Origin of the sequence: Streptomyces sp. NBC_01433 (genome assembly GCF_026340105.1) — a bacterium.
Taxonomy (GTDB): Bacteria; Actinomycetota; Actinomycetes; order Streptomycetales; family Streptomycetaceae; genus Streptomyces.
In genome coordinates this window covers 4,581,173-4,637,041 of the sequence record NZ_JAPEPM010000001.1, presented here as the reverse complement: position 1 = coordinate 4,637,041, position 55,869 = coordinate 4,581,173, and the positions used below count along the sequence as shown (strand labels likewise).

Sequence of the window (55,869 nt, the reverse complement as noted above, 5' to 3'; positions counted from 1 at the left end):
TCCTCGCCATCACCGGTGAGAAGTCCCCGTCCGTGACCGACACGATCCCCGAGGAGGTCGCGGCATGAGCACGGCGACTCTGACGCCCACGCCCACCGGGTCCGTACAGCCGAAGGCGCTTCCCGGCGAGGGCCGAATCGGCCTGCGGGCCAACCTGCGGCACATCGGGGCCCTGGTGCGGCGCAATCTGCTCCAGATCAAGAAGGACCCCGAGTCGATGTTCGACGCGGTCCTGATGCCCATCATCTTCACGCTGCTCTTCGTGTACGTCTTCGGCGGCTCGGTCGGCGGCAGCCTGGGCGGCGACCGGCAGGACTACCTGAACTACCTGATCCCCGGCCTGATGGCGATGATGGGCATGAACATCGCCTCCGCGGTCGGCTCCGGTGTCAACGACGACTTCCGCAAGGGCGTCATGGACCGGTTCCGGACGATGCCGATCGCCCGCTCCTCGGTCCTCATAGCGAAGATCGTGGTCGAGCTCGGCCGGATGATGGTCGCCACGTTCATCCTGCTGGCCATGGGCTTCGCGCTCGGCATGGAGCTCAAGTCCTCGGTGCTCGGGCTGATCGAGGCGATCGCCCTGTCGGCGGTGTTCGGCGCCGCCATCATGTGGATCTTCATCCTGCTCGGACTGTCCATGAAGACGACCCAGGCGGTTCAGGGAACGGGGATGCTCGTGCTGATGCCCCTCCAGTTCGGCTCCTCGATCTTCGCCCCGACACAGACGATGCCCGGCTGGCTCCAGACCTTCACCGAGTACAACCCGCTGTCCAACCTGGCGGACGCCGCGCGCGGTCTGATGATGGGCGGGCCCGTCGCCCACTCGGTGTGGGTGACGCTGGGCTGGGCGGCGGTGATCACGCTGGTGGTTGCACCCGTCGCGGTGTCCAAGTTCCGCAAGAAGACCTGATCCCGCGGCATCCCCGGCGTCAACCCGGGCCCGCGCCCGCCCGGCAGCCGCGCCGCCGGGCGGGACGCCACCGGGCAGCCGCGCGCACGGGGCGGGACGCCACCGGGCAGCCGCTACACGTACCTGCCCGCCAGGGCGGTGACCTCCTCCAGCGTGAGGCCGCCGCCCTCGGCGTACGCCCGCGCGTAGGCGGCGTCACCGAGCACGGCGCGGGTGATCTCCTCGGCGCGGGCCAGATTCCGCCGCTCCGTCGTCCTCGGCACATGCCCCTCGGGCAGCCTCGCCGCCCGCAGGCCGAGCACCCGCGCCGCGTCCCTGCCGCCCCGCTCGCCACCGATCCCGCCGAGCGCCCAGGCCACGGCGATCAGATGGACGGCGGTCATCTGCGGCGCCACCATCTGCGACAACCGGTCCTGCGCCCGCTCCAGGGCCAGCAGGGCCCGCCGCAACGCCGTGGTGTGGTCTCCTTCGAGGTTGTCCAGCCAGGCCAGCACCCCGAGCACGAACCCGCCGAAGATCGCCACCGTCTCCGAATCGAACTCATCGCTCAGCAGGGCCAGTTGCTCCCTGGCCTCGTCGATACGGCCGTCCTGGCCCAGCCACAGGCCCAGATGCATCCGGGCGGCCGGGGTCGCTTCGCTCCCCGAATACCGTCCCCCGTCGATGACTTCGCGCAGGATGGCCTCCGCCTCCTCGCCCCGGCCGGTCTCCGTGAGGATGGCCGCGTACCGGGCCCGCAACAGCCCGACCTGGGCCTGGGCGCCCAGTTGTCCCGCGTAGCCGACAGCGGCCAGGAAGTCCTCGGCGGCAGCGGCGAAGTGCCCGGCCTGCTCATGGGCCTCGCCCCGGGAGGAGAGCGCCTCGGCGGCGCCCCACGCATCGCCGAGCCGGACGAAGATCTCCAGGCTCTCCTCGGCGTCCGCCCGCGCCCGGTCGGCCGATTCGGCATGGTTGGCCAGGAAGTTGGCACGGTTCTGGAGTGCGGCGGCCAGCTCCCATTCGTAGCCGAACTCCCGGCAGGCCCGGACGGTCTCGTCCAACACCTCGTGCAGCTGACCGGCCTCGCCGGTCAGCATGACGGCGTACATCCAGAGATTGCCCGGGTCACGGCAGGTCTGCGGCTGGCCCGGCCGGTAGGTCTGCGTGATCACCCGCAGCCGCTCCAGGTTGTCCCCCTTCATCCACAGGTCCATCGCGTGGTCCATGCTGGCCAGTTGGACGAGGGCGACCCCCCGCCGCGCCTCCTGGAGCAGCTCGGGCTCCATCGGCGGCGGCGAGTCGATGGCCTGCCGCCGGAGCGAGGGGGCCGAGGTGCCCGGCGGGGCGAACGGGTCGGGGCCCAGGGCGGCGACCGCGTCGGCCCAGTGTCGGCCCTCGGTGCGCAGATCGCGCATCAGCCAGTACCAGGCCAGCGAGAGCACGAGGCAGAGCGCCTCGTGCTCGTCCCGTGCGGCCACCGCACGGCGCAGCGCGACGCGCAGATTCTCGTACTCGCGCTGGAGACGTTCGATGGCGGCCCGCTGTCCGCCACCGCGGAGTTCCGGGGCGGTGGTCCGGGCGAGCTCCCGGAAGTACACCAGGTGGCGGCCCTCGACGGCGCCCCGCTCGGCCGCCTCGTCAAGGCGCTCGGAGGCGTACTCGCCGACGGTCTCCAGGAGCCGGTAGCGCATCTCACCGTCACCGCCCGGAGCGGCGACGACGAGGGACTTGTCGACAAGGGAACCCAGGAGCGCGGCGACGTCCCGGGAGTCGACCAGGTCGAGGGCCCCGCCTTCCCCCGCGGGGTCCGCTCCGGCGGGCAGGGCGCAGACCTCCTCGGCCGCGGCGAGCGCACAGCCGCCCGCGAACACCGACAGCCGGCGCAGCACGGCGCGCTCGGCACGGTCCAGCAGGTCCCACGACCAGTCGACCACGGCGCGCAGGGTCTGCTGGCGGGGCAGCACGGTGCGGCTGCCGTTGGTCAGCAGCCGGAAGCGGTCGTCCAGCCGGTCGGCGATCTGGCGCGGGCTGAGCATCCGCAGCCGGGCCGCGGCCAGTTCGATGGCGAGCGGCAGCCCGTCGAGCCGGTGACAGATCTCCGCGGCGGCCGCCGCGGTCTCCTCGTCCGCGTCGATCCGGAAGCCGGGACTGGCGGCGTTCCCCCGGTCGGCGAGCAGCCGCAGCGCCATCGGGTCCGGCAGCGGGTCGACGGGACGGACGAATTCGCCCGGTACGCCGAGGGGTTCGCGGCTGGTCGCCAGGACGGTGAGCTGCGGGCAGTGGGAGAGGAGGTGGTCGGTGAGCGCGGCGGCGGCCTCGATGACGTGTTCGCAGTTGTCCAGGAGCAGCAGCATGCGCCGCCGGGAGCAGTGCTCGGTGAGGCGTACGAGCGGGTCACCGGCACCGCGCTCGGCGGCCCGCAACTCCTCCGCACCGGCACCGCGCAGCACGGTCTCGCGGGCACCGAGCGCGGTCAGTACGGCCTCGGGTACGGCGTCCGGGTCGTCGACGGGTGCCAGTTCCGCCATCCAGACACCGTCCGGCCACGCGGCGGCGACCGTCTCCGCCGCCTCCTGGGAGAGCCGGGTCTTGCCCGCGCCGCCGGGGCCGAGCAGCGTGATCAGGCGGCTGCGGGTGAGGTCCTCGCGCAGGGCGGCGATGTCCGTCTCCCGGCCGACGAAGCTGGTGAGCCTGGCCCGCAGATTCCCGGCCGGGGGTGACGGGGGCGCGGGTGCGGAGTGCTTCCGTGGAGCCGTATGGGCAGGGTGAACCGGGTGGGACGGGTGGGCCGAGTTCGACGGATTCGTCCGGTTCGCAGCGTTCGCCGGTGGTGCGGCTGCCGCTGTCTGGTGCAGCAGTTCGTCGTACAGGGCGCGCAGTCCGGGCCCCGGGTCGGCGCCGAGCCGGTCCGCGAGTATGGAGCGCGTCCCCTCGTACGCCGCCAGCGCCTGCGCCGTGCGGCCCGCGTCACGCAGGGCCCTGATCCGCAGGGCCTGGAGCGGTTCGTCGAGCGGGTGGGCGTCGCAGAGCGCGGCCAGTTCGGGCAGGGCCTCGTCCGCCCGGCCCAGGGCGAGGGCCGCGGCGAACCCGGTCCGCCGGGCATCGAGCCTGCGGGCCTCCCAGCGGGACGCGGCGGCGGCCCGGTCCGGCAGATCGGCGAGGGCCGGTCCGCGCCACAGGCCGAGGGCCTCCTCCAGCAGCGCGGCGGCCCCGGCGGCGTCCCCCCGCTCCAGGGCCCGGGTCCCCTCCCCCGCGAGCCGCTCGAAACGGTGCAGGTCCACGGCGTCCGGCTCGGCGGTGAGCCGGTAGCCGCCGTCCGCCGACGCGACGGCCGCCCGGCCGAGCGCGCGCCGCAGCCGGCCCACGAGCGCCTGGAGGGCACCCGCCGCGTCGGCGGGCGGATCACCGTCCCACACCTCGTCGACGAGCACCCCGGCCGGGACCGTACGGCCGGGGCGCAGCGCGAGAACGGTGAGCAGGGCGCGCAGCCGCGCCCCGCCGAGGGCGACGGCCGTGCCGTCGTCGCGGAGTGCCCGGGTGGTGCCGAGGATGCAGTAGCGCACGGGCCCATTGTCCGCGACGGACCCCGCGAAGAGCACGCCGCCCGGGCCGCGTGTGCGGAACTACCGCCCCGGCTCACGACGTTCCCGTCGTGCCGCCCGTACTGTCCGTACCGCCCGTACTGTCGAAGGCCCCGCCCAGTCACCAGGAGTTGTGTGCCGATGACCACCGCAGCCAAGCGCAGCGACCGGAGGATCAGCCCGGTCTTCCTCGGGATCGTCGCCGTCACCGCGGTCTCGGGCTGGGCGGTGTGGACGGACTTCGCCGAGCAGACCGGTTTCGCGGTCTTCCTCTTCGTCACCGGGGCCTGGATCGTCTCGCTCTGTCTGCACGAGTACGCGCACGCCCGCACCGCGCTGCACAGCGGGGACCTCTCGGTCGCGGACAAGGGGTACCTGACCCTGAACCCGCTCAAGTACACCCATGCCCTGCTGAGCATCGTGCTGCCGGTGCTCTTCGTGATCATGGGTGGGATCGGGCTGCCCGGTGGCGCGGTCTACATCGAGCGGGGCCGTATCAGCGGCCGTTGGAAGCACAGTCTGATCTCCGCGGCGGGCCCCCTGACGAACGTGCTGTTCGCGGTCGTCTGCACGGCGCCGTTCTGGCTGGACGCACTGGACGGTGTCCCGCCCGCCTTCCAGTACGCGCTGGCGTTCCTCGCGATGCTCCAGGTCACCGCGGCGATCCTGAACTCGGTACCGATTCCGGGGCTGGACGGCTACGGCGTGATCGAGCCCTGGCTCTCGTACCGGATCCGCCGCCAGGTCGAGCCGATCGCGCCGTTCGGGCTGATCGCCGTGTTCGGCATCCTGTGGATCCCCGAGGTGAACATCGCGTTCTTCGACGCGATCGACGCGCTGCTGCGGAGCCTGGGCGTCAGCGAATTCTCGACGCGCTGCGGGCTCGACACGTACCGCTTCTGGCAGGAGTTCTGGGACGAGCAGGACCCGCGCTGCGCGGTCGCGGGCTAGGGGCCGGGCCGGGCCCGGCTCTCAGGCGGCGTCCGCCGCCCGCATCCGGTGCCTGCGCACGTAGAACCAGGTCATGTTCGACGAGAGCCCGGCCACCAGTACCCAGAGGATCCCGAGCAGGCTGCCCTGGGCGAAGGAGACCACGGCTGCGACGACGGCGAGAACGCAGACGACGAGGGCGTAGATGGCGAGGCGGGGCATGGGGAGTGGCTCCTGTGTCCGGGATGATGCGCGGTCCCGTCCAGTGTCCCTCATGCCCCGTTCCGCTCTCGGCGCGGTCCGGCTCAGACGTCGGTGGCGCGCAGTCCCGCGTGTGCCTTGTAGCGGCGGTTGACCGAGATCAGGTTCGCCACCAGCGACTCGACCTGGTGGGCGTTGCGCAGCCGGCCCGCGAAGATGCCGCGCATCCCGGGGATGCGGCCCGCGAGCGCCTGCACGATGTCGGTGTCGGCGCGCGCCTCGCCGAGCACCAGCACATCGGTGTCGATCTCCTCGATCGCCTCGTCCTGGAGCAGGACGGCCGAGAGGTGGTGGAAGGCCGCCGTCACCCGGGAGTCCGGCAGCAGGGCCGCGGCCTGCTCGGCGGCGCTGCCCTCCTCCGGCTTCAGGGCGTAGGCGCCCTTCTTGTCGAAGCCGAGCGGATTGACGCAGTCGATCACGAGCTTGCCCGTGAGCTCCTCGCGCAGCGATTCCAGCGTCTTGGCGTGGCCGTCCCACGGAACCGCGACGATCACGATGTCGCTGCGCCGCGCGCAGTCGGCGTTGTCCGCGCCCTCGACGCCGAATCCCAGCTCGGCGGCGGCCGCGGCGGCCCGTCCGGCGTCGCGTGAGCCGATGGTCACCCGCTGCCCGGCGCGGGCGAGGCGGTAGGCGAGGCCGCGGCCCTGCGGACCGGTCCCGCCGAGCACGCCGACGGTGAGTGCGGATACGTCGGGCAGGTCCCAGGGGTCCTTGGCGGGGGGCTTGGGAGCGCTGCCGCTGTCATGGGTAGTCATGAGGGCGACCCTACTGCCAGGTAGTACGGGGAATCCCGCGCCGACGGACGTACGGCCCCCTCGTTCCGCGTCTGCCCCTTTCGGGTGGGGCGGCGCCAACCGACAGCGGGGCGACCGGTCTTGGGGCATGATGCCGGGCCATGGATGCCGTACGTGTCGCCCTGCTCCGTGACGTACTCGCCGGGACCGAGTGGCCCGCGGCGACCCGGCGGTTCGCGGGGGCGCTGCGCTCGTCCGTCGGGCCGCAGGGCGGCGGACTGCTGCTGGTGGGGACCGAGGTGTACGAGCCGTGGCATCTGGCGGCGCATCTGGTCGACGAGTCCGCCTGGTCGGGGCTGCCGGAGCTGCGCCCCACGCTCGTACGCCACCGGGTGGAGCCGGGCGATCCCGCGCATCTGGCGGTCGGCCTCGGCCGGATCGAGGCGGCCGGGCAGGGCGAGACCCTGCTGATGGTGGCGCCGGAGCGGCCGGACGGCGGGCTGCTGGAGCGGGTACACGACGCGCGGCGGGCCGGGGCGAGGGTGCTCACGCTGGACGGCGGGGACCCGGAGGTGCGGGGCCTGGCCCATGAGGCGCTCGTGGTCCGCGGCGGTGACGATGTCGACCTCGACACCGTGCAGCACCTGGTGAGCGCGGCCGCCGGGGAGAACGGCCGGGCGGCGCCGCGTGGTCGGCGGACGTTCCGGGACCGGCTCTCCCGGCTGGCCGACCGGCTGACGGAGCCGCCGCCCGCCCGCTGGTAAACCGGTTTGCGCAGAACATCCAAAGGGCCGAGCATGACCCTCTGTGACTTCAGCTACTCCCCCGGCCGACGCGGACGCCCCGGCCGACCCGCACGATCCCCCCGGCCCGGACGCCCCGGACGCCCCGGACGCCCCGGACGCTTCGGATACCCCCGCCGCCGCCCCGGCTTCCCCGCTCCCGGCCAGGCTCCTGGCGCTGTTGCCCGACCTCTCGCCCTGGCGTTCCTCGGCCGATTTCCGGCTGCTGTGGGTCCAGGGTCTGATCACCTTCTTCGGCAGCTTCATGGCCCTGATCGCGCTGCCGCTCCAGATCAAGGAGATGACCGGGTCGCCGCTGGCGGTCGGGGCGATGGGCGCGGTGGAACTGGTTCCACTGGTCGTCTTCGGCCTGTACGGCGGGGCGCTCGCCGACGCCGTGGACCGGCGCAAGGTCATTCTGCTCACCGAGGCGGGGCTCGGGGTGCTCGCCGGCATCCTGCTGGTGAACGCCCTGCTGCCGGACCCGCTGCTCTGGCCGCTGTACGTGGTGGCCGGCGGGGTCTCCGCGCTGGCCGGGCTCCAGCGGCCCGCGCTGGACTCCCTGATGGCCCGGATCGTGCCGCACCACCAGCAGACCGCCGCCGCCGCGCTGAACTCGCTGCGCTGGCAGGTCGGCGCCATCGCCGGTCCCGCGCTGGCGGGTCTGGTGGTGGCCTATGCCGGACACGCCACGGCGTACGTGGTCACGGTCGTCACGTTCGCCGTCTCCGTCCTGCTCTGTCTGCGCCTGGCACCCGCGCCGCCCGCCCACGACGCGCCAAAGCCGTCGCTGCGCGGGATCGCGGAGGGGGCGCGGTACGCCTGGAGCCGGCCGGTACTGCTGGGGACGTACGCGATCGACCTCGCGGCGATGCTCTTCGCCTTCCCGAACACGATCTTCCCGTTCCTGGCGGACGAGCTGGACGCGGAGTGGTCGCTGGGCCTGATGTACGCGGCGGGGTCGGTCGGCTCGCTGGTGCTGGGGCTGACCAGCGGCTGGACCTCACGGGTGCGCAGGCACGGGCTGTTCGTGGTGTTCGGTGCCGCGGCGTGGGGGCTGGCCATCGCGGCGGCGGGCTGGTTCAGCAACATCTGGCTGGTGCTGGTCTGCCTGGGGGTGGCGGGCGCGGGCGACATGCTGAGCGGGCTGGGCCGCGCCACGATCTGGAACCAGACCGTTCCGGAGGAGCTGCGCGGACGGCTCGCGGGCATCGAGGTGCTCTCGTACAGCGTCGGTCCGCAGCTCGGTCAGGTCAGGGCCGGGGCGATGGCCGGCTGGACCGGGACGCGGTCGGCCATCTGGACGGGCGGGGTGGCCTGCGTCGCCTCGGTCGCGCTGCTGGCGGCGGCGCTGCCGAAGCTGATCAAGTACGACTCCGAGACGGACGAGGACGCCATACGGCGGCGGGCGGCGGGCGTGACGTCGTAACCAGGGGCACCGTGACCAGGAACGTCGCGACCGGGGACGTCGTGACCCGGGCACTGTGCACCCGGGCGTCGTAACCCGAACGTCGTGACCCGGGGCGGATCCGCCCGCCCCGGGGGCTGCCCAAGGGGCTCCCTCGGGCCGGAGCGGATCAGTTCGGCGGGGCCGACGGGCCGTCCGTGCGGTCGTGCCACTTGGGGTCGGTCTCCCACTCCAGGTTCCGCTCCTGCGCCGTGTCCATCGCGCGCTGTGCCTCCTCACGGGAGGCGTAGGGGCCGAACCGGTCCTTCGCCGGGCATTCGGGGCCTTCCTCGACCTTCTTGTGCACCAGGCAGTAGTACCACTCGCCCGGTTTGCCGACGGTGCGCTTCTTGAACAGGGCCATCAGAGGCTCCTTTCCTCGGTGCCATGCTGCCCCAAGGACGCTGGTTAGACTCGCTGGCATGTCTGGCCAGTCGCTGCTTGTACCAGGGGAGCTCACTCCCGTCCGTTCCGTACCCGGAAACATCCGGCGCCCCGAATACGTGGGCAAGCCGGCTCCTACGCCGTACACCGGCCCGGAGATCCAGGACGCCGACACCGTGGAGCGGATGCGGATCGCGGGACGCATCGCCGCGCAGGCAATGGAGGAGGCCGCCAAGCACATCGCCCCCGGCGTGACCACGGACGAACTCGACCGCGTCGCCCATGACTTCATGGTCGACCACGGCGCGTACCCGTCGACGCTCGGTTACCGCGGCTTCCCGAAGTCGCTCTGCTCCTCGCTCAACGAGGTCATCTGTCACGGCATCCCGGACTCCACGGTGCTGCGCGACGGCGACATCGTGAACCTGGACGTCACCGCGTACATCAACGGAGTGCACGGCGACAACAACGCCACCTATCTCTGCGGCGACGTGGACGAGGAGTCCCGGCTGCTCGTGGAGCGCACCCGGGAGTCGCTGAACCGTGCGATCAAGGCGGTCCGCCCGGGGCGCCAGATCAATGTGATCGGGCGGGTCATCGAGTCGTACGCGAAGCGGTTCGGGTACGGGGTGGTGCGGGACTTCACGGGGCACGGGATCAATTCCTCGTTCCACTCCGGTCTGATCGTGCCGCACTACGACAGCCCGCACGCGACCACGGTCATGCGGCCCGGAATGACGTTCACGATCGAGCCGATGCTGACGCTGGGTTCCCATGAGTACGACATGTGGGACGACGGCTGGACCGTGGTGACCAAGGACCGCAAGCGGACCGCGCAGTTCGAGCACACGCTGGTCGTGACGGAGACCGGGGCGGAGATTCTTACCCTTCCGTAACGTCCCGTCCGGTTCGTTCCGGGGGTACGCTTTTTACCGACAGGCAGTCGGGAACCAGTTGACTTAGGTAAGCCTAAGTAGGAGGATCGGCGTATCGGCAAGCGCTGCCCGCACGCGTTGCGGCGGCGACTGCCGGTATTTTCCGTCTGTCATCGGACTTCCCGTCCCCTCGGTCCCCGGAGGCCCGCCTTGGACGCAACCGCCACCGCCACCCCCTTCTCGACGCTCATCCGCACCGCGTCTCACGAGCAGCACGTCGAGGCGGAGACCTCGACCTTCATGAGCGACATGCTCGGCGGACGGCTCGGAGTGGACGCGTACACGCGCTACACCGAGCAGCTGTGGTTCGTCTACCGCGCGCTGGAGGAGGGCGCGGAGGCGCTCCGCGCCGACCCGGTCACCGGCCCGTTCATACAGTCCGAGCTGATGCGCCGTGCGGAGCTGGAGCGGGATCTGGCGCATCTGGCGGGCCCCGGCTGGCGCGAGGGCCTGGAGCCGCTGCCGGCGACCGCCGCGTACGCCGACCGGGTCGCCGAGTGCGCCCGTACCTGGCCCGCGGGCTACATCGCGCACCACTACACCCGGTACCTCGGTGACCTCTCGGGCGGCCAGATCATCCGTGACACGGCGGAGAAGACCTGGGGCTTCGCGCGCAAGGGTGACGGCGTGCGGTTCTACGTCTTCGAGGAGATCCCCAACCCGGCCGCGTTCAAGCGGGGTTACCGCGAGCTGCTGGACGCGGTGAACGCGGACGACCTGGAGAAGCAGCGCATCATCGACGAGTGCAAGCGCGCCTTCGCGCTGAACACCGCGGTGTTCCAGGAGCTGGGCGAGGTCTTCCCGCTCAGCGCGTAGATCCTCGCGCTCGGGCGCGGAGCAGGACCCGTGGCTCAGCCGCGAACGGCCAGCAGGACGCGGCCCCCGATCTCCACCGTGCCGTCCGGCGCGGGTGCTGTGAGGATCTGGGAGCCGCGTCCTTGTCTGATGTTCAGCGCCCGGCCGAGCCGCGCGCTGAGCAGCAGGGCCGCCGCCCCGGTTGCCTCGTCCTCCACGATCCCGTCGCCGCGGCGCGGGAACGCCCTCGCCCGGACCCGGCCCGCCGCCTCGTCCTCCCAGGCCCACACGTAGACCCAGCCCTCGCCGGGCGGCGGTCCGGTCAGCGCCTCGACCTCGGCGGCGGATCCGTACCGCTCCAGGATGCGCGGCGGTGCCCATGCGGGGCGGGCGGTGATCCAGGTGAACTCACCGTCCTGCCGGGCGAACACGTCCCCGACCGCCAGTTCCAGGACCTCCAGGTCCAGCAGCCAGGCGGTGCCGACCAGCGGGTGTCCGGCGAACGGCAACCGCAGCCCCGGCGTGTAGATCTCGACGCGCCCGCGCTCCGGATCATCGACGAACACGGTCTCGCTGAAGCCGAGCCGCCGGGCCAGTTCCTGCCGGGACGCCTCGTCGGGATGACCGCTCCCGTCCCGTACGACGCCGAGGGCGTTGCCGTGCCGGCCGTCCGGGCCGCAGAACACCCGTAGTACGTCGATGCCCGCGGGTACGTCGAAGTCGTTCACGTGCGCATTCAAGCACCGTGCGGGCGCCCTCGACCCCGCCAGGGCCGTACCGGTGGCGTATCGCCGGTACGGCCCTGACGGGGCTGGGACGTGTGCTGGACGGATCAGACGGTACGGCGGCGGCGCGACGCGATCACGACTCCGGCACCGGCCGCCACGACGACGCCCGCGGCGGCGAACAGGGCGCCGGTCGGGAGGTCGGAGCCGGTGGAGGCCAGCGCTCCCGCGCCGCCCACCGTGCCGCCGCCACCGACCGCGCCGCCGGTGGTGGAGGAACCGGTGTCGGAGCCGCCGGTGGTGGAGGAGCCCGTACCACCGGCGTAGCCCGAACCGGCCGCGCCGCCCGAGCCGCCCGGCAGCTGGGCGTTCTTGTCGAGGGCGACCGCGACGGTCAGTGCGTCGAGCCGCTCGCCCTTGGCGTACATGCCGCCGAATGCCTTGGTGCCGTCGGCGGTGAGGGTCGCCGGGATGCCCGAGAGGTTCACGACGCCGTCCTTCGCGGTGAGGGCACCGGCGGGCAGCTTCAGGTCGGCGACGGACAGATCGGTGTACCGAGTGACCTTCTTGGTCTCCCGGTCCTTGGTCGAGACATCGGCGATCAGCTTGCCGGAGGTCCCGTTCGCCCGGATCTCCAGGTTGGCGAGCGAGAGGTCGAGCGTGTAGGCGTCGCCCTCCTTGTGGCCCAGGAAGCGGACCTTGCCGTCGAACTCGGCGTCGAGCGTCTTCTTGCCGGCGTCGAAGCGTCCGGTGGCGCCGCCGAAGCGGTACCCGTCGCCGGAGGCGGTGGCGCCGCCGCTCGTCTCGGCCTTGCCGTGCGCGATCGGGCCGGTGACGTACGTGCGGAAGGACTTCTTGACGCCCCAGTTCAGGGTTCCGTCGAGGACCGCGCCCGGGTTCGTGACCGGCGCGGTGGCGGTGGAGGACGGCTTCGCCGTCGGCTTCCCGGTCGGCGGCGTGGTGGGCTTCCCGGTCGGCTTTTCGGTGGGCTTCCCGGTGGGCTGCTCCGTGGGCTTCCCGGTCGGCTTCCCCGTCGGCGGGACGGTGGGCTTCCCGGTCGGCGGCGCGGCGACCGCCTTCACCGTGAGCGTGGCCGGGTCGAGGGCGTCACCCTCCTTGTACTGGCCGTTGAACGCCTCGGAGCCCGCCTTCGTCAGCGTGGCCGGGATGTCCTTGAAGACCATCGCACCGCCCGCGCCCTGCCCCGGCCGCACGGCCGACAGGTCCAGGGCGGCGACGGCGACGTCGTTCTTGGTGCCCTCGGGGGTCTTCACATCGGCGGTGATCGCGCCGCCCTTGCCGGCCGTGGAGAGCTTCACGTCCGAGAGCGTGATGTCCAGGGCGCCCTTGTGGGCGTAGAAGTTGACCCCGCCCTCGAAGGCCGTGTCGGTGCCGTGGGTGGTCATGTCGTAGGTGCCCTTGCCGTTGACAAAGGTGAACACACCGTTGCCCGCGGCCTGCTCGGCGCCGCCCGTGACCGTGATCCTGCCCCCCGAGAACGGGGAGGCGAGGTACTTGCGGAAGGACTCCTTGAAGCCCCAGTCCAGCGTGCCGTCCTTCAGTTCCATCGTCGGGGCCGCGGCTGCGGCGGCCCCGTCCTTGGCCGCGGTGCTGTCGGCGGCGAGCGCGGGGAGGGCGAAGGTCGCGCCCAGGGCGGCTGCCGTGGCGACGGCGGCGGCGAGGGCTATGGGGCGGCGGGTGGCTGCCATGGTGGTGGGTCTCCTTGGTCGGGAAGGGGGTGCGGGAGAACGGGGAGAGGGGAGAAAAGGGAGGAAGGGGGGCGGGGGTGACCTGCGGGGGCCACGAGGCCGTAAAGGTCCTACGGAGCTACGGACTTCGGAGCTACGGGGCGGTGAGAGCTATGGGGACTGTGTGAGCGGCGGAGGCTGCGGGACCGTGAAAGGTGCGGGGCCGCGGGGACCGGGAGGAGGAGCGGGGACCAGGAGAGGTGCGGGGGCTAGGAGGTCCGGCCGGATCGGCGGCGGCCGACCGCGTACAGCACACCGGCCGCCGCGACGAGCACCGCGCCGCCGCCGATGGCGAGATACGTTCCGGTGCCCGTGCCCGGGTCCGCTGCGGCTGCCACCGGCGCGGTGGAGGCCGCGGCCTTCTTCGCGGGCCCTGCGGAGGGCTTCGCCTCGCTGCCCAGGTCGGGCAGGGCGGGCAGTTGTGCCTTCTCGTCGACGGCGACGGCGAGCGACACCGGGTCCATCGCGGTACCCGCCTTGTACATGCCGCCGAACGCCTCGGCACCGTCCGCGGTGAGGGTCGCGGGCGCCTCGGTGAGGGCGGCGAGCCCGTTCTTCGGCGCGAAGTCCCCGGCGGTGAAGGTGATCAGCGGGACGTCCTCGCGGGTGGTGCCCCCGCTCGTGACATCCGCCGAGAGCGTGCCCTTGCCCGAGGCCACCTCGACGGCGATCCCGGCCAGCTTCAGGTCGAGTTCATGTGCGCCGGTGAAGCGGACGCTGCCCGTGAACCCGGCGTCCAGGGTCTGCTTCTTCGCGTCGTACGTGCCCTTGCCCGCCGGGAAACGGAACAACGCCCCGCCGTCCCGGGCACCGTCGGCCAGGGACCACTTCCCCTGGCCGATGTCCCCGGTGACGTACTCGCGGAAGGTACGGCGTACGCCCCAGTCGACGGCGGCGTCCTCGAAGCGGCCCGCCTTCTCCCTCTTGTCGGCCGGCTTCTTCGGGGACGACGGCGTGGAGGACTTCGGGTCGTCCCGCTTCGCGGCGGGACCGGTCGTGTCGACGGAGAGGCTGATCGGGTCGAGGGGTGTACCGGCCGTGTAGTAACCGGCGAACGCCTTGGCGCCCCGCGAAGTCAGCGTCGCCGGGACGTTGTTGAGGGCGATGGGGGTGGAGCCGCCCTTCATGTCGATCCCGGAGAGCCCGAGCGTGGCGAGCGGGACCTGGGCGGCGGAGGTGACCCGGCCGCTCCCCCGCTCCTTGCTGACCATGTCGGCGTAGACGGTGCCGCCGCCCCCGCTGATCCTGACGGTGGGCCGGCTGATGGTGAGGTCGAGCTCGTTACCGCCGCCGGCCTTCTTGTGGCCGGTGAAGTGCACCCCGCCCGAGAAGCCGGAGCTGAGGGCGCCGCTCGACGGGTCGTAGGAACCAGTGGCGGAGTGGAAGCGGAACTGACTTCCGCCGACCGTGGCGGCGCCTCCGGTCAGGCTCCAACTACCGCCCGCGATGGGCCCGGTGACGTAGCTCTGGAAGGAGGACTTGATGCCCCAGTCCAGTCGGCCGCCCTGCACCGTGCGGCTCGCCGCTTGCGCGGAGGAGGCCGGGAGCAGCGCTCCGGGCAACACCGCGAGGAGCGCTACGGCGAGCGCACGGGCAGATCGGGACGGCAGCATGAGGACCCCTCCGAGGTCTAGCGAGTGAGGTAAGGCTAACCTAAGCTAAGTTCAGCTGATGCCGGAACCCCTTCCTCCGCATAGTTCGCAGGACCTCATGAAGAACCATCAACCGCACACCTCGGAACGACAGGACGGTGCCCCGTGCGCTTCTCGCAGGACTACGCCCCGAGGGGACCTCGCGGGCACGCCCCCGGCCGGGTGGGCGCCGCCCTCACCGCCGTCGTGGCCCTCGCGCTGGTCCTGACCGGCTGCGTCGGTACGGCAGGGCCCGCCGGCGGAGCCTCCGCCGGGGCTGCCGGGTCCGGCACCCCTGCCGCGACCGTCGACCGGGTCGAGCCCCTCGCGACCGCGCCCGCACCACGGATGCCGGTGACGGTGCGGTCGGCGGACGGTGCCGATGTCACCCTCACCTCCACCGACCGGATCGTGCCGCTGACCGGCTCCCTGAGCGAGATCGTCTTCACGCTCGGGTTCGGCGAACAGGTGGTGGCCCGCGACATCACCGCCACGTTCGAACAGGCCGAGAAGCTGCCCGTGGTGACGCGCGCCCATGACGTCTCGGCGGAGAGCGTGCTCTCGCTGAGGCCCACCGTGGTCCTCGCGGACACCACGACGGGACCGAGCGAGGCGATCGGCCAGATCCGTGACGCCGGTATCCCGCTGGTGGTCGTCGACGCGGCCAAGGAACTCGCCGATGTCGGCCGCCGGATCGACACCGTGGCCGCCGCGCTGGGTGTGCCCTCCTCGGGTACCGAACTGAGGACACGCACCCAGGCCCGTATCGACGCCGTGCAGAAGTCCGTCCCCGCCCACGAGGACGGAAAGAAGCCCCGGGTCGCGTTCCTCTATCTGCGGGGATCGGCCTCCGTCTATCTGCTGGGCGGCCGGGAGTCGGGAGCGAGTTCGCTGCTGGAGGCGGCGGGCGCCGTCGACGCCGGGAAGGCGTCCGGGCTGGAGAAGGACTTCACCGCCATCACCAGTGAGGCGCTCGCCAAAGCCGCGCCCGACGCGATCCTGGTGATGAGCAAGGGACTCACGTCGGTCGGCGGGGTCGACGGGCTGGTGAAGATCCCCGGCGTCGCCGAGACCCCGGCCGGACTGGACCGCCGGATCGTCTCGATCGACGACGGCGTCCTGCTGAACTACGGGCCCCGCACGGACCGGGTGCTCGCCGAACTCGTGGAGCAGCTCTACCCGAAGGGCGGGAAGGGCAAGTGACCACCTCGTACGGAGAACGCGCCGAAGCCACCGCGGCGCACGACACCCCGGCCGCGCCCCCGCCCCCGGACGCACGCCGAGCCCCGGCCGCACCTGGGACCCCAACCGCTCCACCGGCCCCGAAGGGCGGCGCCAGGGCCACGCGCGGCAACGCGTTCACGCTCACCGTCGGGCTGTCGCTCGCCCTGCTCGCCGGTGCTCTGCTCTCCGCCGGACTCGGCGCGTACAGCATTCCCCTCGACGATGTCCTCGCCTCCGTCCAGCACCGGATCGGGCTCGGCGGCCACGCGCTGGACCGGGTCGGCGAGAGCGTCCTGTGGAACGTACGGCTGCCCCGGGTCGTCCTCGCCCTGCTCGTCGGCGCGTCCCTCGGCTGCGCGGGCGCGCTGATGCAGGGCGTGTTCGGCAACCCGCTCGCCGAGCCCGGAGTGATCGGGATCTCCGCGGGCGCGGCGGTCGGCGCGGTCGCCTCGATCTCGCTGGGCCTCAGCTTCTTCGGCAACTGGACCATCACCGTCTGCGCGTTCGTCGCCGGGCTCGTGACCGTCCTGCTCGTGTACGCGCTGTCGCGCTCCGGCGGCCGGACCGAGGTCGTGACGCTGATCCTCACCGGGATCGCAGTCAACGCCTTCGCGGGCGCGCTGATCGGCCTGTTCATCTTCTTCGCGGACAACGCGCAGGTCAGCCAGATCACCTTCTGGCAGCTCGGCTCGCTGGCCCAGGCCACCTGGCCCAAGGTGCTCGCCGTACTGCCGTGTGCGGCGCTCGGCCTGATCGTCGCGCCGTTCTACGCCCGCAAACTGGATCTGCTCGCGCTCGGCGAACGGCCCGCCCGGCACCTGGGGGTGGATGTCGAGCGGCTGCGGGTCGTCCTGGTCCTCGTCGTGGCGCTGCTGACCGCCGCCGCGGTCGCCGTCGCCGGGATCATCTCCTTCGTCGGCCTGCTCGTGCCGCATCTGCTGCGGATGGCGAACGGCCCCGGGCACCGCTTCCTCGTACCGGGCAGCGCGCTGGGCGGTGCGCTGGTGCTGGTGGTGGGCGATCTCGCGGCCCGGACCGTGGCCGCCCCCGCCGAGCTGCCGCTCGGTGTGCTGACCGCGCTCTTCGGCAGCCCGTTCTTCTTCTGGCTGCTGCGCAGGACCCGTCGTAAGCAAGGTGGTTGGGCATGAGGATGCCGAGAAATCCGTTCGCGGTACGCGGCCGTCGGCTGCCCGTCCCCGTCGCCCCCGGTTCGCCGGTCGCCGAAGCCGTCGCCCTGTCCGTCCGGCTGGGGCAGCGGCCGGTGCTCGACTCCATCGATCTGACCGCCCACGCGGGCGAGGTGGTGGCACTCGTCGGTCCGAACGGCGCCGGCAAGTCGACGCTGCTGGCGGCCCTGGCCGCCGATCTGCCCGCCGGGACCGGCGAGGTCCGCGTCGACGGCCGCCCGGTCACCGAGTGGTCGGCGCCCGAACTGGCCCTGCGCCGCTCGGTGCTGCCGCAGTCCGCCGTGCTGTCCTTCCCCTTCCCGGTCGAGGACGTCGTACGGATGGGGCGGGCGCCCTGGGCGGGCACGGACCGGGAGGACGAGGACGACGCGGCGGTGGCGGCGGCGATGGCGGCCACCGAGGTCACCGGGTTCGCCGGCCGCCCGTTCTCCGCGCTGTCGGGCGGTGAGCGGGCCCGGGTCGCGCTGGCCCGGGTGCTGGCCCAGCGGGCCCCGCTGCTGCTGCTCGACGAGCCGACCGCCGCGCTCGATCTGCGCCACCAGGAACTGGTGCTGCGGATCTGCCGCGAGCGGGCCGCCGCGGGGGACGCGGTCGTCGTCGTGCTGCACGACCTGGGGCTCGCCGCGGCGTACGCGGACCGGGCCGCGGTGCTGCGCGAGGGGCGGATCGCGGTGACCGGTCCACCGGCCGGGATCTTCACGGGCGAGCTGCTCGGCGAGGTCTACCGGCAGCCGGTGGAGGTGTTCCCGCACCCCCGGACCGGGGTGCCCCTCGTCGTACCGGAACGGACCTCTTGACCAGCACTTGACCTGCGCGTGGGTCGTTCGAGGGTCACCTGTGACCGGCCCGTTCTCCCCCGCGAAGGGTGAGAGCTGAATCACTGCACAGCGGGGTATCGGTCAGGTAAGGCTCGGTTAAGTTAGGTCCGCCTCACCCGACTTTGTCCGGCCCTTTCCTTCCCGTTCTCCTTCCTCTCCGTGGAGCCCGCATGCGAGCCGTTCGTTTCTCCGTCGTCACCGCTGCCGCGACCGTGGCCGCTCTGACCGCCGTCACGGGCTGCGCCGAGAAGAGCGACGGCAAGGCCGACGACGCCGTCCGGGTCGTCGCCAAGGACGACGCCTGCGAGGTCTCGAAGACGAAGCTCCCCGCCGGTCATGTCGAACTGGCCGTGGAGAACAAGGGGTCCAAGGTCACCGAGGTCTATGTGCTCTTCCCGGACGACCGCATCGTGACCGAGCGGGAGAACATCGGCCCCGGCACCAAGGCGAAGATCACCGCCGAGGTGAAGGCCGGTTCGTACGAGATCGCCTGCAAGCCCGGCATGAAGGGCGACGGCATCCGGCAGAAGATCGAGGTCACCGGCGGCACCGCGGCCAAGCGCAGCCCGGAGATGGACAAGGCCGTCGCCGGATACCGCACCTATGTGCAGGCGCAGGCCGACGAGACGCTGCCGAAGGTCAAGGTCTTCACGGACGCGGTGGCCGCGGGCGACATCGAGGCCGCGAAGAAGGCGTACGCCGACTCCCGTATCGGCTGGGAGCGCACCGAGCCGGTCGCCGAGTCGTTCGGCGACATCGACCCGAAGGTCGACGTCCGCGAGGACGGCCTGGAGGACGGCCAGAAGTGGACCGGCTGGCACCGCCTGGAGAAGGCGCTGTGGCAGGACAAGAAGCTGGGCGCCGAGGAGAAGGCGCTGGCCCCGGTCCTCCACAAGGACCTGGTCGACTGGCAGAACCGGGTCGGCAAGGCCGAGATCACCCCGACCTCGATGGCCAACGGCGCCAAGGAGCTCCTCGACGAGGTCGCCACCGGCAAGGTCACCGGTGAGGAGGAGCGCTACAGCCACACCGACCTCGTCGACTTCAAGGCGAACGTCGAGGGCGCGGAGAAGTCGTACGAGCTGCTGAAGCCGATCGCCGCCAAGAACGACGCGGCGCTGACCGCCTCGCTGGACAAGCAGTTCGCGGCGCTGAACACGCTGCTGGACAAGTACCGCGCGGACAAGACGTCCTACGAGTTCACCTCGTACGAGAAGGTCGGCAAGGCGGACCGCAAGGAGCTCTCGGACGCGGTCAACGCGCTCGCCGAGCCGCTGTCCAAGCTGGCCGCCGCGGTCACGAAGTAACCGAGGGTTCGAGGAGGCTCCCGCCATGTCCGAGGACACCCAGAGCACCCCTGAGCCCCGGAGCACCCCTGAGCCGGAGAGCGTCAGCCCCTCCCGCCGCGCCCTGCTGGGCTGGGGCGGTGCCGGGCTGGCGCTCGGCGCCGTCGCGGCGGGCGGCGCGGTCGCCGCGGTGCGCTCCGGCGGGGGCGGCGAGCCCGCCGCGGAGAGCGGGGCCGCGGTGCCGTTCCACGGGGCGCACCAGGCCGGTATCGCCACCGCCGTACAGGACAGGCTGCATTTCGCCGCGTTCGACGTGACGACGAAGGACCCGGCCGAGCTGGCCGCGCTGCTCAAGGAGTGGACGCGGGCCGCGGAGCGGATGACGGCCGGGCGGCCGGTCGGTGACGGGGCGTACGGCGGGCTCGCCGAGGCCCCGCCGGACGACACGGGCGAGGCGCTGGGGCTCCAGCCGTCCCGGCTGACGCTCACCATCGGTTTCGGGCCCTCGCTGTTCGCCGCGGGCCGGTTCGGTCTGGAGGACAAGCGGCCAGAGGCGCTCGTGGATCTGCCCGCGTTCCCCGGGGACAACCTGGACGCCGCCCGCAGCGGCGGCGACCTGTGCGTCCAGGCGTGCGCGGACGACCCGCAGGTCGCGGTGCACGCCATCCGCAACCTCGCCAGGATCGGCATGGGCCGCACCGCGATCCGCTGGTCGCAGCTGGGCTTCGGCAAGACGTCCTCGACGACGCCGGACGCGCAGACCCCGCGCAACATGATGGGGTTCAAGGACGGCACCCGGAACATCTCCGGCACCGACTCCGCCGCGCTGGACAAGCATGTGTGGGTCGGCCCGAAGGACAACGCCGGGTGGATGACGGGCGGTTCGTATCTCGTCGCCCGGCGCATCCGGATGCACATCGAGACCTGGGACCGCGCCCCGCTCCAGGAGCAGGAGGACATCTTCGGCCGGGACAAGGGCGAGGGCGCCCCGGTCGGCAGGTCGAAGGAACGCGACGAGCCGTTCCTGAAGGCGATGCTGCCGAGCGCGCATGTACGCCTGGCCCACCCGGACACGAACGGCGGGGCGACGATCCTGCGCCGCGGCTACTCCTTCACCGACGGTACGGACGGTCTGGGCAGGCTGGACGCCGGTCTGTTCTTCCTCGCCTACCAGCGCGACGTCCGCACGGGTTTCCTTCCGGTGCAGCGCGGCCTCGCGGCGCACGACGCGCTCAACGAGTACATCCAGCACGTGGGTTCGGCGCACTTCGCCGTCCCGCCGGGCGTCCGCGACAAGGACGACTGGTGGGGCCGGGCACTTTTCTCCTGACCGGCGCACGTGACTGACACAGTGGAAGGACCGGCATGTTCGGCAACTATCTGATCGGCCTGCGCGAGGGGCTCGAAGCCAGCCTCGTCGTGTGCATCCTGGTCGCCTACCTCGTCAAGACGGACCGCAGGGACGCGCTGCGCCCGGTGTGGGGAGGCATCGGGATCGCCGTGGCGATCTCGCTGGCCTTCGGCGCCGCGCTGGAGTTCGGCTCGCAGGAGATGACGTTCGAGGCGCAGGAGCTGCTCGGCGGCTCCCTGTCGATCGTCGCCGTCGGCCTGGTGACCTGGATGGTGTTCTGGATGCGGCGCACCGCGCGGCATCTGAAGAAGGAACTGCACGGCAAGCTCGACGCGGCGCTCGCGATGGGCACCGGCGCGCTGGTCGCCACCGCGTTCCTGGCGGTGGGCCGCGAGGGCCTGGAGACCGCCCTGTTCGTGTGGGCGTCGGTGCGGGCCAGTGGCGAGGGGTCCTCCGAGCCGCTGATCGGGGTGCTGTTGGGGATCGCCACCGCCATCGTGCTGGGCTGGCTGTTCTACCGGGGTGCGCTGCGGATCAACCTGGCGAAGTTCTTCACCTGGACCGGCGGGATGCTGGTCGTGGTGGCGGCGGGCGTGCTCGCGTACGGCGTTCATGACCTCCAGGAGGCCGAGTTCCTGGGCGGGCTGCGGAACAAGGCGTTCGACATCAGCGCCACGATTCCGCCGGACAGCTGGTACGGCACGCTGCTGAAGGGCGTGTTCAACTTCCAGCCCGATCCGACCGTGCTTCAGGTCACGGTGTGGGCGCTGTATCTCATCCCCACCCTCGCGCTGTTCCTCGCCCCGGTAGGGTTCGGACGGTCAGTGCGGGCGACGGATCAGAAGGCGCAGAAGGCAACGGATGAGAAGGCTGGGGCGACTGGCGACGGGGCTCGCGACAGCGACGGTGCTGAGCGTGGGCGCGAGCGGCTGCGTGACGGTGCACGGCGAGCTGGAAGTGCTGCCGGGAGCGACGAAGTCTGAGGCCGCACAGGCACTCAAGGACTTCACGGACGCCTACAACAAGGCGGACAAGGCGTACGATCCGGCGCTGGACGCGGACCGGGTGACGGGTTCGCTCGGCGCGATCAATCAGGCGGGCCTGAAGGCGCGGCAGAAGAACAATCCGGACGGCAACACGCATCACTCGCCGCTGGAGCTGACGGATGCCGCGTACACGATCCCGAAGAAGGCCGGCTGGCCGCGCTGGTTCCTCGCGGACACCGATTCCAACCGTGACCGGGACACCGGGAAGCTGGACACCCGCTGGCTCGTGGTGTTCGTGAAGACGGGCCCCGACGCGCTGTGGAAGGCGTCCTATCTGGCGGTCGTCGCTCCGTCCCAGGTCCCGGAGTTCCGCCTGGACGCGGACGGCTTCGCGTCGCCCGCGCAGTCGGGCGACAACGAACTGGCCGTCGCGCCCGAGGACTTGAGCACGACGTACACGGGCTATCTGAAGGACGGCGAGCCGGATGTCTTCGCCCCCGGGTCGACGACCTCGGGCTGGCGGGAGACGCGCAGGACCACGCGCCGGGCGGGTTTCTCGTACCAGTACGTCGACCGGGCGCTGGACAGCGGGACGTACGCACCGCTCGGTCTGGCCACCGAGGACGGCGGGGCCCTGGTCTTCTTCAGCAGCAAGCACTTCGAGCGGCAGACCGCGGCGAAGGGGCTGCGGCCGGAGGTCAACTCGGACGTGGAGGCGCTGCTGACCGGTGAGGTGAGGAGCAGCCTCACCAAGGAGCGGGTCTCCAGCCAGCTGGTGTACGTCCCCCAGCGCGGCGGCGGGGACTCCGGCGGCAAGGTGCGCGTGCTGAACCGGCTGCCGGGTCTGACGTCGGCGCAGGGTTCGTAACGGCCACGAGCGCCGATCCGGCCGCCGATCCGCCCGCCGGTCCGACGGCGGGCGGCCGTGCCACGGCGCTCAGCGGCTCAGCGGCCAGGCCACCGAATCGTGGTCGAGGTCGCTCTGCTCGGCGCTGTGCGCGTAGCTCGCGCAGGCGTCGGTCAGCGTCTCCAGCAGGGTCAGCGGGTCGGGGAGCTCGTGCTCCGGGCCCCGTACCCAGTGCACGTCCAGCTCACCGGGGAGCCGGGCGGGCGGCAGGAGCACATAGCTGCCGCGGCAGTGCCAGCGCAGCCCGGGGTGCTCGTCCATCGTCTCGGGGTGGCAGTCCAGCTCGCAGGGCCACCACTCGTCCTCGTCCGCCGGGGTACCCCGGGTGGCGGTGAAGAAGAGCATCCGGTCCTCACCGGACTGGGCGACGGGGCCGACGTCGATGCCCGCGGCGAGGAGACGCTCCAGAGCTTCCCGGCCGGCGGTCAGCGGGACGTCCAGGACGTCGTGGATCATGCCGGTCGCGGTGATGAAGTTGGCCAGCGGCTGGCTGTCGGCCCAGCGCTCGATCTGTGCGCGGTCGGTGGTCGACTGCGTCTGCCAGGCGAAGGAGATGGGGTGCCGGGCGGGGGTGGGACAGCCGACGCGTTCGCACGAACATCGGTATCCATTGGGATGGGCGGCGGGCGAGATCGGCATGCCCGCCTCGGCGACGGCGAGGAGCAGCGCCACCCGGTCCGTGTCGTCGGCTTCGGCCCGCTGCGGTTTGGGTCGTCGCCGCAGCCACTGGGAGATCCTGCTCTCTGTGCCGCGATAGCGGCCGGAATCGGCGCCCATCTATCCCCTCACCTCAGCGTTACTCATCCATGGTCCCACCATCCTGCGCCTCGGGTGGCCAGAGTTCACCAGCGGGGCCGGGGACCACTGCACCGAGTGAGCACCATCACGCCCGATGTCACCACATACCGGATATCGATCAAGCGTCCGAGGACAGTCCCCGCAGGGCGTGGTCGACGACCGAATCGGCGTAGTCGTGGGTGAGCGGAAGGTAGCTGAGCAGCCAGCGGTGGGCCAGCGGGGCGATCAGCAGCTCCACGGCGACCCGGGGATCGACGTCGGCGCGCACGTGGCCCGCCCGCTGCGCGGCCCGCAGCCGTGTGACATAGAGCCCGATCTGCGGTTCGAGCAGCTTCTCGGCGAATTCGGCGCCCAGCACCGGATCGACGATGCCCTCGGCGGCGAGTGCCCGGGTGGGCGCCTCGGTCACCGGGTCGTTCAGCTCGTCGACGGTGGCCCGCAGTACGGCCTTGAGGTCGGCGGCCAGGTCGCCGGTGTCAGGAATCCCGTACGGCGCCTCGCCCGCCTGTCCCGAAGCCCGCTCCCCCGCCTGGCCCGCCTGGCCCGCCTCGTGTTCGGAAGCCTGCCCGGAAGCCTGCTCCGACAGCCGGTTCTGGAGGTCGAGGTACGCCTCCAGCAGGACGGCCGCCTTGGAGGGCCACCAGCGGTAGATCGTCTGCTTGCCCACTCCGGCGCGGGCGGCGATACCTTCGATGGTCGTCTTCCCGTAGCCGATCTCCCCGACGAGCGCGAGAGCGGCGTCGTGGATCGCCCGGCGGGAGCGGTCGCTGCGGCGACTGGAGTCGGGAGCCTTGTGGGATGCCATCCGGCCAATCTATCGCTCGCAAGTCGATACGTATCGTCTTGTCCGTCCACAGGGCTGTCCCGCGATCCCCGGGTGAACCACCCGATCGGTCAGCTGCGGGATCGGCCCGGCACGGCGCACCATGGGCTCACGCGCAGACCGTGCGTATCCCACCGTTCCGCGGCCCCGGCCGCCGTTCGTGAGGAGCCCCAGTTGAACCGTGACGCCACCCCTCGTCGCTACCTGATGTGCGCCCCTTCCCACTTCAGGGTCACGTACTCCATCAACCCGTGGATGGACCCCTCGAAACCCGTCGACCTGCCGCTGGCGCAGACCCAGTGGGAGGACCTGCGCGACCGCTACCGCGCGCTCGGCCACACCGTCGAGCTGCTCACCCCGCGCCCCGACCTGCCCGACATGGTCTTCGCCGCCAACGGCGCCACCGTGATCGACGGGCGGGTGCTCGGCGCCCTGTTCGCCTACCGGGAGCGGTTCGCGGAGGCCGAGGCCCACCGCGACTGGTTCCGGGAGCACGGCTTCACCGAGATCCTGGAACCGGACCATGTCAACGAGGGCGAGGGCGACTTCGCGGTCACCTCCACGTACCTCCTGGCCGGGCGCGGTTTCCGGTCCAGCCCGCTCTCGCACGACGAGGCCCAGGAGTTCTTCGGGCGGCCGGTCATCGGCCTCGATCTGGTGGACCCGCGCTACTACCACCTGGATACGGCCCTGTGCGTGCTCGACGAGGCGGGCGACGAGATCATGTACTACCCGGGTGCCTTCTCGCCCGGCAGCCGGTCCGTGCTGGCCCGGCTCTTCCCGGACGCGCTGATCGCCCGGGAGGCGGACGCGGCGGCGTTCGGGCTGAACGCGGTCAGCGACGGGCGTCATGTGCTGCTGCCGCAGGCCGCGACGGGGCTGCTGGACCCGCTGCGGGAGCGGGGCTTCGAGCCGGTCCCGATGGACCTGGGCGAGCTGCTCAAGGGCGGCGGCAGCGTGAAGTGCTGCACACAGGAGCTGCGGGGCTGAGGGACTACTCCGTGTCGGCCGGCGGCCAGGCGTCGCCCCAGGCGATGTCCCTGGCCGCCCGGTACAGCTCCCCGTGCCGCTTGGTGACCGTGGAGCGGGCCAGGCCCTCGTCCCGCGTGCACAGCTCCAGCAGCACCTGGCCCTTGCGGATCTGCGGCTTGCGGATGACCCGTGCGGCGACCGGCAGGACGGGGAAACGCGTCGCGACGACGTAGCTGAACTTCTCGTCCTCGTGACTCAGCGAGCCGCCCTTCACCCGCCGGTGCAGCGAGGAGCGGCTGACCCGCGCCGAGAAGTGGCACCAGTCCGTGCCCGGCTCGATGGGGCAGGCGGCGCTGTGCGGGCAGGGTGCCGCCACGGTCAGCCCGGCCGCGATCAGCCGGTCGCGGGCCTCGATGATCCGGGCGTAGCCGTCGGGTGTGCCGGGTTCCACGATCACCACGGCCTGTGCGGCGGCCGCCGCCACGTCGACGAGTTCGGTCCTGGCCAGCTCGGTGAGCTCCTTGAGCACGTAGGAGACGGTCACCAGGTCCGTGGGGGCCAGCTCCAGCGCCGCGCCGATCCTGGCCTTCTCCCAACGGGCGCCGCGCAGCGCCGGGACGCCCGACAGTCCCGCCAGCTCGCGGCCCAGCTCCAGCGCGGGCTCGGCCCAGTCCAGGACGGTCGTCGCCGGCCCCTCCCAGGCCCCGGCGACCGCCCAGCTCGCCGCGCCCGTACCGCCCCCGATGTCGGTGTGGGTGGCGGGCACCCACTCCGGTGCCGCGTCGCACAGCGCGGCGAGGGCGGACCGTACCGCTTCGAAGGTGGCGGGCATCCGGTACGCGGCGTACGCGGCGACGTCCGAGCGGTCACGCAGGACCGGGGCGTCGGTGGGCGTGGTGCCGCGGTAACTGGCGATCAGCCGGTCGACGGCCTGCGCGGCCTGCTTGGGCGGCAGCCCGTCGAGCAGCCCGGCCAGGGCCGAGCGCAGGGATTCCGCGGTGGGGAGGGTGACGTTCACCGGCGAATTGTAGGCGGATGTGGCGGCCCGGCCGTATTCCGCTTCGCCTCCACGGAACCGGTACACAACAGCGACCCGGCCGAACTCCTCATCGTTCCGAGGCTGTTGCTACGCTGACCCGCGCGAGATCAGGATTGTCCATCGGGAGAGCCATGAGACAACGGATTGTGCGGCTGGCCCTGGTCGGTGGGGTGTTCTTTTTCGCCCTGCTGCTCCTGCTGGCGACCTGCGGCGGCGGCAAGAGCGACAAGGACGGAGCCAAGAGCGGCGCCAAGCCGAAGAGATCCGTCCTGCCGAGCGCGGGTCCGGTGACCCGGCTCACCGCCCCGCCCGATTACACGACCGACCGCGGCTGGGAGATCATCGGTTCCTCGCCCGACGTCGCGGTCTCCTACGCGACGGGCCGGCTCGCCTACCTGGAGAAGTCCGCCGAGAACCGCTACCGGCTGCGCACCGTCGACACGGCGACCGGTGAACTGGGGTGGCGCGGCCAGGCCTGGCGACCGCCGGACCCCCTGCACTACCCGAATCTGCTGACCGTCACCAAGAACGACCGGCAGTACTTCGTGACCTGGTCCTACGGGAAGGTCGGCGACGGGCTCTCGCCCTCCGACACCTTCGTCTCCATGGATGTGTACGCGGTGACGGACGGCACCCGGCGGCGTATCGAGGTGCCGTGGTCCGGTTCTCCGGACATCACCGCCACCGGCCCGGACATCGTGATCAGTGACGGCAAGGCGAACAGCGCGCTCGTCGACCCGATCACGGGCACGGTGACGAAGGTCCCCGCCGCGGAGCTGAAGTATCCGAAGGACTGCAAGACCTGCAAGCAGCTCACGGAGGTACGGGGCCAGACCACGCAGGGCCTGCTGGTGAGCGGCGTACGGGAGTTCTGGACGCGCGACGGCTGGTTCAGCCGGAATGTCGCGCCCAAGGGTGTCGACAGGCTCAGCGGTGTTCCGACGTCCGTGACGCCGGGCCAGGTGCTGGCGAAGTGGACGCTCGACAAGAAGTCGAAGCGGGCGGCCACGCACGAGCTGTGGACGGTGCACGACTCGCTGACCGGGAAGCCGCTGGTCTCGGTGGAGTGCCACAAGCCCGCCATAAAGCCCGGCCGTTATCCGCAGGCCGTCCTGTCCCCCTCGGGCGGCTATCTGATCGCCGGGAACCTCGCGTTCGACCTGGAGGCGAAGAAGGGGTTCTGCTTCGAGGACGACGACGGTTCGAGCCATCTGACCCTCGCCACGGTGACGGACGACGGCATCGCCTACGGGGCGACCAACGCGCGTGACGCGTCGGACGCGCTGGCCGGGGGCGGGCTGCCGGTCTCGATGGACTTCACGACCTGGACGACCGACTCGCTGTCGCGCAACGCGCGGCTGCCGGTGGTCGAGACGACCGGGGTCGGGGTGTTCCGCTGGACGGACCGGCAGGAGCGGATCCATCTGATCGGCTACCCGCGCGGGGACTGACGCACGGCGACCGACGCACGGCCGCTGATACACGGCGATACACGGCGACCGATGCACGGAAACCCGGCCCGGGAGCTCCCCGGGCCGGGTTCCGCTTTCCCCCGGGCCGGGGTTCCGCTCTCGCGGGGACCGCTCGCCCTGCGGGCTGTCTCAGAGGCCACCCGCCTCGCGGCCCTGCCGCTGCCACGGCCGGCACAGGCCGAGGAAGCAGGTCACGGCCGCCACCGCGCACACCACCTGCACGACCGCCATCGGAACGGCCGTCCGCTCGCCCGCGATGCCGACCAGGGGCGAGGCGATGGCACCGATCAGGAACGAGGACGTACCGAGCAGCGCGGAGGCGGAACCCGCCGCGTGCTTGGTGCGCATCAGGGCCTGGGCGTTGGTGTTCGGCATCGCGAGGCCCATCGCCGACATCAGTACGAAGAGCCCGGCCGCGATCGGCACGAGGCCCACCTCGCCGAAGACGCCGGTCGTCATGAGCAGCAGCGCCACGGCGGACAGCACGATGACGACGAGGCCGAAGCCGAGCACCTTGTCCAGGCTGATCCGGCCCACCAGCACCTTGCCGTTGATCTGGCCGACGATGATCAGGCCGATCGAGTTGAGCCCGAAGAGCAGGCTGAAGGTCTGCGGGGAGGCCCCGTAGATCTCCTGCACGACGAACGGGGACGCCGAGATGTAGGCGAAGAGGACCGCGAAGGCGAGACCTCCCGTGACCATGTAGCCGGTGAAGACCCGGTCGGCGAGCAGCCCGCGCATGGTGCGCAGCGCGTCGGCCACTCCACCGGTGTGGCGCTCGGCGGGCGGCAGCGTCTCGTGGAGCCACTTCCAGACGACGAGGGTGAGCAGGACACCGACGACGGTGAGCACGACGAAGATGCCGCGCCAGTCGGTGATCCGCAGGACCTGCCCGCCGATCAGCGGGGCGATGATCGGGGCGACCCCGGAGATCAGCATCAGGGTGGAGAAGAACCGGGCCATCTCCACGCCGTCGTAGAGGTCCCGCACCACCGCCCTGGCGATCACGATACCGGCCGCGCCCGCCAGGCCCTGGAGGAGGCGGAAGCCGATGAGGAGTTCCGCGGTGGGTGCCAGCGCGCAGATCGCGGTGGCGAAAACGTAGATGACCATGCCGAGGAGCAGCGGCCTGCGCCGTCCCCAGCGGTCGCTCATCGGTCCGACGACGAGCTGGCCGAGCGCCATGCCGGCCAGGCACGCGGTCAGCGTGAGCTGGACGGTCGCGGCGGGGGCGTGCAGGGCGTCGGTGACCTCGGGCAGGGCCGGGAGGTACATGTCCATGGAGAGGGGCGGCAGCGCGGTGAGCCCGCCGAGGACCATGGTGACCAGCAGCCCGGTTCGCCGGGTCGCTGTGGCCCCGGGGACCGGGGCGGTGGGAAGGGGACCTGGACCGGTTTCGGCTCCGGTCCGGGTCATGGGTATGTGCTCTTGCTGGGCCCGGCTTCCGCCGCTGTCCGGCATTCTCATCTCCACATCGTTGAATCCGCATCTATGCTCTCAGCTCAACCGGAGTGGTCGATACCTTTTTCTGTGGGGGCGGGCATGAGCAGGACTGTGCGATGGGGCGTACTGGCGACGGGCGGCATCGCCGCGAGCTTCACGGCGGATGTCCAGGCGATGCCGGACGCGGAAGTGGTCGCGGTGGCCTCCCGTACGGACGCCTCGGCGAAGGCGTTCGCCGAACGGTTCGGGATCGAGCGGGCCTACGGCAGCTGGGCGGAGCTGGTCGCCGACGACGGCGTCGACATCGTGTACGTGGCCACCCCGCACTCCGCGCACCGGGAGGCGGCCGGGCTCGCCCTGGAGGCCGGGAAGCACGTGCTGTGCGAGAAGGCGTTCACGCTCAACACCCCGCAGGCCGAGGAGCTCGTCGCGCTGGCCCGGGAGCGCGGGCTGTTCCTGATGGAAGCCATGTGGACGTACTGCAACCCGGTGATCCGGCGGATGACCGAGCTGGTGCGGGACGGTGCCATCGGTGAGATCCGCACGGTGCAGGCCGACTTCGGGTTCGCGGGCGACTTCGGTCCCGGGCACCGGCTGCGGGATCCGGCGCTGGGCGGGGGCGCGCTGCTGGACCTGGGGGTCTACCCGGTGTCGTTCGCGCAGCTGCTGCTGGGCGAGCCGGACCGGGTGCGGGCCGACGCGCTGCTGTCCCCGGAGGGCGTCGATCTGAACACCGGGATGCTGCTGGGCTGGGACTCGGGGGCCACCGCCCTGCTCGCCTGCTCGATCGTCGGGCACCACCCGACGGCGGCCACCGTCATCGGCACGGCCGGGCGGATCGACTTCCCGGACAGCTTCTTCTACCCGAGCCGCTTCGTGCTGCACCGGGCGGGCGCGGAACCCGAGGAGATCACCACGGGGCCGGGGCCGCAGGGCCTGACCGGTCTGCAGTACGAGGCGGCCGAGGTGATGCGCGCGGTGCGGGCGGGCGAGACCGAGTCGCCGCTGGTGCCGCTGGACGGTTCGCTGGCCGTGATGCGGACGCTCGACGCGGTACGTGACCGCATCGGCGTCCGCTATCCGGCGGACGCGCATCCGGCGGACGCGCGGAACTGACCCCGTACCGCTCGCGGGGCCGCTCCGCGCCGCCCTGTTCGCCGGGAGGCCGGTGACCGGCCGGACAAGAAGCCGTACGCCTTACGCGGGCGTGAGCCCCGGGTTCCCTGCCTCGGTGACGAAGGAGCCCGCGGTGGTGAGGGGCGCCCCGGGGGTGGTGACGGCCGACACCGTACGGAAGTCGGCGCGTGCCGCCTTCGTGCCGAGGGTAATGCGCGCGTAGCCGCGGCGCCCGTTGTAGAACTTCATGTGCGGGTTGGCCCGCGTCTGGTTGTTCCAGTTGGCCGGCTTGTCCGAGCCGTCCTTGCCGCTGGCGATGGACGTGGCGACGATCTCCGTGCCGATGGTGCGGGAGGACGGGTCGTCGAAGTCCTGCTTGAGATCGAAGCCGTAGCCGACGTGCACATCGCCGGTCAGCACCATCAGGTTGTCGACCCCGGCGGCCGCCGCGCCGTTCAGGAGCCGCTGCCGGGAGGCCGGATAGCCGTCCCACGAGTCCATGGACAGCTTGAAGGCGTCGGTCGGAACGTCGCGTCGCCGCGCGAAGGTGACCTGCTGCGGTACGACGTTCCAGGTGGCCCGCGAGGCGTGCCAGCCGTCGATCAGCCAACGTTCCTGGGCGGCGCCCGTCATGGTGCGGGTGGGATCCTCGGACTCCGGTCCGGGGACCTTCCAGCCGTCCCCGTACGCCTGGTTGCTGCGGTACTGGCGGGTGTCGAGGATGTCGAACTGGGCGAGCCGGCCGAACTGCAGGCGGCGGTAGAGCCGCATGTCGGGACCGGTGGGCCGCTGCGGGGAGCGCAGCGGCTGATTCTCCCAGTACGCGCGGTAGGCGGCGGCCCTGCGCAGCAGGAACTCCTCCGGCGGGACGTCGTTCTCCGGGGTCCCGCCCGCGTAGTTGTTCTCGGTCTCGTGGTCGTCCCAGGTGACGACGAAGGGGTGCGCGGCGTGGGCGGCCCGCAGGTCGGGGTCGGACTTGTAGAGGGCGTACCGCAGCCGGTAGTCCTCCAGCGTGACCGTCTCGCGGTTGTAGTGCGCCGGGAGCTTGCGGTCGGTGTAGTCGCGGGCGCCGCCGGTCGCGGTGACCGCGTACTCGTAGAGGTAGTCGCCGAGGTGGAAGACCACGTCGACGTCCTCCTGGGCGAGGTGCTTGTACGCGGTGAAGTAGCCGTCGTGGTACGCCTGGCAGGAGACCGCGGCCAGGGTCAGCGAGCTGTTGCGGGCGGTGCGGGCGGGTGCGGTGCGGGTCCGGCCGACCGGGCTGATCCAGCCGCCGGCCCGGAAGCGGTAGTAGAGGGTGCGGTCGGAGGCGAGGCCCTTGATGTCCGCGCGGACGCTGTGGGCGAACTCCGGGTGGGCGGTGACCGAGCCGCGCCTGACGATGCGGCGGAAGCGTTCGTCGCGGGCCACTTCCCACATGACCTGGACGCGGACGGCGGGCAGTCCGCCGCCGGGCTCGTAGGGGCGCGGCGCGAGTCTCGTCCAGAGCAGGACGGAGTCGGGCAGCGGGTCGCCGGAGCCGACGCCGAGGGTGAAGGGGTCCTCGGTGATGCGCCGTGCGTCGAGTTCGGCGGCGCTCGCGACGCCCGCGGAGGGCAGGTTCACCGCGAAGGCGAGCGCGGCGGCGGCGCCGGTGGCGGTGAGGAGGCGACGACGGCCGACGCCCTCCTTGAGGTGGCGGGCCGCGGCGCGGAGTTCCGCGGAATGGCTCTGCTGACCGGGCGCGGTACTGAACGGTGCGGGTGTCATGTGCCCCTCCCCTGACGGCTGTTGTCAGAATCATTGGAGTGCGGGGGGACGACCTGTCGTTGTCGGGTACACAACATTCTCATGGCGGCTCGATGAGCACCGCGTGCCACCTGCGACTACACCTCCCGTACGCTGCCGGGCCATGAACACTGAGCGGAGAGTTGCCGTCGTCACGGGTGCGGGTTCGGGTATCGGACGGGCCGTCGCGCTCGCCCTGGCGGGGGCGGGCTGGTCGGTCGCACTGGCGGGGAGGCGGCCGGAGCCGCTGGCGCGGACGGCGGAGGCCACCGCTTCGCAGGACGTGCTGAGCGTACGCACCGATGTGACCGACCCGGACGACGTCGGCGCGCTCTTCACCTCGGTTCGGGAGCAATTCGGCCGTCTGGACCTGCTCTTCAACAACGCGGGCACCTTCGGACCGGCGTCGGTCCCGGTCGAGGACCTCGCGTACGAGGACTGGCGCGCGGTGGTGGAGGTGAATCTGACCGGGGCGTTCCTGTGCGCGCAGGCGGCGTACCGGCAGATGAAGGAGCAGGACCCGCAGGGCGGCCGGATCATCAACAACGGGTCGATCTCCGCCCACGCGCCGCGCCCGCACTCGATCGCGTACACCGCGACCAAGCACGCGATGACGGGTCTGACGAAGGCGCTGTCGCTGGACGGGCGTCCGTACCGGATCGCCTGCGGGCAGATCGACATCGGCAACGCGGCGACGGAGATGACCGAGCGGATGCGGACCGGCATTCTCCAGGCCAACGGGGAACTGGCGGTGGAACCGGTGATGGCGGCGGCGGACGTGGCCCGGACGGTGCTGCACATGGCCGAACTGCCGCTGGAGGCCAACGTGCAGTTCGCCACGGTGCTGGCGACGACGATGCCGTACGTCGGACGGGGCTGACGCCGCGCTCTCGCGGGGGCGGCGCCCGGCCGGGTGGCCGGAACTCGCCGCGAAATGGCAGGTTTTACGGATATCACGCGTTCTCGTGTGACCGGACGCGGGTAACCCGTATGCTCGCAACCCTTACGCCTTCACCGTTCCTACACGTAAGGACCACACAGCATGCGCATACGCACCGCTGCGCCTCTCGCCCTGGCCGCCGCCACCGCTCTGGCCGGCTCGCTCCTCGCCACGGCACCGGCCTCGGCGGCCGCCCATCAGGGCGGGCTGCACCTCGGCAAGATCCAGTACGACAGCCCCGGCAAGGACACCCGGTCGAACAAGTCCCTCAACGCCGAGTGGGTGGACATCCACAACAACGGCAAGAAGAAGCTCCAGCTCAAGGGCTACAAGCTGAAGGACAACACCGGCTACACCTACACCTTCGGCAGCTACACCGTCGGCGCGGGCAAGACCGTCAAGGTCCGCACCGGCAAGGGCAAGAACGCCTCCGGCAGCGTGTACTGGAACCGCGGCTCGTACGTCTGGAACAACACCGGTGACAAGGCCCGGCTGATCAAGCCGAACGGCAAGCTCCAGGACTCCTGCTCCTTCAAGAAGTCGAGCAAGGGCGTCAAGAACTGCCACTGACCCGTCGTCGGTCAGCCTTGATCCGGCCGTCGCGGTCCCTAACGGGGACCGCGACGGCCGTCGACTGCCTCCGGCGGCTCCCGGCGGCACGGCTCCCGACTCGTCCCGGCGCGTCTGGCGTTCCCGCCGGGAATGCCCCGCCGGGCGGCACGGTTGAGCTGCCACATGAGCGACAGCCAGAGCCGGAACCAGCGCCGGGCCCAAAGCCAGGACCAGGACCGAAGCCAGGACGGACACCCGGCCCCCGGGATCGACGTCCTCCGCTACACCGCCTTCTCCGCCGACCCGGACGGCGGCAATCCCGCCGGAGTCGTCCTGGACGCGTCCGGCCTCGACGACGCGGTGATGCTGGCCGCCGCCGCGGAGCTCGGCTACAGCGAATCGGCGTTCCTCACGGAGCGGACCGGCGACGCGGCCTACACGATCCGCTACTTCAGCCCGAAGGCCGAAGTGCCCTTCTGCGGCCATGCCACGGTCGCGACCGCCATCGCGCTCGCGGAACGCGACGGCCCCGACGACCTGGTGTTCGCCACCCGGGCGGGTACCGTCCCGGTCACCGTCACCCGTCACGGCGACGAGCTGCGCGCCGTCCTGACCAGCGTCGAGCCGGGGGTCATGGACATCGGCCCGGCCGACCTGACGGAGGCCCTGGCCGCGCTGGACTGGCCCGCCGCCGACCTCGACCCCGCCCTGCCGCCCCGGATCGCCTACGCGGGCGCCCGGCACCTGGTGCTGGCCGCCGCGACCCGTGAGCGGCTGGCGGACCTCGACTACGACTTCGCGCGGCTCGAAGCGCTGATGCACCGGCTCGACCTGACGACGCTCCAGCTGGTGTGGCGCGAGTCCGGGAACGTCTTCCACGTCCGGGACCCCTTCCCCGTCGGCGGAGTGGTCGAGGACCCGGCGACCGGAGCGGCGGCGGCCGCCTTCGGCGCGTACGCACGCGACCGCGGCCTCGTCCCGGACACCGCCGTACTCACCCTGCACCAGGGCGCGGACATGGGCCGCCCCGGCACACTCACCGTCGAACTGCGCGCCGGCGACGCCCGGATCAGGGTCGGCGGGACCGGTGCCCGGATCGACTGAGCGTCAGCCGGCGTCGGCGTCGGCGTCGGCCGGGGAGACGTGCGCGAACCATCGCGCCGTCTCCTGCGGATCGAGAACGCGTTCCAGTACGGCGTCGCCGCGCATGCCGGGGAAGAACCGCCCCGCGGGCCAGGAACGCTCGTACGACGGCCCGGCGAGCACCAGCAGCCGGGCACCGTCCACGACGGGGATGTCGGCCGGGGTCCCCTCGTTCCGGAGCCGGCTGCCGTCCGGTGCCGCCAGGTCGAACGAGCCCACGGTGTCGACCTGCCCGGGAGTGTCGCGGCAGACAGCGGCCTCCTGCGCGGACGGAGCGCGCCCCGGAAGATGCCCGCCGCCGATGAGCGCGTCGGCGAGCAGGGTGTGCAGCTGAAAGGTGTCGCCGATGCCGCTGAGCCGCAGGGCGTAGCCGGTGCCGGTCTCCCGGTGGAGGGCGATCAGCGGTTCGTCGTCCTGGACCAGCAGCGCGTAGGAGAGGCACGTGAACCGTCGGCCGGACGCCTTCTCCACCACGTCGAGCAGACGCAGCAGCTCGTCCCGTTCGACCGGTCCGCGCCGTACGGCCGGGTGGTTGAGCATCGCCACGGCGGCCATCTCCCACTGCGGCAGCGTCCACCAGCCGACGGCCGCCTCGAAGCCGGTCCGCTCGACCATCTCCTCGCCCGGTTCACCGCCGTCCGGGTCGGGGAAGTCGCCTCCCCCGGTCGAGGCCCACGCCTCGGCGAACCGCCCGGCGTCCGCCAGCGCGGTACGCAGTCCGGCGAGGACTCCGGGGGCGCAGCGCTCGGCGTCCGCACCGCGTTCCACGCAGGCCCCGGCGAGCACGGCCACGACGGCCCGCGGTCCGGGCGGCACCTCGCCCAGCACGGCGGCGAGCCGCGGCCCGCCGTCCAGCAGCTCCGCTTCGCGCGCCTGCCCGAACGTCTCCTGGAGGCGGGCGAACGCCTTGGCCGACCGCTTGGTGTCCTGGGCCGCCAGCGCGGCCTCGAAATCCGCTACGGCGCTCTCGAACCGGGCTTTCCCGAATATCATTCCGGTACTTTATCGACATGCTTACGCGGCGCCTCCGCCGCCCGGTGGACCCGTACCGCGCCCTCCGCACGAACCCCGCGCCCGCCCCGAACAGCCCCCGCCCGGACGCGCCGCGCACGGCTCACCGCTCACCGCTCACGCCCGTACGAACACTCCCGCCCGCGCCGCCACGGCGGCGGCTTCGGCGGCTCGGTCGGCGGCGGCCTCGTCGAGGGTGCCGCCACTGGCCAGCAGCCGGTAGTAGAGCGGCGCCGAGACGGCCAGGATCACCTCGCCCGCGTCCGTTCCGGCGGGCAGTTCCCCGCGCTCGACCGCGGCTTCGACACAGCCGGCCCACTCCTTGATCCGTACCGCGTAGAAGCGGTGCAGCGCCTCGGCCGTGCGCGGGTCGCAGGTGGCCGCGGCGATCACCGACGCGAAGAGTGCCCCCTGACGCGGATCGGTCAGTGTGCGGACCACCAGCCGGGCGTTCGCCCTGAGGTCCTCGGTCAGCGAGCCGGTGTCCGCGCGCGGCACGGACTGTTCCGCCATGTCCGTGAGGAGGTCGGCGACCAGTCCGGCGGGGGTGGACCAGCGCCGGTAGACGGTCGTCTTGCCGACCTCCGCACGGCGGGCGACCTCGGCCAGGTCGAGCCGGTCGAAGCCGTGCTCGGCCAGCGCGTCACCCGCGGCCCGCAGGACCGACTCCCGCACCCGGGCGGTACGGCCGCCGGGCCGGACGGTGCCCGGCTCGCCATCCTCAGCATCCATAACGGGTCTCCAGTTCCATTAGTAGTCCTTCCCCTGTTACGGTGACTCACCTTAACGGAACCGCAGAACCATTAAAGCGGTCGGCCTCAGGAAGGGCACGCCATGTCCGCGTCCCGTACGACATCCCTCACCCCTGCCCCGAGCCCCGCCCCCACCGGCGCGCCGCAGTCCCCCCTCCGCATGACGGGCCGCCAGAAGCTCGTGCTCGCCCTCCTTCTCGGCGCGCAGTTCATGATCGCCGTGGACTTCTCGATCCTGAACGTGGCCCTGCCGGTCGTCGGCGAGGGGCTCGGCTTCTCGCTCTCCCACCTCCAGTGGATCGCCACCTCCTTCGCGCTCGCCGCGGCCGGATTCACCCTCCTGTTCGGCCGCATCGCCGATCTCGTCGGCCGCAAACGCCTGTTCATCGGCGGCATGGTCGTCCTCGGCCTCTCCTCCGCACTCGGCGGACTCGCCCACTCGCCCGAAGTCCTGCTCACCGCACGGGTGCTACAGGGCCTGGCCACCGCCGCCGTCACCCCGGCCGGTTTCGCCCTGCTCACCACCGCGTTCAAGGAGGGCCCGCTGCGCGAACGCGCGCTCGGCCTCAACGGCGCGCTGATGTCCGCCGGGTTCACCGCCGGGGCCATCCTCGGCGGCCTGCTGACCGACCTGCTCTCCTGGCGCTGGGCCTTCTTCGTCAACGTCCCCGTCGCCGCCCTCGTCGTCGTCCTCGCGCCGTCCGTGATCGCCGACTCCCGGCCCGCCGGACGCCCCAAGCTCGACGTACCCGGAGCGATGACCGTCACCGGCGGGCTGCTGCTCCTGGTGTTCGGCCTCACCCAGGCCGGTGAAACCGGCTGGACCACACCCACCACACTGGCCGCCCTGCTCGCCGGAGCCGTTCTGCTCGTCGCGTTCGTCCTCGTCGAGAAGCGGGCCGCCGCGCCGCTGGTCCCCATACACATCCTGAAGCGGCGCAGTGTCATCTGGGGCAACACCGCCGGGCTGATCGCCTTCGTCACCGAGACCTCGCTGGTCTTCCTGCTCACCCTCTATCTCCAGGAGGTCCTCGGCTACTCACCGCTCGCCACCGGTCTCGCCTTCGGAGTGCTGGGCATCGGCACCGTCCTGGGCGGCACCCTCGGCGGCCGTGCGGTGGGCCGGTTCGGCAACTGGCGCACCATCGTGTCCGGCGGCATCGTGCAGGCGGCCGCCACACTCTCCCTGGTGGCGCTGGGCACGTCCGGGGCCTGGGTCTGGCTGCTGCTGGCCGCCACGTTCATCGGCGGTGTCGGCAACATGCTGATGATCGTGGGCTTCATGGTCACCGCCACCTCGGGTCTGCCGGACGAGGAGCAGGGCCTTGCCACCGGTCTGGCGACGATGACCCAGCAGGTCGGCATCGCCCTGGGCATCCCGGTCATGAGCGCGGTCGTCACCGTCCGGATGGGAGCGGCCACCGGGCCGGACGCCGTCCTGTCCGGGGTCTCGGCCGCGATCCTGGTCAATTCCGCGCTCGTCCTGGCCGGTGCCCTGCTCGCCGGTGCCTTCCTCGCCCGGCGCGGCCCGCGCCCGTCCGCCGGATGAACCGGCCCGCGGGCCGGTTCATCCGGCGGACGGGGTGAAGCACGACAGGACACGGAACGGCGCACAGGTGACCGGTCACCGTCCACGGGCTGAACAACGAGAGGTTACGATCACGGGCACCGCGTCCGGGGCGCTGCCCGCGCCGCCATCGAGCCGCAGCCGCACCGCAGCCCCGCCGCAGTCGAGCCGCAGCCGAGCCCAGGAGTACCGATCTTGTCCGCACCACGTATCGGCGTATCCATCGTGACCATGGGAGACCGTCCGCAGGCGGTCGAGGCGCTGCTGGCGTCGGTGGCCATGCAGGACGTCCGTCCCACCCGGCTCGTGATCATCGGCAACGGCACGAAGCTCCCGGACTACAGCTCCTTCCCCGGCCTGACCGGCCTGGCGGGCGGGGTGACCACCATCGAGCTGGACGAGAACCTCGGCTGCCCCGGCGGCCGCAATGTCGGCCTGCGCAGGCTCGCCGAACTCGGCGACGTGGATGTCGTCATCGAGCTGGACGACGACGGGCTGCTGGTCGACAAGGGAGTGTTCCGCAAGGTCCAGGAGCTGTTCGCCGCGGACCCGCGCCTGGGCATCGTCGGCTTCCGGATCGCCGACGAGCTCGGCGAGACCCAGCGCCGTCACATCCCGCGGCTGCGGGCGGGCGACCCGATGCGGCGCGGACCGGTCACCGCGTTCCTCGGCGGCGGCCACGCCCTCTCCATGGAGATGCTGGCCGGGACCGGCCACTGGCCCGCGGAGTTCTTCTTCACCCACGAGGAGACGGACCTGTCCTGGCGAGCGCTCGACGCGGGCTGGAAGATCCTGTACGAACCCGACCTGCTGCTCCAGCACCCCAAGACCTCCCCGGCCCGGCACGCGGTCTACTACCGGATGACGGCCCGCAACCGGGTCTGGCTCGCCCGCCGCAACCTTCCGCTCCCCCTGATCCCGGCCTACCTGGGCACCTGGACCCTGCTGACCGTGGCCCGCACCCGCTCGGCGAAGGGCCTGCGCGCCTGGGCGGGCGGCTTCGCCGAAGGGGTACGCACCCCGTGCGGCGACCGGCGCCCGATGCGCTGGTCCACGGTGTGGCGGATGACGCGGCTCGGGCGGCCGCCGGTCATCTGACGGCCGGCCGGTCGCGTCAGCCCCGCGCCACCCAGCGGTACAGCACGTCCGGCTCCTTCTCCTCGTTGCGGCTGCCGTCGTCGAACGCGACCGCGGTGAAGCCGTGCCGCTCGTAGAAGGCCCGTGCGCCGGTGTTGCGCTGGAACGTGTAGAGGGTCAGCCGCTCGGGAGACGCCTCCTTGACCTGCTCCAGCAGCCGCGTGCCGATTCCGCGGCGCAGCGCGTCGGGGCGCAGGTAGAGGTGGTCGAGTTCGGCCCCTTCGAGGGAGGCGAAGCCCAGCACCTCCACCGCGCCGATGGCGTCGTCCCCGCTCTCCGCGACCCAGACGGTGCTGTCGGGCAGCACGACATGGGTGATCCACGCGAGGGTGTCCTCGTCGCTGTGGACGCGGGGCAGATAGGGCATGGCCGCGGCCCGCGAGGCCAGGAACACCCGCGTGACGGCCTCCGCGTCCTCGGCGGCGGCCCTGCGCAGCCGTATCGCGCCCCGGCTGTCGGCGCCTGATCCGTTCTCGGCCATGTCCATCGCTCCACGTTCCCGGTCGGAGCTCCGCGCCCCGTGCCGTCGCTCGTCACGTCTTCGGTGACCCACCGCGGTTCGTACCGGAGTTCATGCCGATCCGGCGGGCCGAGTGTATGTGCCGGCCGGTCGGCGGGACCGGCCCGGCCGTCCTCCCCGTTGGATACGGTAGGGATGTCCGTTCATGTCATATAGCCCTCCAGAAGGGTTGCTTCACCGCTTGAGATGCGATAGATCGACCATGTGCCGCGTGCCGCGTGCCGCGTGCCGCGTGCCGCGTGCCGCGTGCCGCGTGCCGCGTGCCGCGTGCCGCGTGCCGCGTGCCGTCAGACTCGGCGTAGCTTCCTGGGGTGGCCATGCACGCTAGGCAGCCCCTTCGCGTTCCCGTCGGGCGGGAAGCCCTGCGCTGGAGCACCTTTCGCGGTGAGAAGACGCTGGTCGTAGCGGCCCGCACCGTCACATCGACCGCACGGGTCCTCGAATGCCTGCCCGCGCTGCTGCGCGGCGACAGCCGGGTGACCGTCGTCTTCGCCCATGACCCCACGTCCGCGTTCAGCGACGGCGTGCTCGATCTGCTCCATGACGAGGGCTGCCGGGTGATCCCGTGGGGGCATGTGGCCGCCGCCGCTCCCGATCTCATCGTCTCCGCGAGTGAGAACATCGACGTACCGGAAGGGGACTGCCCCGTTCTGGTGCTGCCCCATGGCATCGGCTTTCAGAAGCACGTGCCGGATTCGCGGGCGCCGCGCAGCCGCTTGTCCGGCGTCGTGCCGGACCGCCTCCTGGAGTCCGGCCGGGCCTGGCTCGCCATTTCGCACCCGGACCAGGAAGAACAGTTGCTCGCCACGCATCCGAAGGCGGCCGGGCGCACTCTGCTCATCGGCGACCCGTGCTTCGACGAGATGCTCCTCAGCGCGGATCGGGCCGGGGCGTACCGGGCCGCGTTGGGCGTCCCCGACGGGCAGCGCCTCGTGGTGCTCAGTTCCACCTGGGGCCCCACGTCCCTGCTCGGGCAGGATCCCGGCCTCCCGGCCCGCGTGCTGGCCGCGCTGCCGTACGACGAGTTCCGGGTCGCCGCGATCATCCATCCCAACGTCTGGTCGGGGCACGGCTCCTGGCAGATCCGCACCACTCTGGCAGCCGCGCTGGACGCGGGGCTGATCCTCGTTCCCCCCGTCCACGCCTGGAGGTCGGCGCTGGTCGCGGCGGACGTGGTCGTCGGCGACCACGGTTCGGTGACCCTGTACGGCGCGGCACTGGGCAAGCCGGTGCTGCTCGCCGCGTTCGGGAGCGATGCCGTGCCGGGTACGGCCGCGGACAGTCTCGGACGGGCCGCGCCCCGGCTCGATCCGCTGGGCGACGTCTTCCGGCAGATCACGGCGGCTGTCGGCGAGCACACGCCGGAGCGCTACAGCGCGATCGCCGAGCAGGCGTTCGCGGAGCCGGGGCAGGCGCTCTCCCACCTGCGTACCGCGCTGTACCGCCTGCTGGGTCTGCCCGAGCCGGCGCCGGCCGGCCCGCCCGGTCTGATGCTGCCCGCGCCGGAAGAGGCGGTGTCGCCCGTCTCCGCCTGGACCGTGGCCACCGCGGCCTCCCGCCACGACGGACAGTCGGCCGTCACCGTACGGCGCCGTCCCGCGGCTGTGTCCGGTGCGGATCAGGAGACCGCGGAGACGTTCACCCACCTGGCCTGTGACGAGGGGGAACGGGACCGGCGCCTGATCGAGAGCGCGTCGGTGCTGGTCCGGCGACGCGCCCTCCCGACGACCGCCGCGGCGCTCCGCTGGGTCGAGGAGACCCTCGGCCGGTTCCCCGGCTGTCGTCTCGCGGCGGTCGCTCCGGCCGGGGGCGGCTTCCTGGTGGGGCTGCGTGACGGGCGCGTCGTCGAGGCGTCCGTCACCGGCCCCACGGCGGATCCCGGCCTGGTGGCCGCGACCGTCTACACCCTCCTGCGTACGGGAACACCGCTGGACGACGTCATGGTGACGTTGCGCATCGGAGGCGTACGCGACGAGGACGTCTCCCTTCGGCTGCGCCCGCGCCGCCCGTCAACCGATTCGGCCTGGTGAGGGCGTTCCCGGCCCGCCGTCGGTATCACCCATCACCCTCACCATCGCTGTCGCTGTCGCTGTCGCCCAACGCTTCGATCCGTCGCCGGAGTGCGTCGGCCTGCGGACTGCCGCCCGCCTCATGGATCTCCAGGGCTCGTGCCAGGTCGGCCCGTACCTCTGCGGGATCGGCGGCCGAGCGCTCCTTCAGTCCGGCCAGGGCCACCAGGGCCTGGGCCTCGTAGTGCGTCGCCCGCTGCTCGCGCAGGGCCTGGGCGGCCTCGCTCAGCGTACGGATCGCCTCGTCGTCCTCCCCGAGGTGTTCGTGGGCGAGGCCCATGGCGGCCAGGACCCGTGCGGCCATCCGCGGATCATTCCGCGCGGTCAGGTCGTCATGCGCCCCGCGCAGCGTGGCGAGAGCCCCCCGGTGGTCACCATCGGCGTCCTGCGCACAGCCGAGGAAGTAGGCGGCAATGGCGGCGCCACGCCCCTCCTTCGCCTCGGTGCTGAGTTCGAGGGCGCTCCGGTAGGCGTCCATGGCTCGGGAGAGATCGACACGTTCCCAGTACCGGCCCGCGAATTCCTGTACGGAGGCGCGCACCACGAGGTGTCCCGAGACCTCGGCACAGGCCACGGCGGTATCCAGTTCCCGTCGCGCCGCGTCGTACTCGCCGAGGTCCATCAGAGGGCGTGACAAGAGGCTGCGCAGCCGCGCTTCGGCGGCCGGTTCCAGGGCCGCCGCCGCGGCCGCCGCTCCCAGTTCGAGCGATTCCCGCCAGTCGCCGAGATGCCGGTGGTGGAAGAACAGCACGGTGAACGCCTCGGACAGCTGCCACACCTCGGTGTGGAATGCCTCCTCGCGAGCGGCGGCCCTCAGCACGTCGAGGATGTTGCGGTGTTCCGCCTCCAGCCAGTCCAGGGCCGCCGGACCGCCCTCGGCCGCGAAGGGGTCGGGTGCCTCGACCAGCAGGGCCGTGAGATCGGCGATACGCAGCCGGTCCTGCCTGATCGAACGGTCCGCGAGCGCGGTGAGAGCCAGATAGTGCGTCGCCACCCGCCGCATCACCGCGAGCCGTTCGCCCTCCGGTTCCTCCTCGGCGGCCCGTGCCCCGGCATGCAGGCGTACCAGATCATGGAAGCGGTAGCGGTCGTCCCCGGCCGCCTCCAGAAGGCTCGCCGATTCCAGCGTCCGCAGCATGACCCCGGTACGCGACGTGTCGCGGGCGGCGGCCACCGCCGCGACGCCCGCGTCGAACGTGCTGCCCGGCAACCAGCCCAGGAGCCGGTACAGCCGGGCCGTTTCCGGGTCGAGCTCCCGGTAGCCGAGATCGAGCACAGCGGACACCGACCGCTCCCCTCCGAGGGACATCCCGGCCAGCCGGGAGGACTCTTCGGCCAGTTCTCCCACCAGCCGGGCCATCGTGAGCCGGGAGTCGGTCAGGAGCCGGGCCGCCACGATGTGCAGCGCCACCGGCAGACCGCCGCACAGCTCCACCAACCGTTCGGCCGACTCCTGGTCCGCGGCGACGGCTTCCGTACCGCAGCGTTCGGCCAGCAACTCCAGCCCACTGCCCGGGTCCAGGGGTTCCACCGGCATCATCCGCGCTCCGTCCAGCGCCAGTTCACCGAGCAGCCCGCCGCTGGTGACCAGCAGGGCACTGCCTTCGCCCTTGGGGATCAGCGAGGCCGCCTGGGCGGGCTGGCTCACGTTGTCCAGGACCACCAGGAGCCGCCGGTCGGACGAGCGTGACCGGAACAGCCGGGTGCGGTCGGCGAGCGACGCGGGGATACACGACTCGTCGACTCCCAGAGATCTGAGGCACCGTCGAGCGGCCTCGGAGACGTCCCCGCCCTCCTCCTCCCGCAGCGCGGCGAAGTCGACGTAGATCTGCCCGTCGGGGAACAGCTCCCGCTCCCGCTCCGCCCAGCGCGACACCAGCGCGGTCTTGCCGACACCGGACATCCCGTACAGGGCTCCGAACCCGACCTTCACCGTCCCCGAGCGGCCCGCTCCCAGCCAGCCGTCGAGCACGGCGAGACTTTTCGTACGGTTGACGAACCCGAAGGTCAGCGGGGGAATCTCGTCCGGCCTGACATCCGTCCCCACCGGGGGCTGCGCCTGGACGTTGAAGGTGATTCCGCCATGGATCCGCTGGGCCTGGACGCTCGGCCCGTACACGTGCCCGGACAGGTCGTTCCTGATGTAGGAGGATTCCGCGCGGGCACCGGGCTCGTCGCTCGTCATACCGCCCCCGGTCCCCGCACGGGCGGAGTCGCGCCCGAACCGTAAAGGGTCATGCCGCCGGAGAAGCTCTGGCCCTGGACGAACGGGGCGTTCTGGGTGCCCCCGCTGACGTTGTTGTTGAGGATGACGGTGGGCACACCCGCGGTGCGAGGGACGAGGTCATCGATCAGTGCCCGCAGCTCCTGCGCGGCCGCCGGGTCCGCCCGCAGCGCTCGGCGCAGCCTGAGCCGCCATTCCTCCTCGACATCCGCCGCGACGTCCGGATCAGCACCGTCGCGGGCCGCGATGAGTTCCTCCCGCGACGTTTCGAGTTCGTCGTCCACGGCCCCGGTGTCCTCGCCCCGCGCGAGGAATCGTGCCACGCGCTCCCGCGTCGTCGTCCAGACGTCCGAGACCATGAGCCCCACCAAGGTCGTCGCACCCGTCGCCGCCAGCGTCGCCAACTCGGCTTCCACGGTCCCCCCTTGTATCCCCGTCGCGCTACCGCGCATGTGTGAAGTTGCTTCTGGCCACGGTAGAGAGCGGACGGGCCCCGCGGAAGCACAATCGGGAGCGCGGCGCGACAAAGAGCGGACCGTGGGAGCGGTGCGGACGGTTCCCGCGAGCATCGCGGCGGCGGCGTACGGGGAGGAAGAACGTCCGGGCCACCGGCGGCGAGAAGCCCCGACGCACGCTTTCGGGATCTTGGCGTCCATGTCACCAACATCCGCGGAGCCGGGCGGCGCCACCACGACACCGAGGATGGCAACGTCGAGACAGTTGTTTCCGCCGTTGCTCAACTCATGCTTCGACCACTCAGCATGGGTCAGGTCGACGTTGCTCCTCACCCGATCAGCGCTCCTTGGCTTGGTGGGTGTAGAGAACCACTCAAGGGGTGAGACCAACACTCAGGGCGCCCCCTTGACGGTGGGACGCCCTCAGCGTGCAGCTCCTCTAGAGCGGCGTGTCCTCGCCCGTAACTCCGTCAACGAAGGCGTGCCATGCGGCGGCCCGGAAGAGGCAGGTTCCGCGCTGGGGGTCCTTGGAGTCCCGAACGGCCATGGTTGCCCCTGCGAGCCGGGCACCCTCGACGCATTGGCCTTCCTGGATCAAGTCGGCGCCCTCGCCGCCCTCCAGAAGGAGGGGAAGATCGCCCATGTCGGACTGTCCAAGGTCAGCCCGGCACAGATCGATCTCGCTGCAACGATCGTCACGGTCGCGGCCGTGCAGAACAAGCTGAACGAGGCCCAGCCGAGCGACGCCCGCACCGCCGCCCACTGCCGGACCCAGGGGATTCCCTACATCGAGAGCCGTCCTCCGCGACCGGGGATTCCTGGGTGGGGTCCTGGGGCTACTTGGCAGCGCCCTTGGCCTTCCCCGCCGCCTTCTGCCCAGTGTTCCCCTGGGTGGCCTTCCGCTCGGCGTCGGGCTTGGTCACAGGGTCCGTCTTGGTGCCTGCGGACTGGGTCTCTATCCCCTTCTCGTCGGCCGACGTCGCTCTTTTGGCCTTGCGGTAGACCGGGCCGTTCGCGAGCACGACTTCGCGGGTGTCGACAGTGACGGTTCCGTCTTCGTGGATCCGGACCTTGGCATCGTCGCCGTAGGCCAGGGCGTAGGCGTCGGCCTCGCTCAGGCCCTGTCGCATGCTCTCCTTGACGATCGCCTTGCGCTGTTCGTCGGTGAAGGGGACCCCTGCGACACCACCGGCCCCGTCGAAGAGGGTCTTTCGCTCGGCCTCAGCGGGGTCGTCGGTGTAGATGTCTCCCGTCAGGACCGCGACGGTCGCCGGGCTGCGCTCGGTCGCCACGGTGTGAAACGTGGTTCCTGCGGCCAGAGAGAACGCCAGGCCCCCATAGCCGAGGAGCGCCGCGCTTTGCGGCCCTTCTCACCCTTGGCAGGGACGGCCAGGACTCTGGCGACTCTCCTGCCCGGTCTCCGGTGTGCTCGCTGGGCCATGGGGTGATCACCTGATTCCGGTCCACTGCATCTGTACGCCGAAGCGATTAGAGTTATGGGAACACATGTTCGAACACCATCGATCGAGGGTGCTTCTGGTCACCTCTCGGAATGGATGTTCGAGCACCCCCTTGAGGGGCCTCAAACGGCGCTTTCGCCGCCACTTCATCGCCACACGATCGCCACACCACACTGAAAAACAGCCCGAAGAAACGGACAAACAGGGAGAAACTTTGGGCGGCTCGATCGTGAGATGAGAAACCCCCCTGACCCACAAACATGCAGGTCAGAGGGGGTCCCACCCCCTCAGAAGAGGGGATGGACAGACGAGTCCAAGCTATACGCCGGGGAAAGTCTCCGTACCGCTATGACCTGCATAGACGTCCGAATAGGGCGCTTGCGTGGCTACCTAAATGGCTACGTACGGCAATCCGTCCCCCGAACGGTGCCACGAGACTTCGTCGCACCGGGGCGGGCGCAGACGGTCTGCCCTACGAAGACGTCCGCTCCACCACCGCTCCTCGGCCGACAGGTCGACTCGGCTCCAGCGGAGCCGTGCTTCTGGCCCATGGATGGTCACCGCCAGACCGACGTTCCGTCGCGCAGGTACACCGGCCGCCCCTCGTCGAGGACCTGGCACCGCGGCCAGCCTGTCCCTCACCCGCCGTTCCATCAGCTCTCGCGCTTCATCCGGCGTCCCGGGCGGGACGCGGGGGTCGGCCGCGTCCAACATATGGACATCGCGCGTGGCGTGCATCACACCGACTTAGTAACGGGCGCCGCGCGCGCATTTCCGGGAGTAGGTCGCATCCGGAATTCGGTGGCCCGAGCTGCGCTGGAGCGAATTCCTGTTGCGGGCGAGCTGCCGTCGACGTCGGCTTGCATCGGCCGGTCAGGTCGGATCTGTTTCCGTTCCGCCCGGCGGCGGGTGAGGGCGGGCCTTTCGCGGCGAGTTCACGCGGGCTGCCCGGCTCCAGCTTCTACACCGACGGGCGGTAGTGAAGAACTGCGGTTCACACTTACCAGAAGGGGAAGCGGGCGGAATTTCGGGCCTTTGCAGAATCTTGAGTTTCCGGCCGAACCGACCTTCGGACACCTCCCGCAGGGTTGGCGCACAGCGACGTTAGACCTCTCCGACCGGATGCTTCGTGCATTACCTCAACCGGGTACACGGACGCCCGCCCATGGCCCGGTGACGAACGGAGCACCACATGCAGCCCGCCGCCCTCCAGGTCCTCGACGCCTGGGAGCAGCACTGGAACGAGACGCAGGCCGCGGCCGTCGTCGCGCTGAAGGCCGCCTTCCCGCACCTCCACGACCACCCGCGGTACGTCGGCTGTGACGACATCCGCCTGGAGTACGAGAAGGACGGGCTCGGGGGTGGGCTGGTCTGCCTCGACGACGAGGGCCGCGCCAACGTCGAGTTCAACCAGGTGCCCAACGAGGTGATCGCGTGTGCTGCCGACGAGATGCGGTTCCCCTACCTCGATCACGCCGACGGACCGTTGAGCGAGGCGCCGCCGGGCACGTACATATACGAGTGCGAGGGGTCAGGCGCCCAGTTCGAGTTCGTTCTCGGCCGGGCGGGTCACGGCCGGGTGCTCCTCTCGTCCGCCACCGTGCCGGACGCTGCGGCAGTGCTTGACGCGCTGAACACGTGCGCCGGGCTGAGTTTTGCGGCAACGACCTGACCTGCCGCTGGGGACGCCGGTCACCCCCCGTCGCAACCGATGCCGTCGCTGTCTGCGTCGAGCCAGGGTGCGTATCCTCGTTGCCCCTTCCTAACGGGGGCGCCTCCCTCGGCTCGTGCTTCGGTGCAGTTTTCGTACGCCCCGGGCCATCTTTCTCCTGGCGGCACCCAGGGTTCGCCCTTCTCCTCCTCGGGGTTAACCGCGATGAGTTGGGTGCCGGTCACGGTCTCGGGGGCCTGTTTCAACTTCACGGACCATGTCACGCTGTCGGTTCCAACGTATTTGCCGTTGGCTTTGTAGGTCAGAGTCCCGTCCTGTGCCACTGTCGCCGTGCCGTGTTTGGGAGGCTTGGCGATCTTCACTGTCGCGCCACTGGCTTCGAAGTTGCTGTCCCAATCGCCTATGAGCGCAGCCCCATCGGGATCATTCGCGTCCTCGACGTACACCTCTCGGAGCACGTCGATCTCTACCTGTCCCCCGCTGGTTGATTCGCTGGCCGTCTCGACATCCCACTCCCGGCCGCGCAGGTGCCATTCGTGCCGCACTTCCTCCCCGCGAGCCCAGTTGTCGAACCAGCTGTATGCCGCGGTGGCCCCCCACCACAGCCCTCCCCCCAACAGGCACAACATCGCAATTCCGAGCAAAAAGGCGATTACGTTGTAAATCACCTTGTCTTTCACTAGCCCCCCAGCCTCGGCATCCGCCCGGATGCCGTCTGATGCACACGTTGCCAGACGCCTGCTGCCTACGGCTGAGAACGGCTTGGGCGAGACCGCTCTCTCTGGTGGTCCCAACCCGCGGAAATTTCGAGTACGACACCCGAGGGGTGGAGCTGTCCGTGCCCCGGTTCACCCTTCTGCTGGAGTGCCTGCCCGCCCATCAGCATCAGGTCATCGACGAGCACTGGGCTGAGCCGTGCCCGGGGTGTGCCGCGGCCGGGTGGCGGCCGCCACCGCGACGTAAGGCGTAACGGCCGTCCACTCTCCCGTCACTCGCCCCGTCGCCTCACTGTGGCCGCACTCGCGCGGCCCGGCGGCGGGGCAGGACGGAGGCCCGCTCGTGGCCCGACGACGCACCGGCCCGACGGACACGGTTCGCGACCTCGTCTATCAGCGCGACGGGGGGTGCTGCGTCCGTTGTGGCTCTCTGCACCGGCTGACGATCCACCACCGCGTCAACAGGGGCATGGGCGGCGCCCGCGAGCCTTTCATCAACCAGCCTCACAACCTGCTGCTGGCGTGCGAGCTCTGCAACGGCTGGTTCGAGGACAATCCGAAGCCCTCGTACGAGGCGGGGTGGAAGGTCAGGCGTCCGCAGCTCCCCGACATGGTCGAGGTCCGCTACACCGATGGGCGGGTGTACCGGCTCAGTCCGGACGGCGCGCGTACCGCAGCCGTGGGGGCGGCCAGGTGAGGCGGCTGACCGGGCTCGGCGTACTGCGCCACGGCGCCCTCCGGCGCACAGCGGTCGGCCGCATCGCGCTCACCGGCGCCCCGCATACCCGCGATCCAGGTGCGACGGCGGATGTCGAAGGACCGGTGATCTTGCTCGGCCGGTTCGGGTTTGCCCTGCTCAGGAGGGGGAGGAGGCGGTCACCATGACACGTTTACGCCCCGCGCTGTACTATTTCGGGGTTCGTCGGCATGGGGTTGCCCCAGCCTTCGCCGGCACCAAGACGGTGCCTTACCAGACGGAGGCCAGTATGCCCGCTGTGCACCACACGCTCGAAGTCCCCGACCACAAGAAGCTGCGCGCCCAGGCCACTGAGGAAGTCAGTAAGGAGCTGGGCGAGCTGGCCCGCCCCGACGACCGCTTCAAGAGGGCCTGCGAGATCGTGCAGCAGGCAGACCTGGAGATCACGGCGCACGTCGAGGACCGGAACGAGGCCGCCCTGTCGCTGTGGTTCTACGACGGCGTCCGCGGCCTGGACAAGGTCCTCGGCATCCTCCCCAACGCCTACTCCGAGATGCGCCGCTTCGCCCTCACTGGCGACAAGAAGGCACCGATCAATCCCGGCGGTGATCTCCACAACCGCATGAGCGCAGAGGAGCGCATCGCAGCCGCGGAGAGGGCCGGCGTGAAGCGTCTCGACGCCGACGAGGCCGCGGAACGGTTGCCGTCCCTCTCCGCCACTGTGTCGGTGGCCGCCGCCCGCAGGAAGGCCGCGATGCCGTTCCTGCAGAACGCCGCGCTCGCGCTCACCGAGGACCCGTACGACTGGTCCACGGAGCGCATCGGGCAACTGGGCAACGTCACCCCGAAGTACGTACGCGACGTGAAGAACACGGCAGCGAAGCGCCGCGGCCACTGACCCAGCCCCTGACCCGGCCCTGAGCAGTACCGGGGCCGGGTTTTCAGTTTCCGGTTCCGGTTCCGGGGCCTGAAAATCCGGCGCCGGAAGAACCGGCTTCCGGTCGTCCGGGTCCCGGTGAACCGGGTCCCGGCAGGTCAGGCGCCTTTAGTAAGAACATCAAGCAAGACCATTAAGTAGTTACGGTGCCATCGCTTCGCTCAGGCACCGTCGGCGTGTGGTGGTCTCGCCTCGCTGAGCCCGAGCTGCCTGCCGCGAGCGCCGCCTGATCCGACTCTTCGTCAGCCGTTCCCCTCAACTCGTCGCCATCTCGCCGAGATTGCCTTACTCTCATGAAAGTTGGACTTCTCTTCGAGGGGGATTCTTGTGCCTGACAACGAGGTGCCGCGCGTTCTGCGCCTGACGTTCGAGTTCACGGTGCCGAAGGGGCTCCGCGTGAACATCCGCAACACCCGCCGGATGGCTGCCGTGAAGGCGCTCGTAGCGGCGATGGAAGCCCTGGGCGCGCGGGAGTTCCCGTGGGCGCAGACGATGACTGTTCGGCACGAGTGGATGTACGCCTGGCACGACGAGACGGAGGAACGGGAACTGCCTCCGTCCGCGCAGAACGGCGGGTTCGCCGCCCTTGGTCAAGATGATCTCGGGCTCGCCGAGGAGGACGGGCCGTGGACCCATGCCCAGTTGCAACGCCTCGGGGCCAAGGAACTGCGGGCTGTCGCCTCGGACGTGGCTTTTGGCCGGGCGGGGCTCGATGACGACCCGGAGACTCACGCGTTGATCGCCGTCTACGCGGACGACGGAGAATAGTCTCGCGCGTTGCATCCGATGGGGGCTGGCCATCGGAACCCTGAAAGGGCGCTGGCCAGCTCCTTCGTCTCCTACTGGTGATCCGCTCTTGTCGCGAGGCGCGAACTGCGTCGTCAGGCCAACTTGTCGGAACGGTTCGCCTTGTCGTTCGGACGTCCGACCCGGCGCAGGGTGCACCCTTGGGTGGCTTGTTCCGTGTCAAGGTCGACCGCGCCAGCCATCCTTCCGAAGGCCAGGAGGGGCTTGCCGTCGAACGCCGCGTTGGACTGTCGGCCGGGGTGCTCAGAGGTGTTGGGTCTGGCTACCGAGCGGTTCCCTTAACCGGCTGACCCCGCGGCTCGCTGCTGCAAGAATCTGTTGATGAGCACAACGGAACTGCCCTGGCCCATCCCTGACGAGCGCTTCCGCCATTGGGCCACCCAGTTCGGTGACATGCACGACATAGTTCGTGACCTGGCCTTACCGCCCGGCCTGCCCCAGGCAGCCGAGAGCGTGCTGACCACAGCTCGTGAACTCATTCGCATGAGCTACTACCGGTATGAGTTCCTGATGATCGGCGCGGCCACATCCGTCATCGCCGTCGAGCCAGCTCTGACCGATCGCTACGGCAAGGGCAGTCTCGCCGACCACCTCAAGAAGGCTCGGGCTGACGGGCTTCTCAGCGACGAGCAGTACGACCTCCTCGACGGCACCGGCCGCCAGATCCGCAACAGGTACGCCCACGGGAAGACGACCCATGCCGCCCTGACCCCGCCCATGGCCGTCGGGATCGTCCGCACCTCGCTCAGGATCCTCACAGAGCTGCACGCGGCGCCCATCACGAGCGGGAGTGTCACCGAATCGGACGAGGCGACGTTCCCCTCGGTATGACGACCATGCCCCAGCCGGTGCCCCTGGCCCGGCACTACTACGAAGCCCGTCGCGAGGTCTTGGCCGCATGCGGCACACAGTCCACGCCTTGGTACCGACTGACTCCCGACGAGCGGTCAGTTGCCGTGGCTGAGGCCGCCATCATTCTGGAAGCTCTGCGCCGGGTGGACGAGGAGCACGCGGTGCTCGTCGAGGCCATAACCAACCGTCAGGACGTTCTCGGGGATCGACCAGGGATCGCGGAGCCGGGTGTAACAAGATCGGCCCTTCCGGCGTACTAGTAGGTGCTGAGGCCCGCGCGTCCCCCACCCCCCCAGTCGCGCGGGCCTTGAGCAAGACTTCCGGCGCAATGCGATTCAGCTCAGGGTCGTTGTAGTCACACACCGCGCCGGGACCAGCGGTCTGGTCGGGTGTCTGGGCATGGGCCCCGGCCAGACCGCGACATAAACCAGGCCGAAGCGGCACGGTCCGCCTCATGTCCCGCATGGAGCCTGGCCAGCCGACACGCGCTCGCGTGGCTCCCTCGGCGGCCAAGCTGCAACACGCCCGGCCCGGCGTCATCTCCCGCGAGGCCGCCAGCGTCGCCGACCTTCTGCTCCGGATGCCGCCCATCGAGCGCCGGAACGCGTTCAAGCAGCACTTCACCCCGCGGGAACGCGCTGCGGTTATGACGGAGGTCGAGCGGGCCACGGGGTCCCTGTACGGCTTGTGGCGGGACACCCCCTCCGGGTTCGTCGAAGACGTCCTCGGCGAGTCCCTGTGGAGCAAGCAGCGTGCTGTCCTCGACGCTCTGGTCGACCATAAGCGCGTTGCCGTTCCCGCCGGATTTGGCGTGGGCAAGACCCATCTCGCGGCCCGCGCCGCGGTCTGGTTCACCAACGTGTTTCCCGTCGGCACCGCCTTGTGCATCACGACGGCGACGCGTTTCCGCCAGGTACAGCGACAGCTCTGGCCGCACATTCGCAAGGTGGTGCCGCGTGCCGGCCTGCCGGGCTACTGCGACACCGTCCAGTACAAGATGCCCGATCCGTACGGCAACGACTTCGTTGCTGCCTACGGTTTCACCGCTCCCGCCAACGACGAGTCAGCGATGCAGGGGATCCATATGCCCCACCTGCTGCTGATCGTCGACGAAGCAGGCGGTATTGCCCCGATGATCGGCCATGGCACCAACAACCTGCTGACCGGCGGGCACTCGGCGATGCTGGCCATCGGTAATCCGGCGATGGATGATCCGGCTAGCTGGTTCGAGGAGCTGTGTTTGGAGGGCGACGACGTCGGCGAGCCGATGACCGTCACCATCCCCATCTCCTCGCTCGACTCTCCGGCCATCACCAGCGAGAGGGTGCCGTTCTGCACGGACTGCCCCGAGAACCCCAACGACATCCACACCCTGTCCCGGCACATGCCGGACCAGGACTGGGTGGACCGCACCATCAGGTCCTATGGGGAAGACCACCCCTACGTGATCGCGAAGGTCTTCGCGCGGTTCCCCAAGGGCGGCGGCGGCATCGTCATCCCGCCGAGCTGGGTCGAGGCCGCCACCTCGTACGAGGACCCCACTGGGGACGGTTGGCACCGCCTGTGCGACCTCGGCCTGGACGGTGAGACCGCCGAGCACACTGTCCGCGAAGGGTCCTGGGTCCGCCTCGGCGTCGACATTGCGGCGGACGGTGGCGATGAATTCACCGTGTATCGCTCGGTCGGCGACGCGATCGAGTTCCGGCACGCGTCGGCGGGCGCCGCGAACGACTCCCAGGTGACAGTCGCCGAAGTAGTCCTGGAGGAGATCCACGCGGCGCAGCGCCTGGCCGACGCCCTTGGGTCTCGGCACCCCGTACGGGTCAAGGTCGACCAGAACGGCATCGGCCACGGTGTGGTCAGCATGTTGCAGCGGTGGGCGGAGACCGGGCGGCACCAAGCGCAGATCGTCGGCGTCATGGTGTCGGAATCCCCGAGTCAGGACGACCCCGGCGCCGTGATGCGGCCGTGGCTCAAGAGGGACGAGATGTGGCTCGCGACCAGGAGTCTCCTCCAACCGGACCCGTCCACCGGCCGTGGCCGGCTACGCCTCCACGTCGACAAGAAGGCCGCCACGCAGCTCTCTACGCCGAAGCTGCTGTCGAGAACGAACGGTTACACCCAGGTCGAGTCGAAGCGAGCCATGAAGGCGCGCGGCATGAAGTCACCGGACAGGGCAGAGGCTGTACTGCTCGCCCTGTACGAGCCAGAGCCACTGCACAAGCCGCGCCGACGCGGCCTGCTGAACTGAGGTTCTGGGGGCGCCGCTGGGGGAATCCGTGCGACGCTCCAATGCCGGCCGCCGCCACGGCGGCCTCCGGCACCTGACTCAAGAGAGGGAGTCCGCGTGGGAATCGAAGCCGACGAGAACGGCACCGAGGACACCGGCCGTTTGCTGGCCTATCCGGAACCTGACGCCGAGCCACAGTGCTGGACCCATCACAGCAACTCGTGCGGCTGTGGACCGGAGGAGTGGGAGCAGAACCTCGACGCGGGCGGACACCGGTATTCCACGGAGCCGCCGTTCCCGCCTGGTCGTCGCCCGGTGACCGACGCTGACGTTCTATCGGAGCCGTCCACCTGGTGAACGGCGCCCGGCCCTGCATTGCGGCCGTTGCGCCGGATGCTGGGAGGGGCACCCTCGCGGGCAGCCAGCCGGGGCGTTTCTACCAGCGGCTCGGGCGCTCCAGATGTTGATTCACCTCACCCCTGTGGGGTCTATCGGCCATCCGGTCGAACCACCGGTACGGACGCCCAGGTGGCGAAGCCGCCCCCGTCCCCGCGGTATTGCCCCAGGTCTTCTGCGAGTCCGCGTACGAGGTAAAGGCCGGGCTCCTCTTCGGGCGTGGGCAAGGTGCTGTGCATGTTCCCCACCGACACGGTGACGTGCGTGCCGTCGAAGACGACGCTTCCGAAAACATCCGTGCTGTGACGGTCCCGGGCGGTGATGTCGACGAGCTCCGTGACCACTGCGAGCACATCGCGGCCGACCACGTCGGCGGTCGGCGTGCCCTCCAGAAGCATGGGCAATGTCCGCCGGACGAACGCGGTGGCGCGTACGTGAGCGTCTGCGGGCTTGACCTCTGGGCCGACGGCGAAGGTGATCGTGCGATCCATGTTGAGCTGCTGCCACAGGTGCGACGTCGTTTCCTGACGCCGATCGGTGGGGGAAAGCCTCACGTATCCATCCCGTCGCTTGAGCACCTATGCGAGTGATAGCTCGATTCGCCCACCGTCACGGACGGGCGCCTGCTTGCGCAGCGCGCACCGCCTGCACCCGAGGCAGAGCGAGCAATCTGAGTTGCTACTGTAAGCGGAACATTAGCTTCCGTGTACGTGATGATGAACTCAGATGAACAACGAAGGGGGAGTCGCCGTGACCCATGCCCACGGGACGCAGACTCCAGAAGAGGGCCCCGCGGGGGGCAGCTTCGCGGAGCAACTCGACTTCCTGTGCAAACACGACCCGCGAGGGCCGTTCACCAACCCGCAGGTCGTACGAATGCTGGAGGAGCAGGGCCTGCCCGCCTTCTCCGCCACCTACATGTGGCAATTGCGCAACGGCCGGGCCGACAACCCGACGAAGAAGCACATGGAAGGGCTCGCAGACTTTTTCGCGGTGCCGAGGGACTACTGGTCAAACCAGGCCACCGAGCGATCAATGAACGCCGTGATCACCCGGCTCAACAACTTCAAGGAAAACGGGGCCACCCCAGATCAGTTGCACCAGCAGCTCAAGAAGATCACGGAGCGGATGAGCGAGGGCGTCACATCCGAGGCCCTGATCGGACAGCTCGAAGAACTGGCCCGGTTGCAAAAGGCAGGAGTCACCGCAGCTACCCTGAAACGGCTGCAAAACTCGCGGGTCACCGCAATCGCCATGCGCGCGGCCGACCTCTCAGACGAAGGTCTATCCGCCGCGGCGGCCATGATCGAACAGGTACGCCGGCTCGAAGGTCTCCCTCCCGAGCACAACGCCTCGTCCGAAAGCAGCCCAGAGGAAACCTGACGATCATCGCGAGGAGCGATCCATGAGGCGCCGCTCACGCCGCACCGCCCGTGCCGAGCCACCGACCTTGGCGGACCCGGTACTGGAGGAGTGCCGTAGCTTCGTCCGCTCCCTGAATCTCCCTCGCGTGAAGAGTGTGCGCGAGATGCGCGGCTTCATCGAGGAGCTGATCAGCGAGCCGATCATCATCACGCCGGGGAAGACCACTGGCGGCAGCACCCCGTGCGGCATGGTGATCAAGAGCGGCGGGATCAACTACATCGGGTACGACCCCGACACCAGCCCCGCCCACCAAGATTTCATCATCGGCCACGA

53 protein-coding genes and 1 pseudogene (2 of these 54 only partly in view) are annotated in these 55,869 nt (G+C 70.8%); 33 read left to right on the top strand and 21 right to left on the bottom strand.

Features of this window, described 5'->3' with window-relative positions; translation table 11 throughout:
• Both OG413_RS20940 and OG413_RS20935 read left to right on the top strand, forming a co-directional pair.
• Positions 1–68, top strand: partial view of an ATP-binding cassette domain-containing protein gene (locus OG413_RS20940; RefSeq protein WP_266807684.1) — the 3' end only. 946 nt of this gene lie to the left of the window's left edge; only the last 68 of its 1,014 coding nucleotides appear in the window; its start codon lies off the left edge, out of view; its stop codon occupies positions 66–68.
• On the top strand, positions 65–913 hold the full coding sequence (locus OG413_RS20935) for an ABC transporter permease (RefSeq protein WP_266807682.1): 849 nt from the start codon (positions 65–67) through the stop codon (positions 911–913). The genes OG413_RS20940 and OG413_RS20935 overlap by 4 nt, the downstream gene beginning before the upstream one ends.
• A 113-nt stretch (positions 914–1,026) precedes the next feature.
• Here OG413_RS20935 and OG413_RS20930 read toward each other — a convergent pair whose 3' ends face one another.
• Complete coding sequence (locus tag OG413_RS20930) at positions 1,027–4,455, bottom strand: BTAD domain-containing putative transcriptional regulator (RefSeq protein ID WP_266807681.1); 3,429 nt, start codon at positions 4,453–4,455, stop codon at positions 1,027–1,029.
• 159 nt (positions 4,456–4,614) lie between these two features.
• On the opposite strand from OG413_RS20930, the gene OG413_RS20925 reads away from it, so the two are divergent.
• On the top strand, positions 4,615–5,424 hold the full coding sequence (locus tag OG413_RS20925; RefSeq protein ID WP_266807679.1) for a site-2 protease family protein: 810 nt from the start codon (positions 4,615–4,617) through the stop codon (positions 5,422–5,424).
• Between the two features lie 21 nt (positions 5,425–5,445).
• Here OG413_RS20925 and OG413_RS20920 read toward each other — a convergent pair whose 3' ends face one another.
• Positions 5,446–5,625, bottom strand: a complete 180-nt coding sequence (locus tag OG413_RS20920) for a hypothetical protein (RefSeq protein ID WP_266807677.1) — start codon at positions 5,623–5,625, stop codon at positions 5,446–5,448.
• Between the two features lie 83 nt (positions 5,626–5,708).
• Entirely contained in the window at positions 5,709–6,419 is a 711-nt protein-coding gene (npdG, locus tag OG413_RS20915) for an NADPH-dependent F420 reductase (RefSeq protein ID WP_073724997.1), read from the bottom strand.
• Positions 6,420–6,559: 140 nt separating this feature from the next.
• Between npdG and OG413_RS20910 the strand changes: the two genes are divergently transcribed.
• Both OG413_RS20910 and OG413_RS20905 read left to right on the top strand, forming a co-directional pair.
• Positions 6,560–7,162 carry a hypothetical protein gene (locus OG413_RS20910; RefSeq protein ID WP_266807675.1) on the top strand — a complete coding sequence of 201 codons (603 nt, stop codon included), beginning with the start codon at positions 6,560–6,562 and terminating at the stop codon, positions 7,160–7,162.
• 190 nt (positions 7,163–7,352) lie between these two features.
• Positions 7,353–8,609 (top strand): MFS transporter, encoded by a 1,257-nt coding sequence (locus OG413_RS20905; RefSeq protein ID WP_266810271.1) that lies wholly within the window; start codon positions 7,353–7,355, stop codon positions 8,607–8,609.
• A gap of 148 nt (positions 8,610–8,757) precedes the next feature.
• Here OG413_RS20905 and OG413_RS20900 read toward each other — a convergent pair whose 3' ends face one another.
• The gene (locus tag OG413_RS20900) at positions 8,758–8,991 is read right to left on the bottom strand and encodes a hypothetical protein (protein ID WP_266807673.1); all 234 of its coding nucleotides are present in this window, start codon (positions 8,989–8,991) and stop codon (positions 8,758–8,760) included.
• A 58-nt stretch (positions 8,992–9,049) separates the two neighbouring features.
• Here OG413_RS20900 and map point away from each other — a divergent pair, with 58 nt between their 5' ends.
• Together map and OG413_RS20890 are read left to right on the top strand one after the other, a co-directional pair.
• Positions 9,050–9,907: a type I methionyl aminopeptidase gene (map, locus tag OG413_RS20895; RefSeq protein WP_266807671.1), complete on the top strand. Its 858-nt coding sequence runs from the start codon at positions 9,050–9,052 to the stop codon at positions 9,905–9,907.
• Positions 9,908–10,096: 189 nt separating this feature from the next.
• Positions 10,097–10,762 carry a heme oxygenase (biliverdin-producing) gene (locus OG413_RS20890; protein ID WP_266807670.1) on the top strand — a complete coding sequence of 222 codons (666 nt, stop codon included), beginning with the start codon at positions 10,097–10,099 and terminating at the stop codon, positions 10,760–10,762.
• Positions 10,763–10,797: 35 nt separating this feature from the next.
• Here OG413_RS20890 and OG413_RS20885 read toward each other — a convergent pair whose 3' ends face one another.
• The 3 genes from OG413_RS20885 to OG413_RS20875 all read right to left on the bottom strand — a co-directional run bounded on the left by OG413_RS20885 (position 10,798) and on the right by OG413_RS20875 (position 14,827).
• On the bottom strand, positions 10,798–11,469 hold the full coding sequence (locus OG413_RS20885; RefSeq protein ID WP_266807669.1) for a PhzF family phenazine biosynthesis protein: 672 nt from the start codon (positions 11,467–11,469) through the stop codon (positions 10,798–10,800).
• Positions 11,470–11,573: 104 nt separating this feature from the next.
• Positions 11,574–13,175 (bottom strand): HtaA domain-containing protein, encoded by a 1,602-nt coding sequence (locus OG413_RS20880; protein ID WP_266807667.1) that lies wholly within the window; start codon positions 13,173–13,175, stop codon positions 11,574–11,576.
• Between the two features lie 248 nt (positions 13,176–13,423).
• Positions 13,424–14,827 carry an HtaA domain-containing protein gene (locus OG413_RS20875; RefSeq protein ID WP_266807665.1) on the bottom strand — a complete coding sequence of 468 codons (1,404 nt, stop codon included), beginning with the start codon at positions 14,825–14,827 and terminating at the stop codon, positions 13,424–13,426.
• A 144-nt stretch (positions 14,828–14,971) separates the two neighbouring features.
• Here OG413_RS20875 and OG413_RS20870 point away from each other — a divergent pair, with 144 nt between their 5' ends.
• From OG413_RS20870 to OG413_RS20840, 7 genes are all read left to right on the top strand, one after another.
• Complete coding sequence (locus OG413_RS20870; RefSeq protein ID WP_266807663.1) at positions 14,972–16,048, top strand: hemin ABC transporter substrate-binding protein; 1,077 nt, start codon at positions 14,972–14,974, stop codon at positions 16,046–16,048.
• Entirely contained in the window at positions 16,045–17,217 is a 1,173-nt protein-coding gene (locus OG413_RS20865) for an iron ABC transporter permease (RefSeq protein ID WP_266807661.1), read from the top strand. The genes OG413_RS20870 and OG413_RS20865 overlap by 4 nt, the downstream gene beginning before the upstream one ends.
• Positions 17,214–18,053: a heme ABC transporter ATP-binding protein gene (locus OG413_RS20860; protein WP_266807659.1), complete on the top strand. Its 840-nt coding sequence runs from the start codon at positions 17,214–17,216 to the stop codon at positions 18,051–18,053. Before OG413_RS20865 ends, OG413_RS20860 begins: the two co-directional genes overlap by 4 nt.
• Before the next feature lie 191 nt (positions 18,054–18,244).
• On the top strand, positions 18,245–19,381 hold the full coding sequence (efeO, locus tag OG413_RS20855) for an iron uptake system protein EfeO (protein ID WP_266807657.1): 1,137 nt from the start codon (positions 18,245–18,247) through the stop codon (positions 19,379–19,381).
• 25 nt (positions 19,382–19,406) lie between these two features.
• Entirely contained in the window at positions 19,407–20,690 is a 1,284-nt protein-coding gene (efeB, locus tag OG413_RS20850; RefSeq protein WP_266807635.1) for an iron uptake transporter deferrochelatase/peroxidase subunit, read from the top strand.
• Positions 20,691–20,725: 35 nt separating this feature from the next.
• Positions 20,726–21,694 carry an iron uptake transporter permease EfeU gene (gene efeU, locus OG413_RS20845; RefSeq protein ID WP_266807634.1) on the top strand — a complete coding sequence of 323 codons (969 nt, stop codon included), beginning with the start codon at positions 20,726–20,728 and terminating at the stop codon, positions 21,692–21,694.
• The gene (locus tag OG413_RS20840; RefSeq protein WP_266810270.1) at positions 21,582–22,565 is read left to right on the top strand and encodes a hypothetical protein; all 984 of its coding nucleotides are present in this window, start codon (positions 21,582–21,584) and stop codon (positions 22,563–22,565) included. Before efeU ends, OG413_RS20840 begins: the two co-directional genes overlap by 113 nt.
• A 69-nt stretch (positions 22,566–22,634) precedes the next feature.
• Here OG413_RS20840 and OG413_RS20835 read toward each other — a convergent pair whose 3' ends face one another.
• Positions 22,635–23,381 (bottom strand): bifunctional DNA primase/polymerase, encoded by a 747-nt coding sequence (locus tag OG413_RS20835; RefSeq protein ID WP_266807633.1) that lies wholly within the window; start codon positions 23,379–23,381, stop codon positions 22,635–22,637.
• Positions 23,382–23,520: 139 nt separating this feature from the next.
• Positions 23,521–24,207 (bottom strand): TetR/AcrR family transcriptional regulator, encoded by a 687-nt coding sequence (locus tag OG413_RS20830; RefSeq protein ID WP_266807631.1) that lies wholly within the window; start codon positions 24,205–24,207, stop codon positions 23,521–23,523.
• A 192-nt stretch (positions 24,208–24,399) separates the two neighbouring features.
• Between OG413_RS20830 and ddaH the strand changes: the two genes are divergently transcribed.
• Positions 24,400–25,215: a dimethylargininase gene (gene ddaH, locus OG413_RS20825; RefSeq protein ID WP_266807629.1), complete on the top strand. Its 816-nt coding sequence runs from the start codon at positions 24,400–24,402 to the stop codon at positions 25,213–25,215.
• Between the two features lie 4 nt (positions 25,216–25,219).
• On the opposite strand, the gene OG413_RS20820 is transcribed toward ddaH, so the two are convergent.
• On the bottom strand, positions 25,220–26,215 hold the full coding sequence (locus OG413_RS20820; protein WP_266807627.1) for a small ribosomal subunit Rsm22 family protein: 996 nt from the start codon (positions 26,213–26,215) through the stop codon (positions 25,220–25,222).
• A gap of 152 nt (positions 26,216–26,367) precedes the next feature.
• Here OG413_RS20820 and OG413_RS20815 point away from each other — a divergent pair, with 152 nt between their 5' ends.
• Positions 26,368–27,687, top strand: coding sequence for a hypothetical protein (locus OG413_RS20815; RefSeq protein ID WP_266807625.1), 1,320 nt, complete (start codon positions 26,368–26,370; stop codon positions 27,685–27,687).
• Positions 27,688–27,837: 150 nt separating this feature from the next.
• Here the strand turns inward: OG413_RS20815 and OG413_RS20810 are convergent, their stop codons facing one another.
• Positions 27,838–29,169 carry a multidrug effflux MFS transporter gene (locus tag OG413_RS20810; RefSeq protein WP_266810269.1) on the bottom strand — a complete coding sequence of 444 codons (1,332 nt, stop codon included), beginning with the start codon at positions 29,167–29,169 and terminating at the stop codon, positions 27,838–27,840.
• A gap of 81 nt (positions 29,170–29,250) precedes the next feature.
• Between OG413_RS20810 and OG413_RS20805 the strand changes: the two genes are divergently transcribed.
• Complete coding sequence (locus OG413_RS20805) at positions 29,251–30,267, top strand: Gfo/Idh/MocA family protein (protein WP_266807623.1); 1,017 nt, start codon at positions 29,251–29,253, stop codon at positions 30,265–30,267.
• Between the two features lie 81 nt (positions 30,268–30,348).
• Here OG413_RS20805 and OG413_RS20800 read toward each other — a convergent pair whose 3' ends face one another.
• Positions 30,349–32,016 (bottom strand): alkaline phosphatase, encoded by a 1,668-nt coding sequence (locus OG413_RS20800; RefSeq protein ID WP_266807621.1) that lies wholly within the window; start codon positions 32,014–32,016, stop codon positions 30,349–30,351.
• Between the two features lie 142 nt (positions 32,017–32,158).
• On the opposite strand from OG413_RS20800, the gene OG413_RS20795 reads away from it, so the two are divergent.
• The 3 genes from OG413_RS20795 (at position 32,159) to OG413_RS20785 (ending at position 34,630) form a co-directional block, all read left to right on the top strand.
• On the top strand, positions 32,159–32,914 hold the full coding sequence (locus OG413_RS20795; RefSeq protein WP_266807619.1) for an SDR family oxidoreductase: 756 nt from the start codon (positions 32,159–32,161) through the stop codon (positions 32,912–32,914).
• A gap of 162 nt (positions 32,915–33,076) precedes the next feature.
• Positions 33,077–33,544 carry a lamin tail domain-containing protein gene (locus OG413_RS20790; protein ID WP_266807617.1) on the top strand — a complete coding sequence of 156 codons (468 nt, stop codon included), beginning with the start codon at positions 33,077–33,079 and terminating at the stop codon, positions 33,542–33,544.
• A 165-nt stretch (positions 33,545–33,709) separates the two neighbouring features.
• Positions 33,710–34,630: a PhzF family phenazine biosynthesis protein gene (locus OG413_RS20785; RefSeq protein WP_266807615.1), complete on the top strand. Its 921-nt coding sequence runs from the start codon at positions 33,710–33,712 to the stop codon at positions 34,628–34,630.
• Positions 34,631–34,633: 3 nt separating this feature from the next.
• On the opposite strand, the gene OG413_RS20780 is transcribed toward OG413_RS20785, so the two are convergent.
• Complete coding sequence (locus tag OG413_RS20780) at positions 34,634–35,662, bottom strand: hypothetical protein (protein ID WP_266807613.1); 1,029 nt, start codon at positions 35,660–35,662, stop codon at positions 34,634–34,636.
• Between the two features lie 135 nt (positions 35,663–35,797).
• Positions 35,798–36,412: a TetR/AcrR family transcriptional regulator gene (locus OG413_RS20775; RefSeq protein WP_266807611.1), complete on the bottom strand. Its 615-nt coding sequence runs from the start codon at positions 36,410–36,412 to the stop codon at positions 35,798–35,800.
• Between the two features lie 102 nt (positions 36,413–36,514).
• On the opposite strand from OG413_RS20775, the gene OG413_RS20770 reads away from it, so the two are divergent.
• Together OG413_RS20770 and OG413_RS20765 are read left to right on the top strand one after the other, a co-directional pair.
• Positions 36,515–37,981 (top strand): MFS transporter, encoded by a 1,467-nt coding sequence (locus tag OG413_RS20770; protein WP_266807609.1) that lies wholly within the window; start codon positions 36,515–36,517, stop codon positions 37,979–37,981.
• A 213-nt stretch (positions 37,982–38,194) separates the two neighbouring features.
• Entirely contained in the window at positions 38,195–39,097 is a 903-nt protein-coding gene (locus tag OG413_RS20765) for a glycosyltransferase family 2 protein (RefSeq protein ID WP_266807607.1), read from the top strand.
• A 16-nt stretch (positions 39,098–39,113) separates the two neighbouring features.
• Here the strand turns inward: OG413_RS20765 and OG413_RS20760 are convergent, their stop codons facing one another.
• Positions 39,114–39,617, bottom strand: coding sequence for a GNAT family N-acetyltransferase (locus OG413_RS20760; protein ID WP_266807606.1), 504 nt, complete (start codon positions 39,615–39,617; stop codon positions 39,114–39,116).
• 356 nt (positions 39,618–39,973) lie between these two features.
• On the opposite strand from OG413_RS20760, the gene OG413_RS20755 reads away from it, so the two are divergent.
• Positions 39,974–41,686 carry a hypothetical protein gene (locus OG413_RS20755; protein WP_266810267.1) on the top strand — a complete coding sequence of 571 codons (1,713 nt, stop codon included), beginning with the start codon at positions 39,974–39,976 and terminating at the stop codon, positions 41,684–41,686.
• 25 nt (positions 41,687–41,711) lie between these two features.
• Here the strand turns inward: OG413_RS20755 and OG413_RS20750 are convergent, their stop codons facing one another.
• The 3 genes from OG413_RS20750 to OG413_RS20740 form a co-directional block, all read right to left on the bottom strand.
• On the bottom strand, positions 41,712–43,910 hold the full coding sequence (locus OG413_RS20750; RefSeq protein ID WP_266807604.1) for an NB-ARC domain-containing protein: 2,199 nt from the start codon (positions 43,908–43,910) through the stop codon (positions 41,712–41,714).
• The gene (locus OG413_RS20745) at positions 43,907–44,365 is read right to left on the bottom strand and encodes a hypothetical protein (protein ID WP_266807602.1); all 459 of its coding nucleotides are present in this window, start codon (positions 44,363–44,365) and stop codon (positions 43,907–43,909) included. Before OG413_RS20745 ends, OG413_RS20750 begins: the two co-directional genes overlap by 4 nt.
• Before the next feature lie 478 nt (positions 44,366–44,843).
• Complete coding sequence (locus OG413_RS20740; protein ID WP_266807600.1) at positions 44,844–45,047, bottom strand: DUF397 domain-containing protein; 204 nt, start codon at positions 45,045–45,047, stop codon at positions 44,844–44,846.
• Here OG413_RS20740 and OG413_RS47130 point away from each other — a divergent pair.
• Positions 44,985–45,146: pseudogene (locus tag OG413_RS47130) on the top strand (aldo/keto reductase); the annotation flags it as partial. The gene OG413_RS20740 and the pseudogene OG413_RS47130 overlap by 63 nt on opposite strands.
• 94 nt (positions 45,147–45,240) lie before the next feature.
• Here the strand turns inward: OG413_RS47130 and OG413_RS20735 are convergent.
• Positions 45,241–45,696 (bottom strand): hypothetical protein, encoded by a 456-nt coding sequence (locus OG413_RS20735; RefSeq protein WP_266807598.1) that lies wholly within the window; start codon positions 45,694–45,696, stop codon positions 45,241–45,243.
• A gap of 1,360 nt (positions 45,697–47,056) precedes the next feature.
• Between OG413_RS20735 and OG413_RS20730 the strand changes: the two genes are divergently transcribed.
• Positions 47,057–47,536, top strand: a complete 480-nt coding sequence (locus OG413_RS20730; RefSeq protein ID WP_266807596.1) for a hypothetical protein — start codon at positions 47,057–47,059, stop codon at positions 47,534–47,536.
• 20 nt (positions 47,537–47,556) lie between these two features.
• On the opposite strand, the gene OG413_RS20725 is transcribed toward OG413_RS20730, so the two are convergent.
• Positions 47,557–48,216, bottom strand: a complete 660-nt coding sequence (locus OG413_RS20725; protein WP_266807594.1) for an excalibur calcium-binding domain-containing protein — start codon at positions 48,214–48,216, stop codon at positions 47,557–47,559.
• Between the two features lie 379 nt (positions 48,217–48,595).
• Here OG413_RS20725 and OG413_RS20720 point away from each other — a divergent pair, with 379 nt between their 5' ends.
• The 6 genes from OG413_RS20720 (at position 48,596) to OG413_RS20695 (ending at position 54,132) form a co-directional block, all read left to right on the top strand.
• Positions 48,596–48,949 carry an HNH endonuclease gene (locus OG413_RS20720; RefSeq protein ID WP_266807592.1) on the top strand — a complete coding sequence of 118 codons (354 nt, stop codon included), beginning with the start codon at positions 48,596–48,598 and terminating at the stop codon, positions 48,947–48,949.
• Positions 48,950–49,238: 289 nt separating this feature from the next.
• Positions 49,239–49,847: a hypothetical protein gene (locus OG413_RS20715; protein ID WP_266807590.1), complete on the top strand. Its 609-nt coding sequence runs from the start codon at positions 49,239–49,241 to the stop codon at positions 49,845–49,847.
• A 366-nt stretch (positions 49,848–50,213) separates the two neighbouring features.
• Complete coding sequence (locus OG413_RS20710) at positions 50,214–50,654, top strand: hypothetical protein (RefSeq protein WP_266807588.1); 441 nt, start codon at positions 50,214–50,216, stop codon at positions 50,652–50,654.
• Positions 50,655–51,014: 360 nt separating this feature from the next.
• On the top strand, positions 51,015–51,524 hold the full coding sequence (locus OG413_RS20705) for a hypothetical protein (RefSeq protein WP_266807586.1): 510 nt from the start codon (positions 51,015–51,017) through the stop codon (positions 51,522–51,524).
• 475 nt (positions 51,525–51,999) lie between these two features.
• Complete coding sequence (locus OG413_RS20700) at positions 52,000–53,796, top strand: hypothetical protein (protein WP_266807584.1); 1,797 nt, start codon at positions 52,000–52,002, stop codon at positions 53,794–53,796.
• Positions 53,797–53,892: 96 nt separating this feature from the next.
• Positions 53,893–54,132, top strand: a complete 240-nt coding sequence (locus OG413_RS20695; RefSeq protein WP_266807582.1) for a hypothetical protein — start codon at positions 53,893–53,895, stop codon at positions 54,130–54,132.
• A 131-nt stretch (positions 54,133–54,263) separates the two neighbouring features.
• Here the strand turns inward: OG413_RS20695 and OG413_RS20690 are convergent, their stop codons facing one another.
• Positions 54,264–54,662 carry a hypothetical protein gene (locus OG413_RS20690; RefSeq protein WP_266807580.1) on the bottom strand — a complete coding sequence of 133 codons (399 nt, stop codon included), beginning with the start codon at positions 54,660–54,662 and terminating at the stop codon, positions 54,264–54,266.
• A gap of 235 nt (positions 54,663–54,897) precedes the next feature.
• On the opposite strand from OG413_RS20690, the gene OG413_RS20685 reads away from it, so the two are divergent.
• Both OG413_RS20685 and OG413_RS20680 read left to right on the top strand, forming a co-directional pair.
• Positions 54,898–55,554 carry a hypothetical protein gene (locus OG413_RS20685; RefSeq protein ID WP_266807578.1) on the top strand — a complete coding sequence of 219 codons (657 nt, stop codon included), beginning with the start codon at positions 54,898–54,900 and terminating at the stop codon, positions 55,552–55,554.
• A gap of 22 nt (positions 55,555–55,576) precedes the next feature.
• Positions 55,577–55,869: the 5' portion of an ImmA/IrrE family metallo-endopeptidase gene (locus OG413_RS20680; protein WP_266807577.1), read on the top strand. It continues 253 nt past the right edge of the window; the window shows 293 of its 546 coding nt (coding positions 1–293); its start codon is at positions 55,577–55,579; the stop codon falls past the right edge of the window.

Bases quoted from the DNA above. Each gene is read 5' to 3' on its own strand.
- OG413_RS20835 (WP_266807633.1), bottom strand. From the start codon at position 23,381: ATGGGCGCCGATTCCGGCCGCTATCGCGGCACAGAGAGCAGGATCTCC.
- OG413_RS20690 (WP_266807580.1), bottom strand. From the start codon at position 54,662: ATGGATCGCACGATCACCTTCGCCGTCGGCCCAGAGGTCAAGCCCGCA.
- OG413_RS20780 (WP_266807613.1), bottom strand. From the start codon at position 35,662: ATGATATTCGGGAAAGCCCGGTTCGAGAGCGCCGTAGCGGATTTCGAG.
- OG413_RS20920 (WP_266807677.1), bottom strand. From the start codon at position 5,625: ATGCCCCGCCTCGCCATCTACGCCCTCGTCGTCTGCGTTCTCGCCGTC.
- OG413_RS20900 (WP_266807673.1), bottom strand. From the start codon at position 8,991: ATGGCCCTGTTCAAGAAGCGCACCGTCGGCAAACCGGGCGAGTGGTAC.
- efeU (WP_266807634.1), top strand. From the start codon at position 20,726: ATGTTCGGCAACTATCTGATCGGCCTGCGCGAGGGGCTCGAAGCCAGC.
- map (WP_266807671.1), top strand. From the start codon at position 9,050: ATGTCTGGCCAGTCGCTGCTTGTACCAGGGGAGCTCACTCCCGTCCGT.
- OG413_RS20760 (WP_266807606.1), bottom strand. From the start codon at position 39,617: ATGGCCGAGAACGGATCAGGCGCCGACAGCCGGGGCGCGATACGGCTG.
- OG413_RS20830 (WP_266807631.1), bottom strand. From the start codon at position 24,207: ATGGCATCCCACAAGGCTCCCGACTCCAGTCGCCGCAGCGACCGCTCC.
- OG413_RS20730 (WP_266807596.1), top strand. From the start codon at position 47,057: ATGCAGCCCGCCGCCCTCCAGGTCCTCGACGCCTGGGAGCAGCACTGG.
- efeB (WP_266807635.1), top strand. From the start codon at position 19,407: ATGTCCGAGGACACCCAGAGCACCCCTGAGCCCCGGAGCACCCCTGAG.
- OG413_RS20805 (WP_266807623.1), top strand. From the start codon at position 29,251: ATGAGCAGGACTGTGCGATGGGGCGTACTGGCGACGGGCGGCATCGCC.
- OG413_RS20740 (WP_266807600.1), bottom strand. From the start codon at position 45,047: ATGGGCGATCTTCCCCTCCTTCTGGAGGGCGGCGAGGGCGCCGACTTG.
- OG413_RS20785 (WP_266807615.1), top strand. From the start codon at position 33,710: ATGAGCGACAGCCAGAGCCGGAACCAGCGCCGGGCCCAAAGCCAGGAC.
- OG413_RS20795 (WP_266807619.1), top strand. From the start codon at position 32,159: ATGAACACTGAGCGGAGAGTTGCCGTCGTCACGGGTGCGGGTTCGGGT.
- OG413_RS20810 (WP_266810269.1), bottom strand. From the start codon at position 29,169: ATGCCGGACAGCGGCGGAAGCCGGGCCCAGCAAGAGCACATACCCATG.
- efeO (WP_266807657.1), top strand. From the start codon at position 18,245: ATGCGAGCCGTTCGTTTCTCCGTCGTCACCGCTGCCGCGACCGTGGCC.
- OG413_RS20875 (WP_266807665.1), bottom strand. From the start codon at position 14,827: ATGCTGCCGTCCCGATCTGCCCGTGCGCTCGCCGTAGCGCTCCTCGCG.
- OG413_RS20800 (WP_266807621.1), bottom strand. From the start codon at position 32,016: ATGACACCCGCACCGTTCAGTACCGCGCCCGGTCAGCAGAGCCATTCC.
- OG413_RS20910 (WP_266807675.1), top strand. From the start codon at position 6,560: ATGGATGCCGTACGTGTCGCCCTGCTCCGTGACGTACTCGCCGGGACC.
- OG413_RS20770 (WP_266807609.1), top strand. From the start codon at position 36,515: ATGTCCGCGTCCCGTACGACATCCCTCACCCCTGCCCCGAGCCCCGCC.
- OG413_RS20860 (WP_266807659.1), top strand. From the start codon at position 17,214: ATGAGGATGCCGAGAAATCCGTTCGCGGTACGCGGCCGTCGGCTGCCC.
- npdG (WP_073724997.1), bottom strand. From the start codon at position 6,419: ATGACTACCCATGACAGCGGCAGCGCTCCCAAGCCCCCCGCCAAGGAC.
- OG413_RS20790 (WP_266807617.1), top strand. From the start codon at position 33,077: ATGCGCATACGCACCGCTGCGCCTCTCGCCCTGGCCGCCGCCACCGCT.
- OG413_RS20925 (WP_266807679.1), top strand. From the start codon at position 4,615: ATGACCACCGCAGCCAAGCGCAGCGACCGGAGGATCAGCCCGGTCTTC.
- OG413_RS20880 (WP_266807667.1), bottom strand. From the start codon at position 13,175: ATGGCAGCCACCCGCCGCCCCATAGCCCTCGCCGCCGCCGTCGCCACG.
- OG413_RS20935 (WP_266807682.1), top strand. From the start codon at position 65: ATGAGCACGGCGACTCTGACGCCCACGCCCACCGGGTCCGTACAGCCG.
- OG413_RS20755 (WP_266810267.1), top strand. From the start codon at position 39,974: ATGCACGCTAGGCAGCCCCTTCGCGTTCCCGTCGGGCGGGAAGCCCTG.
- OG413_RS20705 (WP_266807586.1), top strand. From the start codon at position 51,015: ATGAGCACAACGGAACTGCCCTGGCCCATCCCTGACGAGCGCTTCCGC.
- OG413_RS20685 (WP_266807578.1), top strand. From the start codon at position 54,898: ATGAACAACGAAGGGGGAGTCGCCGTGACCCATGCCCACGGGACGCAG.
- OG413_RS20750 (WP_266807604.1), bottom strand. From the start codon at position 43,910: ATGACGAGCGACGAGCCCGGTGCCCGCGCGGAATCCTCCTACATCAGG.
- OG413_RS20715 (WP_266807590.1), top strand. From the start codon at position 49,239: ATGCCCGCTGTGCACCACACGCTCGAAGTCCCCGACCACAAGAAGCTG.
- OG413_RS20700 (WP_266807584.1), top strand. From the start codon at position 52,000: ATGTCCCGCATGGAGCCTGGCCAGCCGACACGCGCTCGCGTGGCTCCC.
- OG413_RS20775 (WP_266807611.1), bottom strand. From the start codon at position 36,412: ATGGATGCTGAGGATGGCGAGCCGGGCACCGTCCGGCCCGGCGGCCGT.
- OG413_RS20815 (WP_266807625.1), top strand. From the start codon at position 26,368: ATGAGACAACGGATTGTGCGGCTGGCCCTGGTCGGTGGGGTGTTCTTT.